The sequence below is a fragment of the Roseateles terrae genome (assembly GCF_014192155.1).
Taxonomy (GTDB): domain Bacteria; phylum Pseudomonadota; class Gammaproteobacteria; order Burkholderiales; family Burkholderiaceae_C; genus Roseateles; species Roseateles terrae.
The window spans coordinates 344377-399249 of sequence record NZ_JACHXO010000004.1 but is presented as its reverse complement, the minus strand read 5'-3'; the positions used below and the strand labels follow the sequence as shown (position 1 = coordinate 399249).

Here is a 54873-nt window from a genome sequence, read left to right as displayed (position 1 = left end):
GCTTGATGCTGCATGGATTGCCGTCCATGTGATGCCGGATTTGCACGCTCCACACGGTTGATCAAGAGGCTTGCTGAAAAGCGCTCATCCGCTCATTCATTGTTCGTTGTGCACGTGCCTGCGTTCAGTTGCTGTATCGCGCGGCGTCGATCTATTGCAACAAGGTCAGCCCCGCGCGATCTGCGGCAATCCCGTTCGGCTGTGAGCGGGTAACCCTATCTCTCTGGCAGGTTTTCGCTTTGCTCCGTGAATGCGTGGCCGCTGATTCTCGGCAGCCGCTGGTCTTTCACGAACCCAGCTCAACCGGCAAGGAGATTTTCATGTTTGCGCACAACAAACGACTGCAATACACGGTCCGCGTTCGCGAATGCAATCCTGCATTGGCCAATCTGATGCTCGAGCAATTCGGCGGACCGCAAGGCGAGCTTGCAGCGGCCTGCCGCTACTTCACACAGGCCCTGGCCGAGGACGACCCTGGCCGCAAGGACATGCTGATGGACATTGCCACCGAAGAGCTCAGCCATCTGGAAGTGATCGGCACCGTGGTGGCCATGCTCAACAAGGGCGCCAAGGGCCAGCTCGCAGAGGCCACTGAATCCGAGGCCGAGCTCTTCCGGTCTCTTCAGGGGGCCGGCAACGATTCGCACGTCACGCAGATTCTTTATGGCGGCGGACCGGCACTGACCAATTCCGGCGGGCAGCTGTGGAATGCCGGTTATATCGACAGCATCGGGGATCCAAGCGCCGACCTTCGCTCCAACATCGCTGCCGAAGCGCGTGCCAAGATCGTTTATGAACGTCTGATTGCGGTGACTGACGACCCCGGCGTCAAGGAGGCCCTGGGCTTTCTCATGACACGCGAGATCGCTCACCAGAAGTCATTCGAAAAGGCGCTGTATTCGATGGCGCCGAACTTCCCCCCGGGCAAGCTGCCGGGCAAACCGGAGTACGCGTCGGTCTACTTCAACATGTCGCAGGGCGAGGGCGACATGCGCGGGCCGTGGAACGACGACACCTTGTTCGCGTACGTGTCCGACCGGGAGCAGCAAAGCGCGGTGGACGGCGGCGACGGTCAGGCGTCCGTGGGACTCACCCCGGATCAGGACCGGGATATGACGGCCATGCGCGAGCGCACCGCCTCCGATCCCTTGAGTCAGCCTGTCACCGGCGTGGAGCTGGGTAGCGGCGCCACTCCGGTGGATGCGGCCAATGCGGCGATGGACAAGAAGCGCTGATCGAGGGGCCCCCGCATGCAGATCACGCATGCGGGTCCCTGCCGGATGCGGAACACCCGGCAAGTCGCTGCCGGGGGGCGGATCACGCAGGCGTGGGCCCGCCGTATCCGGATCAAGCCTGCGTGTCTGTACGCGGCGCCCGAAGCGCCGCCACGGCCAGCCCCAGGGCGAAGGCCGCATACACCCCGGTCAGGGCGCGGCTGGACAGCCGGCGCTCAAACCCGGGCGTCAGTCGCTTCGGGACCAGCACCAGATCCACCCCGGCGGCGCAGAGGGTGAACAGCGCCGCCTCCGCGGTGATGCGCAGCCCGCCCTGATCCCGCGCTGCGGGCCTTGCCCGGGAGGCGGCATACAACACGCCCCAGAAGAACGACGACGCCTGATGCGTCAAAGCGCCCAGGAGCGTATGCCGCAGGCTGAACCGCTGCTGATGGGCCGCCGATTCTCCAAAGAACCAGTGGCTGGGTGCATTGATGCCGGTCAATGGACCATCTCCGCGCGAGCGGCTGGCCATGACCAGCGAGGCGGCGGACAGCAGTCCGCTCCACCAGCCCGCGGACAGCGCAAGAGGAATCAGACGCGATGGAATCATGACGGCACCTTCGGCGGACGATTGCAATCCTTCGGGCGCGGCAATGCGTGTGCCGCTGCTGCACGGCAAGGACGTGCAGGGCCAGCCATCGCTTGAAGCGACGCGGGCCAACAGGTGTGAACGACTCAAGGACCACTCATGGAGTATGTGATCGTCAAATGGCTGCATGTGCTGAGCGCCACCGTGGTATTCGGCACCGGCATTGGATCGGCCTTCCACATGCTAATGGCCAGCCTGCGCCGGGATCCCGCGATCGCGGCTCAGGTGGTGCGGCAGGTGGTCTGGGCCGACTGGCTGTTCACCACCTCCACCATGGTGTTCCAGCCGCTGTCGGGCTGGTATCTGGCGCACCTGATGGGCATGCCGGTACTGCAGACCCGTTGGCTGGCCGGATCGTTGCTGCTGTACGTGGTGGCGGGGCTGTGCTGGCTGCCGGTGGTGGTCATCCAGATCCGGATGCGGGACCTGGCGCTGCAGGCCCAGCACGCCGGCACTGCGCTGCCGCCGCGCTATTTCTTCCTGCTGCGCTGGTGGACGGCCTTGGGAGTGCCCGCACTGCTCGCGTTTCTCGGCGTGTTCTATCTGATGGTCGCCAAGCCGGTATGACGGTGCGCCAGCCGAAGCGGCTGGGCCTGGGGATTGCCGGACGAGTGCAGTGTCGATCCACCTCGGGATCGCCCAACCTGCCAAGGAAAGTCCATGCCTCAATCCGACCAACTGGAAAAAGAGCGGCAGCGCCTCACTGGCCAGGCGCAGCATCCGCATGAGAAGGTGCCCACCTATCAGGAACTGCTGGACGCTGCCATTGAAGACACCTTTCCCGCGAGCGATCCGATCGCCGTTGGCGGCGCCACCAAGATTGCCGAGCCGCACACCACCCTGCGGGACGCCAAGGACTGGAGCCTCAAGCCCGGCAGCGAGACCATTCCGGGCGAGGCGGGCGCTCAGGCGCCCTCCGGCGGGCCGGAGGTCTCCGCGCCTTGCGACGGATTTGTCGAACGCCCGATGACGCTGCAGAGCTCGGTCGACGCGGCAGTGCAGGTGCCGCGCGGGCCTTGCACCATCGAACAGAGCGAGCACCGCGCGGTGCTGCGCTGGATGGCGGACGGACAGTCCCGGCGAGGGGCCCTGTCCATCGAGGAGTACCGCGATCGGCTGGCCGATGGCAGCCTGCGCCGCGGTGGTCCCTGTGCTGAACCTGAAGAAACCGGAGCCTCCTCATGAGCCCCACCGACCCGATCCAGACCCAGAACACCCCCACGCCCGTATCCAGCGACAGCTCTGCCCAGTCAGAGCCCCAGACCGACGAGGGAAAGCGCTTGGCCCAGCAGTCGCGCGACGCCATCGACAACAATCGCGACGGTTTCCGCCACAAGCCGATGGACCTTCCGCCGGCCAGCAAGGAGACTTTCGAGGAGAGTGACACCGGCGGCACCGAGCCGACCCATGTGCCCACGCGGCGTTCCGATCACCAGCAATAAAGCGGGCTCAGCCGGATGGGACGCGCTGCACCTCATTCGCTGGTGCGGACGCCGGTCTCATCCAGCACGTCGTCATTGTCAGCATCGTCGCCTGCGCGGGCCCGAATCACCGCATTGACTTCCGCCCCGTAGATCAGCGTGCTGGCCGTGATGTAGAGGAACACCAGCGTCGCGACGACGCCGGCAAAGCTGCCATAGAGCAGGGCCAGCTTGCCGGCACTGCGCAGGGTGTAGGAGAGCGTGGCCGCTGCCGCCACCCAAAGGCCGGCGCCCACCACGGCGCCGGGCAGCACGGTGCCCAGGCGCTGGCGGATGTCCGGCAACCAGCCATAGAGCAAGGCATAGAGCACCACCAGGACCGCAAACGCGGATCCGTAACGAACGCTGTTGCGCAGCCAGACCGTCTCGCGGCCCACGCCCGTGCCTTGCTCTAGGGCCTCCCACAGATACGGCATGACGATCACCGAGCTGAAGGTGGCGAGGATGCCGCCACCCACCACCACGGTGAACAGCGTCACCTTGAGACGGGCGCGCCAGAAGGGGAGACCGCGCTGGATGCCATAAGCGCGGTTGAGGGCGGTGCGTACCGCCTGCATGCCCGAAGACGCCGTCCACAGCGTCACGAACAGCCCGATGGCCAGCAGCGCCTGGCTGCGCTGGGCAAGCACCTGATTGATGACCGGCTGCATGGCGCTGCGCACCAGCGGCGGCGCATATTCCACCACCCGGCTGACCAGCGCGGCGGCATCGCCCGGGGCGCCGATGAAGGCGGCGCCGGCGGACAGCAGCAGCACCAGCGGGAACATGGCCAGCACCGTGGAGAACGCCATGCTGCCTGCCTGGTTAGCGCTCTGATGCAGCACGTAGCTGCGCACCGCCGACAGCAGCACGCCGATGACGGGCAGGTCGAACACACGGGTGCTCAATTGGCGAAAGAGTTTGCGCAGGAAGGCCATGAGGGGCGGTGGGGCGTGAAACGGCCATGGAGCAACCCGCGTGCCGACCCCCTGGCGTGGGTGGCCCGTGCGGCCTGAGCCCGCAGGGAGGATGGGCGGAGGGATACTGGCAGGATGGATCCGCAAGTGCCCCCGCCTCCCGCCGCTGCGCCTGACACAGTTCCTGCTGCACCCGCTTCCTCGGTGGGCACGGCTTCTGCGGACCTCGCCCCTCCTGCCCCTCCTGGCGCTCCTGGTGCTCCTGGTGCTCCTGGTGCTCCGACCACCCCGGCCTCTCCGGCCTCTCCGGCCGTGCAGGAGGCTCCGCCGCATGACCACCACGCGCAAGCGGAACCGGACATCCTGGCGTCCATGCGGGAAGATCTGGCCGACTGGCGACAGTGGATCGCCCGAGCGGTGGTGCTGTTTTATGCCGTGCTCGCCGGACTTGCCGTGGTGCTGTTCACCTGGCTGAGCGACTGGGCGATCGAAGGGTTTGATCATCTGCGCCAGTGGTCGCCATGGGCGCCACTGGTGTGGACGCCGTGCTGCACTGCCGCGCTGGTGTGGCTGACCCGCCGCTTCGCGCCGGGCGCCGGTGGCTCGGGCATTCCGCAAGTGATGGCGGCCTTGTCACCTCAGGTGCCGCCGCACAGGCAGGGCCTGTTTGTGTCGCTGCGGCTGAGCGCGTCCAAGCTGCTGCTGGTCTCGGGTGGGCTGCTGGGCGGACTGGCCATTGGCCGGGAAGGGCCATCGGTACAGATTGCCGCCGGGGTGATGCAGCATGCGCAGCGCTGGTTGCCTCGCCGTTCGCCCTTGAACCACGAAGGTCTGCTGGTCGCCGGCGGTGCCGCGGGCATTGCCGCGGCCTTCAATGCGCCGCTGGCCGGTGTGATGTTCGCCATCGAAGAAATGACCCGCAAGATCGAGCAACGCACCAGCGGTCTGCTGATTGCGGCCATTGTGCTGGCCGGTCTGGTGGCCGTGTCCTTCTTTGGCAATGCCAGCTATTTTGGGCGGCTCCGGGTGGAGCATCTCAGTTGGGGCGATCTCTGGCCGGGCCTGCTGACCGCCATCGCCTGCGGCCTGATGGGCGGTGTGTTTTCGCGCCTGCTGCAGCGCAGCCTGCTGGGAGGCAGCGATCGCTTCAGTCAGCTGCGGGCGCGCTATCCGGTGCGCTTCGCCTTTGCCTGCGGACTGGTGATCGCGGTCATCGGCTGGGTGAGCCATGGCGCCACCGATGGCAGCGGCTACGGCTACACCCGCCGTCTGGTGGAAGGGCATCTGGACCTGCCGGTGCTCTATGTGACGCTTCGCATCGTCGCCACCTGGCTGGCGGTGTGGTCGGGCGTGCCGGGCGGCATCTTTGCGCCCTCCCTGGCCATCGGTGCGGGCATCGGCAGTGACATTGCGCAGCTGGCGGGCGCCGGTGACGGCGCGGCGGTGATGATCGCCATCGGCATGACGGCGTTCCTCGCCGCCGTCACCCAGGCGCCCATCACCGCCTTCATCATCGTGATGGAGATGGTGGATGGGCATGCGATGGTGCTGAGCCTGATGGCGGCCGCCTTGATGGCGAGCCTGATGTCACGCTGGATCAGCGTGCCGATCTACCACCGGTTGGCTCAGGCGCAATTGCGGCGCCTGGAGCCGCCTCAGGCCGCAGCCGCCACCAACTCTTTCACCAGCGCCTCATAGGTGCGCAGCGGATGCCCGATCAGCGCTTCCAGCCGCTGCGCCGTACCCGCCGCTGGCTTCATGCCGTGCTGCTGGATCCGGTTCATCATCAGCCGCATGTCGTAGGCCATCCAGCCCGGCCCGTATTGCGCCAGCTGGGCTTCGAAAGCCTCCAGGTCGTCGCCGCCGTACCGCACCTCGCGGCCCAGCACCTCACTCCAGACCTTGGCTGCTGATGCACCGGTGAACAGCGACGGTCCGCCCAGATCCATCGTCACACGGGGCAGTGGAACGTCAGACGCATCGCGTCGCAGCAGTTCCGCGACCGCCACGTCGGCAATGTCCCGGGTGTCGATCATCGCCACTCCGGCGCTGCCGATCGGCATCGGGTAGACGCCATAGCCCTGGATCACCGACTGCACCTGCCGCTCGTTTTGCATGAAGTAGGCCGGTCGCAGCACGGTGACCGGCAGGTCCAGCTGCTCGATCATCCGCTCCACGGTGTATTTGCCGGTGAAGTGCGGCACGTCGGTGAACTGGTCTGCATGGATGACGGACAGGTAAACGATGCGCTCGATGCCGGCGTCCCGCGCCAGCGCCAGCGTCTGCAGGCCCTGGGTCACTTCCGCCGGCGTGACGGCGTTGATGAGGAAGAGGCTGCGCACGCCGGTCAGCGCCTGACGCATCGTGGCGACATCCGACATGTCGGCGACGACTTCGGTGCTGCCGGCCGGCAGCGCTGCCTTGCCGGGTTCGCGGACAAGAGCCCGGACGCTGGCGCCGCGCTGGGCCAGACCTTGCAGAACGAGGGATCCGATGGTGCCAGTGGCACCGGTCACGAGGATGGTCATGAGAAAACTCCGTGGTGTCGTGGTTGCGATGGGTTGAACGATAGGCCGTTGCACGGAATAAACACAGACGCCAGAATGCAGACACACCGTCTCAGATCTGGAACACATGGACCTCAATGCCCTGGCCGACTTCAATCTCGTTGCCACCCACGGCGGCTTCGGCCGCGCCAGCCGGGCGAGCCGCCGGTCGAAGGCGACCCTGTCCCGCCGGGTGGCCGAGCTGGAAGAGCAACTGGGCGTGCGCCTCATTGAGCGGAGCACCAAGGGGCTGGAGCTGACCGAAGCGGGCCAGCTGCTGCTCAGCCGCACCGAAGGGCCCATGAGCGAGGTGGCGGAAGCCTTTGCCGCGACGGCGGAAGGAACGGGTCAGGTGCGCGGAGTGCTTCGCATCGCCGCGCCGCTGCTGTTTTCGCAGCTGGCCATGGGGCGCTTGTGTGCGGAGTTCCGGCAGCTGTATCCGCAGCTCACGCTGGAGGTGGTGGCGGAAGACCGGCTGGTCGATCTGGTGAATGAGCGGTTCGATGTGGCCATCCGGCCCAATCCGCGGATGGACAGTGCGCTTGTGGGTCGGTGCTTTGCGCAGGACCGGCTGGTGGTGGTGGCGCCGCTCTCTGCGCGTGAGTCCTGGCCCGTACCCGTACCCGTGCCCGTACCGGTGCCCGTGCCCGCGATCGTGTCTGCTTTCAGCGCAGGAGACCTCTGGACTTTGGACAGCGGTCTTGTGCTGGAGCCGCAGGTGGTGCTTCGCCTTTCCTCGATCCTGATGGTCCGTGACGCCGTGCTGGCGGGCGCAGGCGTCGCGATGCTGCCGGAGTCGGCGGTCTCACACAGTCTGGCCCGAGGCGAGCTGGTGAGCTGGGGCACGGTGGTGGGCCGCGACGTGGCGCTCTGGGTGCTGCACACCTCACGTCGGCTGGCGAGTCCGAAGGTGAAGGCCTTTGTGGACTTCATGGCCACCCGATATCCGGACGGACGCCTGGTGCTGGGCGATTAGAGGCGGTTTGCGCCCTCCAGCACCTGGGACGGATTCGTGATCCCACCCCCGGCTGGCGCGCCCAGCGCGACGTGGTCCGAGAGCCCCTCCACCAGCGCATCAAACACCACCCGGCAGCGCGGGCTGTGGCGCAGGTCCTCGTGCATGGTGATCCAGGTGTCCAGGGGGATGGTCAGCGCGTCAGCCAGGACGCGTCGCAATGCGGGGTCGCGCCGCGCCAGCGCCACCTGACACAGCCCGATCCCCGCCCCGGCCCGGATCAGCGCGAACTGAGCCTGATCACTGTTGGCGCGCAGGCTGAAGCGGTCCCGGGCCAGACTGGGAAACCGCCGCGCGAGTTCACGGACATACGGCACGTCGCTGTCGTACCCGATCAAGGTGTGGCCGTCGTGTTTCAGATCGTCGAGGGTTTGCGGTGTGCCGCGCTTTTGCAGGTAGCGCGCATGGGCATGCAGCCCCACCTCGATCACCCCGACATGGCGGGCGATCAGCGCTTCCTGCCGCGGCTGCGTCATGCGGATGGCGATGTCTGCCTCGCGACGCAGCAGGTCCTGCACCTGGTTGCTGATGACCAGTTCCACCACCAGTCCCGGATGCTCCTCTCGCAGCGAGGCCAGCACCGTCGGCAGCACCTCCACCCCGACCATTTCACTGGCGGTGATGCGCACGACGCCCTGCACGCCATCCCCCCGGCTGCGGGCCGTTCGTTCCAGCGCGGCCGCGGTGCTGTCCATGGCCTCCGCCAGCGGCCGCAGCGCCTGGGCGGCTTCGGTCGGGACAAGCCCGGCGGGTGTGCGGATGAAGAGTGCCTGTCCCGTCGCGGATTCCAGCGCGGCGATATGGCGCCCGACGGTGGGCTGGGTCAGGTCCAGCACCCGCGCTGCGCGGGAGAGGGAGCCTTCCCGCAGGACGGCCATAAAGGAGCGGTACCACTCCCAGGCGATGGATGAGGTCATGCGTAAATGTATAACGGCAGGTTGATGTTCGGTACTTTTCGGCGGTGGGGAGGGTGCGCAGAATCCAACCAACCCCTCACCCAGGAAGACCGCCATGAATACCCTGAACATGCCTGACCTCGGAACCACTTCGACCTCATCGAACCCCTTGCCACCCCTGGATTCGACGACCGCGGCAAATGGTCCCGGCACCGCACTGGTGCTTGGCGCCACGGGCGGCGTCGGCGGCAGCGTGGCCCGCCGTCTGCGGGACGCCGGCTGGACGGTTCGTGCGCTGCGCCGCGGGATGGCGGTCGACCAGGAGCTGCGCGACGGCATTCACTGGCAATGCGGCGATGCAATGAACCGCGAGGACGTGATGTCCGCCGCCCAGGGTTGCGACGTCATCGTGCATGCGGTCAATCCGCCGGGGTATCAGCGCTGGAACGAGCTGGTGCTGCCGATGCTGGACAACACCATCGCCGCGGCCACGGCCCAGCGCGCCACCGTGGTGCTGCCCGGTACGGTCTACAACTTTGGTTCGGACGCGCTGCCGGAACCGCGAGAGCATTCACCGCAGCGTCCGATCACCCGCAAGGGCGCGATTCGCGTCGAGATGGAGCGACGTCTGCAGCACGGTGCCGAGCGGGGCGCCTTCCGGGTCATCATCCTTCGCGCTGGTGACTTCTTTGGCCCCGGAGCTGCCAACAGCTGGTTCTCGCAATGCCTCGTTGCGCCCGGCAAGCCGGTGACCAAAATTCAACAGCCGGGTCGCGCCGGGGTGGGGCATCAGTGGGCGTACCTGCCCGATGTGGCCGAGACGATGAAGCGCCTCATCGAACGGCGTGCCGACCTCCCGGCCTTCGCCCGCCTGCATTTCGATGGTCACTGGGATGCCAGTGGCACCCGCATGGCCGACACGGTGCGGCGCGTGGTGCTGCAACGCACTGGCCGCTCGCCGCGCATGACGCGCTTCCCCTGGTGGGTGTTGCCGCTGGGGGCACCGTTCGTGACGCTGCTGCGGGAGATGGCCGAGATGCGCTATCTGTGGCGTGAGCCGCTGCACCTCTGCGACACCGCGCTGCGACAGGTGCTGGGGCGGGACGGCGTGCCGCACACCGGCTGGGAGGCGGCCGTCGAGGCTTCGCTCGAGTTCCTGGGCTGCCTGCCGGTCGCAATGCCGGCCTCGCCGACCTCGGCGGCCTCAGCAGCCACACCGGCGGCACCGGCGGCACCGGCCAAACAGCCCCTGCCGCTGCCACATTGATCACCCCGCGCCGGGCCTCGATCCGGCCGTGCGCACAGCCGCGGCCCGAAAGCCGCGACAATTGCGCATGACCCGCACTGACTCTTCTGCCTCGGGGGCGCCTGGCGCCGCCGATGCCACCAACGCGAACGCCAACGCCAACGCGTTTGCCCGCCTGCCCCTGTCGCCCGCCATGCAGGCGACGCTGCAGCAGCTCGGCTACCTCTCGATGACGCCCATCCAGGCTGCCAGCCTGCCGCTGTCCCTCGCCGGTCGCGATCTGATCGCCCAGGCCAAGACCGGCAGCGGCAAGACCGCGTCCTTCACCCTGCCGCTGCTGGCCAATCTGAATCCGCGCCGATTCGCGGTGCAGGCCCTGGTGCTGTGCCCGACCCGGGAACTGGCCGACCAGGTGACGCAGGAGATCCGTCGCCTTGCCCGGGCCGAAGACAACATCAAGACGCTGACCCTGTGTGGCGGCGCGCCCATCCGCAATCAGCTGGCGAGCCTGGCGCACGGTGCCCATATCGTCGTGGGCACACCGGGCCGCATCCTCGACCATCTGTCGCGCGACACGCTCTCGCTGGAAGCGCTGAACACCCTGGTGCTGGACGAAGCCGACCGCATGCTGGACATGGGCTTTGCCGAGGACATCGCGCAGGTGGTCCAGGCCTGCCCGAGGAACCGCCAGACGCTGCTCTTCTCCGCCACCTATCCGGACGGCGTGGCCTCGATGGCCGCACGTTTCATGCGGGATCCGCAGGAAGTGAAGCTCACCGAGCGTCATGCCGCCGGCAAGATCCGCCAACGTTTCTACGAAGTGGAAGAGCAGGACCGGCTGCACACCGTGGGCCTGCTGCTCAATCATTTCCGACCGGCCAGCACGCTGGCGTTCTGCAACACCAAACAGCAGTGCCGCGATCTGGTGGCGGTGCTCCAGGCCGAGGGCTTGAAGGCGCTGGAGCTGCATGGTGACCTGGATCAGCGCGAGCGCGATCAGGTGCTGGTGCAGTTTGCCAATCGCAGCTGCAGCGTGTTGGTGGCCACCGACGTGGCGGCACGCGGTCTGGACATCGCCCAGCTCGAAGCGGTGATCAATGTGGACATCACGCCGGACGCGGAGGTGCATGTGCACCGTATTGGCCGCACCGGACGCGCGGATGAAGAGGGCTGGGCCTTCAGCCTCGCCAGCATGGACGACATGGGCCGCGTGGGACGCATTGAGCAGCTGCAGGGCGCGCCGAGCGTCTGGCATCCGGTGTCCGAGCTGACCGATCAGGCCGGCGGCCAGCCGTTGCAGCCGCCGATGGTGACGCTGCAGATTCTGGGTGGACGCAAGGAGAAGATCCGCCCCGGTGACGTGCTGGGTGCGCTCACCAAGGACCTGGGCTTCGACGGCACGCTGATCGGCAAGATCAACGTGAACGAGTTCTCCACCTATGTGGCGGTGGACCGAAGCATCGCCGATGCGGCCCTGCGCGGGCTGAATGCGGGCAAGGTCAAGGGCCGTTCGGTGAAGGTGCGTCGCCTGTGAGCACCTTTGCATCCCTGGGGCTGTCCCCCGCGCTGCAACGCGCTGCCGAGACCTTGGGCTTCGAGGCCCCGACCCCCATTCAGATGGCGGCCATCGGGCCGGCGCTGGCCGGTCGCGATCTCCAGGCCAGTGCGGAAACCGGCTCCGGCAAGACGGTCGCCTATGCCTTCCCGCTGATGCAGCAGATCGACACCGGACCGCGCCCGGCCCTGCGGCGCACGCGGGCGCTGGTGCTGGTGCCCACCCGTGAGCTGGCGGTGCAGGTGGGCGAGACCTTGCGGCAGCTGTCGCCGTTCCTGTCTGAGCCGGTGAAGGTGTCGGTGCTGTATGGCGGTGTGTCGATCAATCCGCAGCTGATGGCCCTGCGCGGTGGCACCGAGGTGGTGGTGGCAACGCCGGGTCGGCTGCTGGATGTGGTGGAGCACAACGGCGTGAAGCTGTCCGACGTCAGCCTTCTGGTGCTGGATGAAGCGGACCGGTTGCTGGATGCCGGCTTTGCGGAGGAGGTGCAGGCGGTTCTGGCCCTGCTGCCGGCGCGTCGGCAGACGCTGCTGTTCTCGGCCACCTTCCCGGAGCGCGTGCAGCAATGGGCGACCGGACGTTTGCAGGCGCCGGTGCGGATCGAAGTGGCGGCGACGCCGATGGATCAGGCGCGCATCGAAGAGCGGGCCATCCGGGTGGACGAAGCCCGGCGGACACCGCTGTTGCGGCATCTGATCGAGCAGGGCGGGTGGTCGCGGGTGCTGGTGTTTGTGGCCACGCGTTATGCCTGCGACCATGTGGCGGACAAGCTGCGGCGAGCCGGTGTGGCGGCGGAAGCCTTTCATGGGGACGCCAGCCAGGGCGCGCGGATGCGGACCTTGTCCGAGTTCAAGGCGGGTCAAATCAAGGTGCTGGTGGCCACCGATCTGGGCGCACGAGGCATCGACATCCTGCGGCTGCCGGTGGTGGTGAACTACGACCTGCCGCGGTCGGCCGTGGACTATGTGCATCGCATCGGGCGGACAGGGCGTGCGGGTGAATCGGGCCTGGCGGTCAGCTTCATCGGTGAGGCAGGCGAGGCGCACTTCCGTCTGATCGAAAAACGGCAGGGGCGGCGGGTGGCGCGTGAGACGGTGCAAGGGTTTGAACCCGCCGTCGCGGCTTCCAGCGCCGATTCAATGCCGGAGGAGTCCGGCGATGCGCCGAAGGGTCTGGATCCGAATGGCGGCATCAAGGGGCGGCGGCCCAGCAAGAAGGACAAGCTGCGCGCGGCTGCGGCCGCGGCTGACGGTGCGAGTGGATCCACTGGCGCCACTGGCGGCGCAATGAACGCGGGAAAGCGCCGGTCGGGCGATTCATAACGCATCGAAGAGGGCGCGGGTGTCTGTCCTGCCCCTGGCCGTTTTCGTTGCCTGCGTCCACCTCGATTCGTTAGGCGTTCCCTCGTGAGTGCCGTCACGGATGGGCTGCGATACTCGACCGACGCCACGCCCCCTGCCGCGAGATTCCCTTCATGATCGACAACGTTCCCCAGACGCCGGTGTTGCCTGCAGTGCCCGCTTTACTGCCCGGGCACCCGGCGCTGCATCCGCTGCTCCGCGGCACCGACTGGGCGGCCACCGCCTTGGGAGATCCCGCACGCTGGTCGGCGCCGCTGCGCACCACCGTCCAGACAGTGATGGATTCGGTGATGCCGATGTGGGTCGCGTGGGGGCCGCAGCTGTCGATGCTCTACAACGAGCCCTACATCGCCATGCTGGGCGCCAAGCATCCGGCCGCGTTGGGCGCGCCGCTGCAAAGTGTCTGGAGTGAGGTCTGGTCGGATGTGAGCGGTCTGATCAACGAGGCCTTGGCCGGGCAGGGCGTGCATCGCGAGAACATGCCGCTGCAGGTGAACCGGAACGGGCGGGAGGAGCCGGCCTGGTTCAGCTTCATCTATACGCCGGTGCGCGATGAGGCCGGTGCGGTGCAGGGCATGGTCTGCAGCGTCTGGGAGACCACGGACAAGGTGTTGCGGCTGCAGCAGCTGGATGACAGCGAGCGCCAGTTCCAGACGCTGTTCGAGCGGATCGACGAAGGTTTTTGCGTCATTGAATTCATCGATGGGCCGCACGGGCCGCTCAGCGACTATGTGCATGTGCTGGCCAATCCGGCCTACGCCGCCAATGCCGGCATCCCCAATGTGGTGGGACAGAAGGTGCGCGAGATGGTGCCGGCCGAGGCCGAAGGCTGGGTCGAGATCTATCGCAATGTGCTGCTCAGCGGCGTGCCGATCCGGTTTGAGCGTGAGCTGGAGCGGACAGGGCGTTATCTGGAGCTGGCCGCCTTCCGGGTGGAGCCGGTGGAGCGGCGGCAGGTGGCCGTGCTGTTCCAGGACGTGACCCAGCGTCATCGCACCGATCAGGCCCTGCGTGAACTCAATGACACCCTGGAGCGGCGGGTTCAGGAGGAGCTGGACCATCGCCTGCGCACTGAAGAAGCGCTGCGGCAGTCACAGAAGATGGAAGCGGTGGGGCAGCTCACCGGTGGCATTGCGCACGATTTCAACAACATGCTGGCGGTGGTGGTCAGCTCGCTGGACCTTTTGGCCCGCAAGTACCTGCGGGACGATGCATTGGCCATGCGCTATGTGGACTCGGCCCGCAATGCCACCCGCCGCGCGGCGCAGCTGACGCAGCGGCTGCTCGCCTTCTCCCGCCAGCAGCCATTGAAGCCGGAAGCGGTGAATGCCAACCGGCTGGTGGCCGGCATGTCCGATCTGCTGAGACATTCCATGGGCGGTGCCATCGAAATCGAGACGGTGCTGGGGGGCGGTCTGTGGCGCACCCATGCGGATCCGAATCAGCTGGAGAACGCCATCCTGAATCTGTCGGTGAATGCGCGGGACGCGATGCCCGACGGCGGGCGGCTCACCATCGAGACGGCCAATGCGCATCTGGATGAGCGCTACACCTCGGAACAGGTGGGCGTCTTCCCCGGGCAGTATGTGATGGTGGCGGTGAGCGACACCGGCAGCGGCATGACGCCCGAGGTGATAACACGTGCATTTGATCCGTTCTTCACCACCAAGGAAGTGGGGCGCGGCACCGGCCTGGGGCTGAGCCAGGTCTATGGCTTTGTGAAGCAGTCCGGCGGCCATGTGCGCATCTACTCGGAACTGGCGCAGGGCACGACGGTGAAGATCTACCTGCCGCGCCTGCTGAATGCGCCCGACGAGGACGTCACGCCGGTGGCCTCTCTGCCGATGCCGCTCAGCGACGGCCAGGAAACGGTGCTGGTGGTGGAGGACGAGGAATCGGTCCGCCGTTCATCGGTCGATGCGCTGACCGAACTCGGCTACCGCGTGCTCGAAGCCAGCGGCGGCGAAGCCGCGCTGAAGCTGATCGACAGCCATCCCGAAATCGCCCTGGTGTTTGCCGATGTGGTGATGCCCGGCATGAATGGCCGCAAGCTGGCTGAAGAGGTGCGTCGGCGCCGCCCGGCGCTGAAGGTGCTGTTCACCACCGGCTACACGCGCAATGCGGTGGTGCACAACGGCGTGCTGGATGCCGGCGTGGAACTGCTCGGCAAGCCCTTCACCCTGGACGAACTGGCGGCCCGGGTGCGGGCGGTGCTGGACAAGGGGGACTGAGTCCTCAGCCTTGTTCCTTCAGGTCGGCCGGGGCATTGTCCCCGGGCGTGGGCGCGGTCTTGCGCTGCGCCTTCTCCTGCTTCTTCTTCTGCTTGGCCAGCTCGCGCTGACGTTTCTCGAACTGATAGTTGGGTTTGGTGGCCATCGCGAATTCCTCCGGTTGTGTGGGGCGTGCGTTGAAGTGCCACAACGAGCCCATCGTAGCGCACACCGCCCGGCTTGCAGGCCGATGTCCGCAAAGAGGAGGAGGGAAGGGGGATTCCGGAGGGGCAGCCAGGGGCGGGCGGGCCCCTAGTGCCGGAGCATCTGGCTCATCGGCAGGAACTGCAGGCCGCCCGCCATCATCGATGGCCACAGGGTCGGATCGGACCAGACCAGGAATTCATGGCATCGCGCCGCCGCAATGGCGTCGCCGGGGACAAGGGCGAGGGCCGGATGGCACATGAGCAGATCCTTGTCCCGCGCCTGCCTCAGCCATGCCTCCACCTGCTGGCGGTAGTGGCCGGCATCTCCGTCGAAGCCATAGACCCCCAGCAGCCGGTGATTGAGCGCGAAGTCCAGCGCCCCGGCGTGATGTTCCAGCGCGCGTCGGCCCAGCGCGTCGATGATGCGCGGCTTGAAGCCCCCGCTGCCCGGCCGGGTGGACCGCAGCCAGGGATGGTGGCCCGGGTAGCGGGCGGTCAGCGCGGTGAGCAGCGCGTCCCGCACGCCCGGGAACTGATGCACATGCTGATGGCCATCGACATAGGCCGGCATGCGGTCCATCGCATCCTCGAAGCGGTCGAGCTGCGCAAGGACTTCCCGCAGCAGGGCGGGTACGTCGCGGCTGCCCTGCAGCAGCCACCCCGCCAGACTGCGCGGGGCCACCGTGAGCGGGTACTCGGTGAGGTCCAGGTGCAGGCCGACATCCAGATGCACCGGGTCGATCCGCGCCAGCGCACGGGCGCCTTCGGTCCAGGCCGGTGCGCCCACCATCGCGCTGGTGGCCTGCAGCCGGCCCATTTCCACCAACCGCCGCACGGCCTCGTTCACTGCCGGATGCAGGCCGAAGTCGTCGGCGCAGACGCACAGACGCCGCGGCAGGGCCTGCCCCGAAGCGGCCGGGAGGACAGGCGCCAGGGGAACGACGGAAGGGCCGACCCGGCCTGCCGGCGTCTTGCCGTCATTCATCCCTGCGCTCCGCAAGGCAGTTGCGCGGGCGCGAGCCGCCAGAGCGACAGCCCCCGGTGCGTCGAGACCGGCTCGACGCGGGTGAGCCACGGATGGGCCGGCACATCGCGGGTCGAAGCCACCAGCCAGCTCACCGGTGCCGCGCACATCGCCTTGAGCATGGCCGCTTCATTGACCAGATGCCTGTTCTCGCCGGTGGGTGAGAAATGCCGGGTCTCGGCCAGTTCCTTGCGCCAGTTGTCCCGCGCCATCGGATCCTCGGTGTCCCAATCGCTCTGCACCCACACCGGGGCATCCAGGCCGGCGTACATCGGCAGGTCGTAGTCGAAGCGGTTGAGCATGAACACCGGCTCGCCGGCATGCCGCTGGCTCCGCAGGTCTTCGGCCAGAGCGCGCGTGGTGCGTAGCGGCGAGACGGTCAGCGCGATCACGGCGCCCACGCTGACGGCCGCCGAGAGTCCCAGACTCACCCAGCCCCACAGCCGCATGCGCGGCGTGGCCGGTTGCAGCCGCTGCCAGGCCAGCGCCACCAGCGCAGCCAGGGGCGGCACGGCGGGCAGGATGTAGCCCACCAGCTTGGACTGCGGCAGGGAGAAAAACACCACCACCGTCACCAGCCACACGCCCATCAGGGACAGGAGCCCATGATCGTCCTCGCGGTCCCGGGGACGGGTGCCGAGGTGGCCCAGCACCAGCCAGGGCAGGGCCGGCAAAGAGGCCACCAGCAGCACCGCAGGGAAAAACCAGAACGGCATCGCATTGTTGAAGCCGCCGCCCGAAAAGCGCTCGAAGTGCTGTACCACGAAGAAGAAGTGCAGAAACTCCGGAAAGCGCATCTGCATCGCCACGTACCAGGGGGACGCGACCGCCACCATCACCAGCAGGCCGGGCGGCCAGAACAGCACCGGCAGATCGCGCCAGCGACGACGCCAGGCCAGCCAGATCATCACGATGAGGCCGGGCAGCACAAAACCGATCAGGCCCTTGGCCAGCACCCCCAGACCGGCAACCGCATGCGCCGCCACCAGCACGCGCTGCCAGGGCAGGCCCTGCTGGCGACGCAACAGCGCATCCGCCGCCAGGCAGACGGTGGCGCTGACGCAGCCGGCCACCAGCATGTCCAGATTGGCGTATTGGCTGCCCAGCAGCGTCAGCGGCATCGCCAGCAGCACCATCAGCGCGACGCGCGCCAGCGCGGGGCCGGACCAGCGCCGCAGCAGCCACCACAGCGAGAGCGCCGCCATCCAGCCGCCCAGCAGCGGCGCCGTACGGGCGGCCAGGGCACTGGAGCCGAACAGCGTCAGGGAGGCTTCGGTGATCCAGTAAAACAGCGGCGGCTTGTGGAAGAAGGGTTCGCCATTGAGCAGCGGCACCAGCCACTGGCCGCTGCGCAGGCCTTCCCACGCCACACCGACGTAACGCCCTTCGTCCGGCAGCTCCAGCGGACGCAGCCCGGCACTCCAGGCCAGCCACAGCAGCGCCGCCAGGGCGACCCAGACCAGTTCGCGGCGGGACAGCGCCGGCGCCTTCATCACGGCACCCATCAGTGGCCCCGCAAGGAGAAGTCGGCCGCGACGGTCGCAGGCGCAGGGGCGTCCAGCCCCTGCCCCCATTGTTCCTTCACCAGATAGAGCGGGCGGCCCTTTACTTCTTCGAAGATGCGGCCGACGTATTCCCCGACGACGCCCAGCGACATCAGCTGCAGTCCGCAGAACAGCATCAGACTGACCACGATGGTGGTCCAGCCGCTGACGTTGTGGCCATAGAGCAGGTACATCAGGGTCAGGTAGAGGCCATACAGCAGCGCAGGGACCGCCAGCAAAATGCCGCAGGTGCTCACCGCGCGCAGCGGCCAGTGGGTGAAGGCGGTCAGGCCGTCCAGCGCCAGCTGCGCCAGCCGCAGCGGCCGGAACTTGCTGTGCCCATGGGCGCGCGCGGCCGGCTGGTAGGGCAGGGCCTGGGTATTGAAGCCGACCCAGGCATACAGGCCCTTCATGAAGCGGTTGCGCTCGGGCAAGGCCAGCAGGGCGTCCACCACGCAGCGGTCCATCAGGCGGAAGTCGCCGGCATCGGGCGGGACCTCGAAGCGCGCGCCGCGATTGAGCAGCCCATAGAACAGGCGGGTGCCGATGCGCTTGAGGCTGCTTTCTTCCTCGCGGGAGCGACGCACCGCATAGACCATGTCGGCCCCGCGCCGCCAGGCGTCGAGGAATTGGGGAATGAGCGCAGGGTCGTGCTGCAGATCGGCGTCCAGCATCATCACCACGTCGCCGCGGGCCTGGACAAGGCCGGCGCTCAGGGCGGCTTCCTTGCCGAAGTTGCGGGACAGGCGGATCACCTTCAGGCCACGCAGCCGCGGCTGCGCCGAGAGCTGGCGCAGCACCTCGATGCTGTCGTCCCGGCTGCCGTCGTCCACCACCAGAATCTCCCAGCGACTGCAGTGCAGCTGGAGCACGTCGCTCAAGCGCGGCAGCAGCTCCCGCAGGCTCGCGGCTTCATTGAAGCTGGGCACGATGCAGGACATCGTCGGCAGGCCGTGACGATCCGGCGCGCGGGACGACAGTGAGGCGGTCTGCGCCGCCGAAGGGCTGGCACTGAAGGTGCCTGTCAGCGCTTCGGACGGTCGGAAATGCCCCGGAGGCAGGAAGGTATCCATGGCGGAATGCTGGCCGTCGAAGCTGAACAGCCCCTGAAGAAAGCTGTCACCAGGCTGTCATGACGCTTGCGGCCGGGCGGTGGCGCCGCTGTTGTGCGGCATCCGCCAGGTTCGCCTGCAGGGCCGGTGATACGCTCGGGCCCCATCAACTTGTCACCCAGTGCTCTTGACGGTGTCAGTGTCATCTCCCTTTGTCATGGTTCTGCGTCGCTGCTTGTGTCGTGGCCTGCGGCTGGTGTTGCTGCTCCTGCTCGTCCTGCTGCTGCTGGCCGTCTGGTCAGTCCTGATCGAACCGCGCTGGGTGGCGGAGCGCCGCTACGACGTCAGCGTCCCCGGATGGGACGGCCCGCCGGGGTTGAAGGTGGCGGTCGCCTCCGACTGGCACATGGGCCAGAGCGCCCTGCGCAGCGTGATGACCCTGGACCGGGCGCGCGCCATCGTCGCGGACATCAACGCCGCCCGTCCGGATGTGGTGCTGCTGCCGGGAGACTTCATCTCGGGCCGCGGTGAAGACGGCACGACCCCCGAGCAGGTCGCGGCCGTGCTGGGGCAGCTCAAGGCCACCCACGGCGTCTATGCGGTGCTGGGCAACCACGACTGGTGGACCAATGGCACGCGCTACACGCGCGCGCTCGAAGCCGCCGGGGTGCAGGTGCTGCAGAACGAAGCCCAGCGGCTGCCGGGCACGTCGGTCTGGGTGGTCGGCATCGGCGACCGGACGACCGGCCACAGCGACCCGCTGCAGGCGTTGCGCGGCGTGCCCACCGGCGCCAGGACCCTGACCTTCATGCATGACCCCGCCAGCGCACTGCCATTGCCCCGAGGCAGCGGCCTGACCGTGGCCGCGCACACCCACGGCGGACAGGTGTGGATTCCCTTCCATGGGTCGATCGTGGCGCCGCATGGCTGGCCGGTGAAGCAGACGCACGGCTGGGTGCGGGTGAACCGCCGGGAGGTCTACATCACCAGCGGTCTGGGCGTGAGCATCTACCCGGTGCGCTTCAACATGCGGCCGGAGTGGGTGATGTTTTCGATCAAGGCGGCCGTGCGGCCGGACGAGACCGCCGAATCGGCGCCGCCCGCGCCGGCCAGCTGACTCAGCTGGAGACGATCCGCTCGCCCAGCCACTTGAGCTGGCGCAGCGGCTCGTGACTGTCGCCGGTGAACTGCGTCTGCACGATGGCGCCGTCCACCGCCAGGGCCAGGGCTGCGGCGGTCCGTTTGCGTTGGGGGGAAGACGGCAGCAGGGCCTGGATGGCGCTGCGCATCTCGTCCTTGTGCTGCGCGGTGAGCGTGACCGCTTCCGGCAGGCTGGTGCCCATCTCACTCACGCTGTTCAGGAAGGCGCAGCCGCGGAAATTCGGCGAGGCCAGCCATTCACGCAAGGTCTCGGTCAGCGCCGAGACGCCCGCACCGCCGGCGCCGCCATGCCGCTGCAGCGCATCGGTGAACCACGCCATCCAGCGTTCATGCCGCAATTGCAGGTATTGGATGATCAGATCGTTCTTGCTCGGGAAGTGCCGGTAGAACGTGACCTTGGTGACGCGGGATTCGGCAATGACCCGGTCGATGCCGGTGGCACGGATGCCGTCCCGGTAGAACAGGTCATGCGCCGTATGCAGGACGCGATCCCGGGCCGCCAGGGTGTCCAGCGTTTCGGGATCGACCAGCAGGCCCGGTGGGGGCAGGGAATCAGCAGCCATGGACAGGATTGTAGACAAGTCTGTCCACGGCCGCGGGCCGAGCTCAGTGGCGGGCGAAGCCAGCCAGCGCGACGGCGACGAGGCCCAGCAAAAAGCCCAGCACCGGGACCATCAGGCCGAGGATCTTCACCCCGGGGGTGTTGGGCGGCGGCGGGGGGCCATAACGGTTGCTACCGGCGCTGCCGGGCACAAATATGAAGGCCAGGACGATCAGCGGGATGAAGAGCGTCAGGCACCACCAGCCGGAGATGTCCAGGTCATGGCAGCGCTTGATGCCACACACGACGGTGAACCAGATGCCGGCCACATACAGCGCCGCGATGAAGACGAAGCCCAGGGTCGAGCCCAGCACGGCTGTCAGCAGGGCCATGAGCACGCCCTGGAGGATGGAAGCGCCGGTGGTGTAGGCCAGGTAGCGCAGACGTCCGATCCGCCCGTCGGACGAGAACAGGTTCAGCGGGCTGTGGCCCACGCTCTCGGGCACGATGTCCGCGACGGCGGCGATCGGTGGGGCGTATTGGTGGTAGTTCGTTCCGTTCAAGACAAGGTCCTCCTCAGAAAACTTACAGCAGCCCCGAGCGCTTGACCTGGTGATAGCGGTTCACCAGGGTGGCGGCCAGGGCCTGCGGCTCCACATCCACCGACAGCCGGTCCCGCTCCACCACGCGGGCAAAGGCATCCTGACGGGCTTGCGACAGCAGATGGGCGCTCGCCACCGACACCGCATCCTCGGTGCCCTGGATGGGCTGGTCGGCCATCACGCCCAGGGCGGTCTCCCGCAGGCTGGCCAGCAGCACCAGATGGCGGCGGCGCAGCAGTTGCAGGGCAGGACGCAGTTCCGGCGCGTCTTCATCACGGAAGTTGGTCAGGACGATGATCAGCGATCGGCGCTTGAGCCGCTTGGACATGTCCTCCGCCGCGGCGAGATAGTCGGAATGGTGTGGACCCGGCTGCAGGTCGTGCATCTGGTTCATCAGGGCATTGAGCGTCGCCATGCCCTTGCGCGGCGCGTAGTCGCGCCGGTCGCGCGGGTCGCAGCCGAAGGTCATGGCGCCGACTTCGTCGCCCTCCTGCAGGGCCACGTAGGCCAGCAGCATCATGGCGTCCAGTGCATCGTCGAAGTGGCTGGCGCGGCGCTGCTGTTCGGAGGCTTCATCCGCCCGCATGCGCCGGCCGCAGTCGAGCAGGAACATCACGCACTGGTCCCGCTCGTCCTGATATTCGCGCACCACCGGCTTGCGATGCCGCATCGACGCCTTCACATCGAGATGACGCAGCGGGTCGCCACGGCGGTACTCGGCCAGTTGCCGGAAATCGGTGCCCTGGCCCCGCTGGACGAAATTCTTGATGCCCATCTGCGCCAGCCGCCGGTCGCCGGAGAGCCATGCATACCGCGACAAGGCCGCGAAGTTGGGATAGATGCGCAACTGGCGTGCCTCGCCCACCGTCTGCCGGACGTCGAAGATGCCGGCGCGGGTGCGCCACATCAGCTGTGTGCGTCCCAGGGTGGCGAGCCCCCGCTGCCGCGCGGTGACGCGGAACCGCAGCGGGCTGCGGGTGTGGGCGCCCAGTGTGAGCGCGACGGGCAGGCCCTCGAAGTCGAACAGCGGGTCGAGGTCGTCAAAGACCGTCAGCCTCCAGCTCAGCGGCCCTTCGTTCACCAGGTCCAGCCGCAATTCGGTGGAGACGTTGATCGCGAACGCCGCCGGCAGCCAGCGCTCCACCCGCGGACCGACGCGGGCAAACAGCCGCAGGCTGCGCCACAGGTCTACCCCGGCGCCCAGCGCGAGCACGGCCAGCAGCCCCAGCCCCACCGGGCCGGCCACGGCCACGGGTATGCCGGCCGCCAGCAGCACGGTGAAGGCCAGGCTCAGGCCCAGCAGCACCTGCAGGGTGAGGCGCGAAGGCAGGATGACGCGGCGCACGGTGTTCATCAGAGGCGCGGCGCCTCCACGCTGTCCAGCGCGGCCTGCAGCAGCTCGTCCAGATTGCGTCCTTCGATCTGCGCATCCGGCGCCATCGTCACGCGATGACGCAGCACGGCCAGAGCCTGGCGGGCGACGTCGTCCGGGGTGATGAAGTCACGGCCATTGATCAGGGCCACGGCACGGGCGGCGCGGATCAGCGCCACGCTGGCACGCGGGCCGGCGCCGAATTCCAGACCCGGCCACTGGCGCGTGGCGCGCACGACCCGCACCGCGTAGTCGATCACCTTGGTGTCGGCATGCACCAGCCCGGACAGCCGCTGCAGCTCCTGCACCTGCACGTCGTCCAGGACCGGCTGCACCGCATCCAGCGGCAGCTCATGACCGGCGCGGCCGTTGGTCACCAGTTCCACCACCGCGGTTTCTTCCGCATGGGTGGGATAGCCGATCTGGATCTTGAGCAGGAAGCGGTCGAGCTGCGCCTCCGGCAGCGGATAGGTGCCCTCGGTATCCACCGGGTTCTGCGTGGCCATCACCATGAAAGGCCGCGGCACCGGCAGCGTCTGGCCTTCCAGCGTCGCCTGGAATTCCTGCATCACTTCCAGCAGCGCGCTCTGGGTCTTGGCCGGCGCGCGGTTGATTTCATCGGCGAGCAGCAGGTTGGTGAAGACCGGGCCCTTGCGCACCCGCAGCCGGCCCAGGCCGCCGCCGGTGTCGTCCAGCACGCTGTGGCCGATGACGTCCGCCGGCATCAGGTCCGGCGTGAACTGCAGACGGGCGTATTGCAGGCGCACCGCCTGCGACAGCGCGCGGGCCAGCAGGGTCTTGCCCAGGCCGGGCACGCCTTCCACCAGGATGTGACCGGAGGCCACCACGGCCACCAGCACCTGCTCCACGACGGCGGTCTGGCCCACGACGGCCTTGCTGATTTCCTGCCGCAGCGCGTGCAGCCAGGTGGTGGCGAGCTTGAGCTCTTCGGGCTTGATCATCGGGAGGGTCTTTCGTGAGAGTGGGTCTGAAGGCGGCGTCGCGCCAGTTCAAGAATCTGCAGCCGGGCCGGCAGTTCCACACGGGTGCAGAACCGGGCGGACAGGGCCGCATGCAGGTCGTGTTCAGAAACACCGGTCGCCTGGGCGATGCGGCGGGCGCGGTCCGGCAGCGGATGGCGGCTGTAGTCCACCAGGCGGCGGGCCGCCGTGGCTTCCAGCGCGCGTTGCTGCGCGTGCAGCAGGGCCTCGCTGCCGTGGCGCATCAGGTAGTGGCCCATGCCGCGGACCTGCTCGCCGATCGAGCGGCGCAGGCGGGGCGGCGTCGGCAGCGCGGGGCCGAAGCGGACCGCCCGGCGCCACAGGGCAGCGGCCAGGGTCAGGCCGCCCAGCACCACGGCGATCCAGCCCTCCTGCCACAGCCACGGGACCAGGGCCTGGCGCTTTTCGCTCAGGTAGAACCAGACGGTCGCGCCGGCCTCGGCCTGCAGGGCGGCGGCCAGCATCGGCGCATGGTCGCAGTCCAGGATGGTCGTCTGCATGAAGGCGTTGGGGATGCTGTTGAGCACGGTGACGGTACCTTGGCCCACGTTCACGCGAAGCGCCTGTGTCCCGCCGCCGTCAAAGATGCTCCAGGCCCAGTCTTCGCTCACGATTCGGCTGGTGTTCTTCAGTCGCAGATTCGGCTGAAAGAGGCCGCACTGCTTCCATGGGGTCAGCGAGGGAGGGACTTCCAGGCCCAACGGTGCATGAGTCGATCCAGTGATGGGCGTGACAGCGCCTGGCGAGGTCTTGCCGTCCGACGCGCTGTTGGCGGTGGCGTCGTTCTTGCAGTCGTAGGAAGGCTGCGAGGTGTCGGAATCGTTTTCGCAGTCGTCGCATGAATCGGCGTGCGCGTCGGCGTCGTCGTCGTCCTCGGAGGCCTCGTCCTCGTCGGCGCGGGCGGTGTCTTGGTGCTTGTCCAGCGCTTTGTTGGAGGGGGCCGGCGCATCCTTCCCGCCCGGCTGATGGTCACCTTCATTGACCATCCTCACATCCACCGGCACCCAGTACGCCAGCGGCGTGCTGCGCCAGGCCGTCCCCGACATCAGCACGAGGTGGCCGCCCTGCTTCACCCAGGCCTGCAGGCGCTCCGCCTGACCGGGCACGGCGGCCCAGTCGTCCGACAGAATCACCAGCCGCCCGTGCTGCGGTGGCAGCACGTTCATCGTGTCCCGATGTTCCGCCGTCATGCCGAGCTGGCGCAGCACCTGTTCGGTGGCGTAGACCGGATTGGTCCTCGCCTCGCCGGTGGCATGGCGCCAGATCGGCCGCTCTTCCCATTCGGTGTGGGTCGACAGCCACCACCCGCCCAGCGCCAGCAGCAGCACGCCCACCGCGCCGAAGATCCACATCACACGGTCGCGGTTCATGCGGCGCCTCCGGGTGTGAGGTGGGCGTCGAAGCCGGCGCACAGCGCCTCGAAGTCCGCGTCGTCCAGGTTGCGGCCGGCATAAGCCACCGTCTGCCAGCCCGCCACCAGTTGCGACAGGAAGCGGTGTGCCGACGGCGCCAGCCGTGGCTCGGCCAGGGTCAGGCAGTCGCTTTCGGTGCTGGCGGCACGGATCGGTACCGCATGCGCATGCACCAGCCGTGACAGCGCGCCGCGATAAAGCAGTGACAGGGCCGCGCGCGACTCGCCGCGTTGCCACAAGGTCCGTGCGGCCGCGCCGATGTCGGCCGGCAGGCTTTCCGGGCGGATGTCCAGCGAGCCGACATGGGTCGGCGCCACGGCGGCCACCACGGGCGCCACGCCGCGCAGCCGCAACCAGTCACGCAGCCGCAGCAGCACCCAGACGAGCAGGGCCGCGCCGATCAGCCACATGGCGATGCGCAGACCCGTGCCCATGTTGTCGATCAGTTCGCCCCACCAGGAGGGCAGGTCCTTCTGGGACTTCTCGTCCTTCTTCTCGTCTTTCTCATCCTTGAAACGCAGGCGGCGCTCCTTGTCCACGCCGCCCAGTTGCCGGTCAGCCGCCACGGCGGAGGCCGCGGCCTGCACCGCGCTGGCAGCCAGGACCGGGGCGTCGGGCGGGGTCAGCATGACCACCTGCGTGGAAGGTCGCTCGTCCAGCCGCGGCGCCACGGGGGCGACGGATGTCGCGCTGGCGGCGGGTTGCACCGCCAGGCCCAGCAGCGTGGCCACCAGCCATGTCTCCAGCGTGGCGGTCAGTGCGGCGCTGCGCACAGCCTCAGACAAACGCACGACGGAACTCCTGCTCGATGTCCCAGGCTTCCAGCACCACGCGCCGGTTCAGGTACATCGCAAAACCCGCCGCCACATAGAACGGCTCCAGGAACAGCACCACGCCGGCATACAGGCTGGCCAGCAGCAGGTCGTGGGCGATCGGTTGCGAGGCCGAGTCCCCGGTCTGCGCCAGCCAGGCAAAGACGTCGCTGCGGCTGTCTTCAGGCGCCATCCACCACACCAATCCGAACAGGGAATAGAGGATGACCGCCTCGGCATGCGAGAAGGCCACCTGCAGCGCGGTGGCCGCGCCGCGGTTGTCCTTGAGCATCAGCGCGACGCGCTTGCGGCGGCGGCTGCCGGTCTGTCCTTCCAGCTGTTCCACCGGCTGGGTATAGGCGCGCCACGGCGAGAAGCGTCGCCACAGCACGGTGCGGAGGAACTGGCCGCCCCACACCTGCCGCCGCGCCGCCCACAGATCGGACCAGCGGGTGGCTTCGCCAAACACCGCGCGGGACAGCACGAACAGCAGCGTCCGGTCCAGCCAGGGCTTGCTCCAGAACAGGATCAGCGTGGGCAACCAGCCCGCGACTTCCACGGTGCACAGCGCAAAGGTAATGACCACCAGCAGCAAGGGCGCATAACAGCGCCAGATCGACCGCGCATGGCCACGCACCAGGGCCATTCCGAGGTCACAGGCCTCGTACTGACTGCGCGGCCGCAACATGACCGCCAGACCTTCAACCCGCACGCTGTGCTCCCCGTCCCATCAGACCCAGCCACAGCACCACAAGCAGCCAGCACAAGCCGGCGACGGTGAACTTGACCCACGGCGCCACCCAGGCCGCGGACGACCAGAAGGCTTCGAAGCCGGCCGCCACGGCCAGCAGGAAAAAAGCGGCGTAAATCACCAGCACCGCCTCCCGGGCGGCCAGCTTCAGTGCTTCCAGGCGGCTGCGCCGTCCGGGTGCCAGCCAGCTCAGGCCCAGTCGCAGACCCGCGGCGCCGGAAAGTACCGCGCCGGTCAGCTCGAAGGCGGAATGGGTGGCGACAAACGGCCAGAAGTTGTGACCCAGTCCGGCGTGATGCAGATAGCCCGCGATGGTGCCGATCTGCAGTCCATTGAAGAGCAGGACAAAGGCGCTGCCCACACCGGCCAGGATGCCGGCGCCAAAACAGCGCAGGCCGATGCCGATGTTGTTGAAGATGTAGAAGCCGAACATCTGGACATCGGAGCCGCCGTCGCGCAGGCGGCCGATCGATTCCTTGCCGTCGGCATACATGCTGGAGAAGTTCCTCAGCTGCTGTGCGCTGTGCACCCGCAGCGGGAAGTCCGCCGACGTGAGTGCGAGCACGAAGCTCACCACCAGCGGCACGGTGAACAGCAGGAAGGCGGCCAGCAGATACATGCGCTGATCACGCACCGCCTGAGGAATCTTCACCCGCAGCAGTTGGCCCAGCGCGGCGAGGCCGAAATCCTGCCGCCGGTAGATGATCTGATGGGCGTCCTGCGCCAGGGTCTCCAGCCGCGCGAGCAGGTGCACCGGATAGGCGCGTGACTGTGCCAGGGCGAGGTGTTCACACACCCGGCGATAGCGAGCGGCGAGCAACGCGCCGTCCACCGGCTTGCCGTTCTGGGCGACCTGGATCTGCTCGGCAAAGGCGTCCCACATGACGCCGTACTCGGCTTCAAATCGGATCGGGGTCATGCACGTTTTCCCATCAGCCACTGGGCGACGCCCAGCAGTTGGTCGCTGGCGTTGCGGCGAGGCGCCAGCGGGTTCTGCGCCTGCAACGGGTCCTGTGGTGGAAGCACGGGCGCAGCCAGTTGGGCGAGTTCCTCGAAACGCTGCGGCGTGAGTCGGCGGGCGCGTCCGGCCCAGGCGCGGATGGCTGCCTGCTCCTGCTGGTTGAGCGGGCGGGCCGGCGCGAGGCTGGGCGCCTCCGGCGGCTGGTCGTGCAGGACCACCGGCGCGGCATAAACGACCAGCGTGCCCGCGGCCAAATCGCCCAGGCGTTTGCAGTCGCGGTTGAGCAGCAGGGTGATGATGCCGAAGGTATAGGCCACCGGCAGGAAGTCGGCAGCGCGCAGCAGGTTGCGGGTGACCGAGGCAGCCGGCGTGATCGGCAGACCGTTGTCCATCACCACCCGCAGTCCGAAGACGCGCTTGCCGGGCGTGGCGCCGGCGCGGGTCAGTTCAAAGAAAATCGGGTAGAGCCACTCCACGGCAAACATGCCGATGAGGAACAGGCCCACCCCCAGGCGTCCGAGCCCCAACAACGCCACGGCCAGGACCGAGTCGATGATCAACCGGAACATCAGGTCCAGCAGGAAGGCCATGCTGCGCGACACCAGGCCCGCCGGTCGCAGGGACAGCACGATGCCTTCCGGCGTCTCGACCGGCGTGAGCGTATCGACCCGCAGGTCAGGAGCGGCGGACACGAGGCTCAGAGCTTGATGACCTTCGTGTCGGCAATCGTGTCATGCAGGCACTGGCGCGATTCCCGGAAGATCAGCAGCGCGTCGATCAGGCCGTAGAGCATCTGCGTGCCGGTGGTGATGGCTGTCAGATAGCCCACGCCATAACGCAGACCGAGGATGCGGAAGGGGTCCACCTTGGAGCCGTCCGTGCGCACGATGCGCAGGCCGAAAACGATCTTGGCCAGGGTCTGGCCACGGGAGACCAGGGTCCAGCCCTGCACCAGCAGGAACAGCGGCAGGCCGATGAGCAGACCGCTCCAATGGACAGCAAAGTAGGACGGGTTTTCCGGCGACAGGAGGCGACTGATGGTCGGCGACGCCGCCATCAGGCCAAACACGATGCCGCCCAGCAGCACCCCATCCAGCAGCGCGGCGACCAGCCGCACGCCGCGGCCCGCCAGAACGCCGCCGGAGGTGCCCACATCCTCGACAAAGGCTTCCGGTGCGGCAAAGCGCTGATCCGTGTTTCCCGACATGATCACTCCCTCGTTTTAGTTGGGAGCATTCTGTCAGCGAAGTCAGGCGGTCGCCATCGGTGGAGATGCCGAAACTGCTCACCACTCCGGGGGATTGAGCTGCAGTTTTTGGCAGGGAGAGGGTGCTGTCCGTGATGAATGTCACGACTTGCCAAAGGCTGGCGATTCATCGCCGCGCTGCCTCATCACGCGTCGTCAGGGGGCGGCGACGGAGGGGCAGGGCGGCTCTTGCACAATGGCAGGTCCATTCACCCTCACCGGACACCTCACCATGCCCACCTTGCGCGTTGAACTCTTTGAAGGCCGTACCCCGGAGCAGAAGGCGGAACTGGCCAAGGAACTGACCGCCGCCTGCGTCCGGGTGCTGGGCGGCAGCCCGGATGCAGTGGATGTGGTCTTCTTCGACATCGCCCGTCAGAACTGGGCCACCGGCGGTGTGCTGTGGAGCGACAAGCAGAAGTGACGCCTTCGTGATGGCATGGGGCACGGCAGTGATCGCGGGCCCCACGCGCACACTGACACCGGCGTCGGCGCCGACCTCATGCCGACGCCGACCCCGGCCTCAACCCAGACACTGAAGCGTCAGACCCGGTTCTTGATGTCGAAGCGGTCCAGGTTCATGACCTTGGTCCAGGCGGCCACAAAGTCGCTCACGAACTGCGCCTCGCCGTCGCTGGACGCATAGACCTCGGACAGCGCGCGCAGCTGCGCATTCGATCCGAACACCAGATCGGCCAGCGTGGCCGTCCAGCGAAGCTCCTGGGTTTTGCGGTCGCGACCTTCAAACACCCCGGCCTGCGTCTCCGACTTCTTCCAGGCGGTGCGCATGTCCAGCAGGTTCTTGAAGAAGTCAGGCGTCAATTGGCCGGGGCGCTGGGTGAAGACGCCCAGCGACGAGCCGCCATAGTTGGCCCCGAGCACCCGCAAGCCGCCGACCAGCACCGTCATCTCCGGCGCGGTCAGCGTGAGCAGCGCGGCGCGGTCGATCAGCGCAGTGGCTGCGCTGGGGCTCGGGCCTACCCGGAAGTAGTTGCGGAACCCATCGGCGGCCGGCTCGAGAACCTTGAAGGCATTGACGTCGGTCTGCTCCAGCAGCGCGTCCATGCGGCCCGGTGTGAAGGGCACGGTGACCGGATGACCGGCTGCATGGGCAGCGGCTTCCACCGCCGCGGTCCCGCCCAGCACGATCAAATCGGCCAGAGAGATCTTCTTGCCGCCGGACTGTGCGCCGTTGAACTGTTTTTGGATCTCGGTGAGCTTGCCCAGCACCTGCGCCACATCAGCCGGTTCATTCACCTCCCAATCCTTCTGCGGTGCAAACCGGATGCGGGCCCCGTTGGCGCCGCCGCGCAGGTCGGTGCCGCGGAAGGTGGACGCGCTGGCCCAGGCCGTTTTGATCAGCTGCTGCGCCGACAGACCGGCGGACAGCAGCGTCTTCTTCAGCGCGGCCACGTCCTGCTCGCTGGCCAGCGGATGGTCCACGGCAGGGATCGGGTCCTGCCAGATCAGATCTTCCTTGGGCACCAGCGGGCCGAGGTAGCGGGTCTTCGGACCCATGTCGCGGTGGGTCAGCTTGAACCAGGCGCGGGCGAAGGCGTCGGCCAGCAGGGCCGGGTCGGCCATGAAGCGGCGGGAGATCTTTTCGTAGATCGGGTCCACCCGCAGGGCCAGGTCGGCGGTGGTCATCATCGGCGCGTGCGTCTTGCCGGGGATGTGGGCGTCGGGCACGGTGGTGGACCCGGCGCCGTCCTTGGGCCGCCACTGATGGGCACCGGCCGGGCTCCGGGTCAGTTCCCATTCATAGCCGAACAGCGTCTCGAAGTAGGTGTTGTCCCATTGGGTGGGCGTCGGCGTCCAGGCGCCTTCGATGCCGCTGGTGATGGTGTGCGCGCCGATGCCGCTTTCGAACTGGCTTTTCCAGCCCAGACCCAGCTCTTCGATGTTGGCGCCTTCCGGTTCGGCTCCCACGTGGTGCGCTTCCCCGGCGCCGTGGGCCTTGCCGAAGGTATGCCCCCCGGCGACCAGCGCGACGGTTTCTTCGTCATCCATCGCCATGCGGGCGAAGGTTTCGCGGATGTCGCGGGCGGAAGCGGCCGGGTCCGGCTTGCCGTTGGGGCCTTCCGGGTTCACATAGATCAGGCCCATCTGCACGGCGGCCAGCGGATTGGCCAGTTCGCGGTCTCCGCTGTAGCGCTCGTCGCCGAGCCAGGTGGATTCCGGACCCCAGTCGATCGGCTGCGGTTCCCAGATGTCTTCGCGACCCCCGGCGAATCCGAAGGTCTTGAAGCCCATCGATTCCAGGGCCACGTTGCCGGCCAGGATCATCAGGTCGGCCCAGGAGAGCTTGCGGCCGTACTTCTGCTTGATCGGCCACAGCAGGCGGCGGGCCTTGTCCAGGTTGCCGTTGTCCGGCCAGCTGTTGAGCGGGGCAAAGCGCTGCTCGCCGGAGCGGGCGCCGCCACGGCCGTCGAAGATGCGATAGGTGCCGGCGGAGTGCCAGGCCATGCGGATGAAGAACGGACCGTAGTGGCCGTAGTCGGCGGGCCACCAGTCCTGCGAGTCGGTCATCAGGGCATGCAGGTCCTGGATGACAGCGGAGAGGTCCAGGGTCTGGAATTCCCGGCGGTAGTCAAAGTCTTCCACCATCGGGTCAGACAGTTCGGAATGCTGGTGCAGCAGGCCCACGTTGAGCGCGTCTGGCCACCAGTTTGAATTGGTGCGGGCGGTCTTGGGCTTGTCGTGGGCCACGGGGCACTTGGCTTCGGTTGTCATCGGCTTCTCCTCGGTGAGTGGCGGGATCAGGTTCCCGCACATCGGTGAGACATCAGTGAGAGGGCAGATCCGAAGGTTACGACGATGATCTTGGTCTGGGACACAACAGTTTCAATGGCGGTGATAGCCGCTCAGCCCTTGGCACCGGCAGTAGTCGCCCAACCCTTCGGCAAACCCGATCTTGGAAGTCGGGTTCGCCAGGGAAAAGCGGCCTTGCGCGGCAGATCTGCCAATTCGGCTCCGGAGAGGAGCCGCAGATTCAGTGAATCGGCTCCACACGTGAGCCGATTCGGCTGACAACCGCGAATGGTGAGGATCAATCTTCCACCGCGCCTCCTGCCGACAGCTCCGCCCAGTCCAGCTCCTGAATCAGCACCCGGTAGGCGTGATCACCGATCACGTCCTGCTCGCGCAGCTCCACCGCCTTGGTGCGCGCCACCGCAATTGCCTGCCGACGCAGCGGCCCGCCGGGCACCTCCTCCAGCGGCAGCTCGGTGGTGTCGCGCGCATTCATGTCCACCACCGCCTGGTATTCCTTGCGCAGCAGCCCGGCCGGGAAGGAGGTGTCATGCTCGATGGACGCCAGCAGCGCCTGGTAGATCTGGATGCGGGCGCTTCGCACCTCCTGGCCGACCGGGTCGTTGTCCTCCATGCGGAGCCAGCGGATCAGCGGCTTGAGGGTGAACCCCTGCAACACCAATGTGCCGAAGACCACGGCGAAGGCGCTCAGCAGGATCAGGTCGCGATAAGGGAAGGGCGAGCCGTCCGGCAGTTGCTCCGGCACCGCAAAGGCCGCCGCCAGTGTGACGATGCCGCGCATGCCGGCCCAGGACAGCACCATGCCGCCCGCCCAGGCCGGATGGGTGCGGGCGCTGTCGGCCAATCCGCTGTGGCGGGCGGTGAAGGCGCTGTAGGTCATGACCCAGCCGACCCGTGCCAGAACGGTCACCGCCAGCACCACGGTGGCAAACACCACCGCCTCCTGATGGGTGCCGGAGTCGCCCAGCCGCTGCCAGATGGGACGCAGCTGCAGGCCGATCAGCACGAAGGCAAAGGCGTTCAGCACAAACACGACGGTTTCCCACACCGCGAAGATCGGCACCCGCAGTCGCGCCGCAATCGCGGAGCCGCCGCCCCGTGAGCTGGTCATCGCAAAGGCCACCATCGTCAGGATGCCGGAGAGGCCCAGCTTCTCCGCCGCGATCCAGACGCCGAAGGTGCAGCAGAACTGGATCACCAGGGCCGTGGGCGCGTGCGCCATGCGGCGGGTGAGCGGCCGCAGCAGATAGGCGAAGGCCACGCCCGCCACCACACTGCCAAACACCGTCATCAAAAGGATCGGCGCCAGCGTTCCGGCGCTGGGCGGTCCCGCCATCGCCGTCATCAGCGCGAGGCGGTAGATGAGGAGCGCGCTTGCATCGTTGAGCAGGCTTTCGCCTTCCAGGATGTTGAGCACCTTGTACGGCAGCCGCAACTGCCGCATGACCGCAGTGGCCGCCGCTGCATCCGGCGGCGCGACGATGGCCCCCAACGCGACCGCCACCGCCCAGGGCATGTCCGGAATCAGCCACCGGCTCACCAGCGCCACCATCACCACGGTGGTGCCGACCGCCGCCAGCACCAGGCCCGCCACCGGCCGCCAGTTGGCTTTCAGGTCCCGCTTGGAGGCGTCATAGGCGGTGTCCATCAGGATGGGCGCCACGAACAGGGCCAGCGCCAGTTCGGGGTCCAGCGTCCAGGTCGGACTGCCGGGCCAGAAGGCCAGCGCCATGCCGCCCAGCGCCAGCAGGGCCGGCGAGGGCGCACCGATCCGCCGCGCGAGCATCGCGAGCAAGGCGGCGCCCAGCAACAGGGCAATGATCCATTCGAAGGTGTGCATGTGCGGCGTCCGGCCAGGCGGGGCGTCCTGGTGCGCGGTCAAGGGCAAGTCGGGTGCCGACCTGTCAAATTCTTTGGCCATAATCCGCGCGACTCTTGTCCGCCAAGCATGTCGAAGGCTTCGGCTTTCGGGCCGCGGGGCATCCCCGTGGCATTTTTCAGAGTGAGGCATTCCGGCGCGCCTTCGGCAATGCGCTGCGCGCATCGGAGAAATCGCAGGACCGGCTCGTTGGTGGACGGGAGTCACCCTGATCAGCTCCCTACGATTGATGACGCCTCCGGCACCGCTCACCTATTCCCGCTGGATCGCGCTGTCACTGGCCCGCGCCTGTCAGACCGATGATGACGCACCCGGCGGGCGCACGGCCTCGGCGCTGCTGGGTCGGGCCACCGCCTGCCTCGGCGCTGAGCATCGAGCCTGGCTGCTGCCCTTGTGCGAGCAGCTCGCCCGCTTGAGCCTGCCGGTCTGGCAGCAGATGACGCCCCGGTTGCTGGCAGATCACCTGGAACTCATGCCGGCGTTCGTGGCGGGCTTCGATCCGGAACGTCCGCCCGTCCATGTGCGGCGTCTGCTGCTTCGCCCCTCGCGCATGAGGCCCCCACCGTTTGCCCTGGAGCACCTGCCCCTGCCACCGTGGCATACGCTGGCGGATCTGGCGGCTGGCCTGGGCCTGGAGCTGTCCATGCTGGAGGTGCTCGCCGGCCCGGCCCAGCGCTTCCGGGAAGCGGACCCGACGCCCCACCGGCCAAGGGTCCAGGCGACTGCGCACTACCGCTCCCTGCTGGTGGACAAACGCAGTGGTGGCCTGCGCCTGATCGAAGCGCCACTTCCCGCCTTGAAGGCGGTCCAGCGACGTCTGCTGCGCACCCTGCTGGATCGGGTGCCGGTGCATGAGGCTGCACAGGGCTTCGTGGCGGGGCGCAACGTCGCCGGCCACGCCCGGATGCATGCGGGGCAGGCCTGGGTCTTCAGATTCGACCTGAAGGATTTCTTCCCCAGCATCGGCGCAGCCCGCATCCGCGCGCTGTTCCGCACCCTGGGCTTCACCGAGGCGGTGGCGGACACCCTCACCACCCTCTGCACCGTGCGCACGCCGCGAGCGGTGCGGGAGCGCCTGCGGGACGAGGGCGGTCTGAGCTGGCTGGAGGCCCGGCGGCTGGCTTCCGCGCATCTGCCGCAGGGCGCCCCCACGTCGCCGGTGCTGGCCAATTTGTGCGCCTTCGCTTTGGACCTGCGGCTGGACGGTCTGGCAGTCCGCTTCAACGCCCAGTATTCGCGCTATGCCGATGACCTGGTGTTCTCGGGCCCCACCACCGAGGGCCTGGACGCCGTGAGCCTGCATGCCTGGGTCCGCGCCATCGTGGAGGACGAGGGTTTTGTGCTGCGCGCCGACAAAACCCGCCTGATGCGCGCCGGCGGCCGGCAGACGGTGACCGGTCTGGTCGTCAACGAGACACCGCATCTCTCCCGACCTGATTACGATCGCCTGCGCGCGCAGCTGCATCGACTGGGCCATGAGGCCCAGGTGCCGATGTCGCTGCGGGCACCCCTGCTGGGCCGGCTCGCCTGGGCCCGGCAGTTCGTGGCGCCCAGCCGTGCGGAGAAGCTGCAGCGCCTTTTCAATGCCATTGCCTTCGTTCAGTAGACTGCGCCCATGATCACCGTCCACCACCTCAACAACTCCCGCTCGCAGCGGGTCCTGTGGCTGCTCGAAGAACTGGGCTTGCCCTACGAGATCAAGCACTATCAGCGCGACCCGAAGACTATGCTGGCGCCGCCCGAGCTGCGCCGGGTGCATCCGCTGGGCAAGTCTCCCGTGGTGACCGACGGCGATCTGGTGATCGCTGAATCCGGTGCCATCCTGGAGTATCTGGTGGATCGTTATGGCGAGGGCCGCTTCAAGCCTGCGCCCGGCACGCCCGAGGCGCTGCGCTACCGCTACTGGATGCACTATGCCGAAGGCTCGGCCATGCCGCCGCTGCTGCTCAAGCTGGTCTTCGACCGCATCGAGGCCGGGCCGATGCCCTTCTTCATCAAGCCGATCGCCAAGGCGATCGCGGGCAAAGCCAAGTCGTCATTCGTGATGCCGCAGATCACCAACCACATGAACTATGTGGAGGCCGAGCTCGGCAAGAGCGACTGGTTCGCCGGAGACAGCTTCACCGCCGCCGATGTGCAGATGAGCTTCCCGCTGGAAGCCGCTGCGACGCGCGGCGGCGAGGTGGCACGTCAGCCGCGCATCACCGCCTTCCTCGAGCGCATCCATGCGCGGCCGGCGTATCAGCGTGCCCTGGAGAAGGGCGGGCCGTATGCACTGCTCGGCAAGTCCTGACCCGTTGGCGCGCTGACTACACTGACGGGTTGTTTCAGCGCCCGTCCCGTCTTCATGCAAGCCCTGCTCGACCACATTGCCACGATGCGCCGCCCGACCGAGGCGGCGCGACTTTTTCATGGCCGGGGCGGGCGGTATCCCGGCCATGAGCAGTGGTCGCTGGACGCCTTCCCGCCGGTGCTGCTGCTGACCAGTTTTGCGCCGGTGCCGGACGAGGACCTGCAAACGCTCGACAGCGCCCTGCATCGGCGCTGGGCCGAGATCGCACCGGGGGAGCCGCTGAACTGGGTCTTCCAGCACCGCGACGAATTCCGTGTGCACAACCGGCTGATGGCCGGCAGCGTGCCGCAGGCGCATGTGGTGGAGGAAGGCGGCACCCGTTTCGGTGTGCATCTGCTGCAGGGTCAGAACCACGGCTTCTTTCTCGACATGGCCGAGGGTCGCCAATGGGTGCGGCGCTGGGCGCAGGCCCATCCGGGTGGCAAGGTGCTCAACCTGTTTGCCTACACCTGTGCGTTCTCGGTGGTGGCGCTGCAGGCGGGGGCGGCCGAGGTGGTGAATGTGGACATGGCGTCCGGGGCCCTCTCCATCGGACGTCGCAATCATCAGCTCAACGGCGTGGCCGATGGTGCGCAGTTCCTGGCCCACGACATCTTCAACTCCTGGGCAAAGATCCGGCGGGGCGGTCCATATGACCTGGTCATCATGGACCCGCCCAGCTTCCAGAAGGGCAGCTTCGTCGCAACCAAGGACTATGCGCGGCTGATCCGGCGTCTCCCGGAACTGGTCGCCCCGACCGGACAGGCCCTGGTCTGCCTGAACACACCCAAGCTGGACACTGGTTTCCTGCGGGAGCTGATCGGCACGGAAGCGCCGGGCTTCGAAATCGTGCAGCGGCTGCCGAATCCGGCGGCGTATGAGGATGTGGACCCGGAGCGGGCGCTGAAGGTGCTGGTGGTGCGGCCGCGTGAGGGCGTGCCGCTGTCGGCCGGCTCTGCGCACGACCCTCCGCACGGCGCTCCGCTGGGCACCAGCCCACCGGCTGCCGAGCGCGACGACTGAACGACGACTGAGCGACGCGCGCGCCGTCAACGGCTCTTACCGTGTCAACCGCTCTCGCCTCGTGAACCGAACTCCCGGATTACACGGATTGCACGGCTGGCGGGTCTCACCCGGCCTGCACGGTGCACGCGATGCACGTCAGGGGTGTCAGCCGATACCGGCTCACAACATCGCCAGGCCTGTGTCGCCGAAGCGGCTCTCGGGGAAGCCTTGCGCGGCCAGCGCCGTCAGCTCGGCCAGCTCTTCATAGGAGCGGGCCTTCTGCAGCACCGCCATCTGACCCAGCGACGCCGCCGCAGCCTCCAGCTCTTCCGACACAAAGCCGGTCGTCACCACAATGGGCAGGGACGGATCCAGTGCGCGTGCGGCCACCGCCAGCTCGGCGCCGTTCATGCTGGGCATGTTGAAGTCGGTCACCAGCACCTGGAAGCGGCCAGGCGCCGCACGCATGGCGACCAGGAATTCGTCCGGTGACGCAAAGGCGGTGACATCAAAGCCAGCCTTGAGCAGCAGCTGCTCCACCATCATCAGCACGATGGGATCGTCGTCCACATAAGCCACGGACTCGCCGTGGCCCGGCCGCATCGCCATCTGCAGCGCTTCGACCTTCACCGGCCCCTGCGCTTCCACCACCGGCAGATAGACCATGAAGCAGGTGCCCACGCCCGGGGTGGAGCGCACGTCGATGGCACCGCTGTGGACATCCACGATGCCGTGCAGCATGTGCAGGCCCAGACCGGTGCCCTGGCCGCGCGGCTTGGTGGTGAAGAAGGGCTCGAACAGGCGCGCCTTGACCGCGTCGGTCATGCCCGCGCCGTCGTCTTCGACACACAGCTCGGCATATTGCGTCGGCGCCAGTTGACCGATGGTGCAGACCCGCGGTGTGTGCACGGTGATGCAGCGCAGCCGGATGTGGATGGTGCCCTGGCTGCCTTCCATCGCCTGCCACGCATTGGTGCAGAGGTTGAGCACCAGCTGCTGCATCTCCGACGGACTGACCGTGGCCACGCAGGACTCGTCACCCAGATCCACCTTCATCCGCACCGAGGAGGGCAAGGTGGCCTGCAGCAGGTCCACCGCTTCCCGCACCAGCGGCTGCAGCGGCTGGCGGCTGAATTCCTCACCGCCCCCACGGGCAAAGGCGAGGATGCGCTGCACCAGTTCGCGGGCGCGGGAGCCGGCGCGGCGGATCTGGTCCATGTGGTCCCGCAGCGGCGATCCTTCCGCGGCTTCGTCCGCCACCATGCCGGCGTGGCCGAGGATGGCCGCCAGGATGTTGTTGAAGTCGTGGGCGATGCCGCCCGCGAGGGTGCCCAGGCTCTCCATGCGCTGGGCGCGCAGGAGCTTGTCTTCCAGCTGCTGACGTGCCGCTTCATCGGACTTGCGGCTGGTGATGTCGATCAGCAGCACGATCGCACCCTCGGCGCATGGGAAGGTGCGGAACTCAAACCACTTTTGCAGCCGTTCGATGTAGTCCTCGAAGGCATAGGGCTTCCCGGCCAGGAGGGCCGGCCGGGCCTCGCCCTCCAGCCGCTGGAGCGCGCTGGCCGGAAAGCATTCCTGATAGGGCCGCCCGACCAGGGACCGGCGTGAGCGCTGCGTCGCCTGTTCAAAGGCGGCGTTGACGAATTCCACGGTGCCGTCGGCCCGCAGCAGAATCAGGGCATCGGACAGGTATTCGAGCGCGGCCAGCAGCTTGTCGCTGAGCGGCAGGTCCGCGGCCTGCGCAACACCGCGGGCGGTGGCCGCCAGATAAGACTGCACCGTCTGGGTGGCGGTGTGAAACGCCCGCATCTCGTCCCGGGTGAGCGGCCGCGCCTGGTCCGCCATGACGCGCAACTGGGCCTCCGCATGCTCCCACTGCACATCCAGCGCGGCCAGCACTTCGCTGGCGGAGCCCTCTCCGCGGGCCATGACCTGGCCGTCCCACACCAGCTCGCACCCCTGCGCACCGCAGGCCTGAGCAACGCTGTTGAGCAGCGCGGTGAGAACGCGTGGGTCGCCGGGAACGACGCGCGCAAGCATGCAGCCCCTTTCAGGAGGTCATTTGGAACATGAGGTCGTCGCGATGTACACCGTAGAGCAAGCGGCGGGCCTGAACGGATGCATGAGCGACACGGAACAAGGGACACGGGGAAGCCGGAGCGCCCGCCATCCGAATTGTCCCTAGGTCGTCGTACGGCAGCGGACGAGGATGTAAGCGGCGGTGACAACGCGCCAGAGGACTGGGGATCGGCGTGGCCATCGGGTGCGAGGGCGATGCACCGGCATGAGTCACCGCATGCACCGGGCGCGATCTGACGCACGCCGCTGGTGCTGACGCCGATTCAAGCCAGAGGCGGCAATACCCGGGTTCCCAGGTCAGCCGGGCCAGGCGCCATCTTCACGGCGATGCGTTGGGTGCGGTGCGTTGCGGGGCGTCGCGGCGCCGCGGACCGAAGTCCGCGATTCGGTGCAGCGCGCGCCCGGCTCCCCGCCTCAGCAGGCTCGAGGGGGGCGCAGGACGGCGCGCCGCTCCGAAACACCAGGGCCTTACTTGCTGGCCGGCGGCGTCGTGGTGGTGGAAGGCTTCGGCGCGGCCTTCTTGGCTGCCGGCTTGGTGGCGCTAGCGGGCTTGGCCGTCGAGGTGGCGGCGGCGTCGGCTTCCTTGGAGGCGGCGGTGGAGCCGCCGGAGACGCCCAGGCGGCCGCCGGTGCCCAGGCCACCCTTGACCTGTTGCGCCTTGTAGTTGCGCAGGGCCTTGACCATCTGGTTGAACGAATCCGCGAATGCGGCCGTCACCACCTTGCCGGCCGGGGTCTTGGCATAGGCGCCGCCACCGACGGCGGTGTTGCCGAACAGGCCGCCGCCGAGCACGCCGAAGTCGAAGTTCTTGGCCGTGCCTTCCGCCGCGGAGATCTGCACGCCCGAGCGGTTGTCCACCAGCAGCAGGGTGGTGGAGGCTTCGTTCTGGTTGACGCTGGCCGCCACGGCGGTGATCAGGCCCAGGGCACCGGTGCCGATGCCGCCACCGCCGCCGCCGGTCTTGCCGGAGAACTGCACTTCCGGCGTCAGCGTGTAGTCGGCCGCCACGATCTGGCCTTGGCCGAAGTTGCTGCCGGCACGCGTCTCGCCGGACTGCATCAGGGCGCGTTCACGCTCCATGTTGGCGAAGGCCTTGCCGCGCTCCACCACCACGAAGCAGTTGCTCTGCTGCACCATCAGGCGGATGACCGGCAGGGTCGAGCCCAGCTGACGTTCGCGCATGGCCGACCACCACGGCGCGGCCGGGTCTTCGTACAGCGACAGGGTGCCCAGCGATTCGTCGCAATGCTCCAGCTGGGAGTTCTGGTTCTCGGCGGTGGCGCCGCCGGCGGCACCGGACACCGTGCCCTTGTTCTCGCCCATCGTCGGGGCGGTGGCCAGACAGCCAGCCAGCAGCAGCGGAGACAGCAGGAGCGCGGGCTTCAGGACCGACCGGGCAAGGGGAGCAAGGACTGCGGACATGGAATTCCTCCAGAGGGGTTCTTCAGGGAACAGGCGAAAGGACGGCGCAAGGACACCACGGGTCCGCCGCGCCAGGGGGATGATGGGATGAGAGGCGTGAAAGATGGATCAGGGGGCCGGCGTGGCCGGTGCGATGCCGTAATAACCACCGACCGGCTGGCCATGTGGATTGCCGATCCAGATGCTGGTGCCGAAGATGTCGGCACAGCCGCCCCAGGCGACTTCGGTGCCTTTGGGCTCTTTGGTGCCCGTCTGGGCATAGAGCGTCACCGTGCTGTCCGAGGGGCCGATGGTGTAGCAGACCCGCGCCCAGACCGGCCGCGGTGCATCGGTCAGCACCGAGGCGGCAGACTCGGTCAGACCGTCCGAGGCCTTGACCACCCACTTGGTGCCGCGGTTGGGGCCGGGGTTGTAGCTGAACACATAAGGCACCTGCGCCAGCACGCCGCAGGACACCGCCGTCAGCACGCCAGCCCACCAGACTCGGAGAGGGAGAAGCATGGTTTCTTTGCCCGAATTGCTTTTAGTTGCAAAGAAGTTTAAGGAGCCGATCCCGAAATGCCTAAGGACGAAGGTCACATTGCCGGGGCGGTCCCCACCTCGGGATGTGGCGACCTCACCACGCTCGGCGCTTGGGGCTGGCCAGGACCTTCATCAAGGTGTGTGATCCATTCGTCTAGCGGACGAGCCGGGCCGCGGTAAACACCGGTGGATGCCTGCAATCGTCCGACATGCGCCCTTGTCGCACTCCGGAGCCGCTTTTTACCGCCTCGGCGACTTGCAAGCGGTCCGGGCGGCCTCAAGTGATCTGGCCCGGTGTGCCTGGTCCTTGGGTTGGGCCCTGGGTCGCCCGGTTGTTTCCCCTTTGCCGAGAGTTTCATGTCAAGTCTGTTTTCCCCTTTCACCCTGAAGAGCGTCACGTTGCGAAACCGCATCGCGGTGCCGCCGATGTGCCAGTACAGCGCCGAGGACGGCTTCGTCACCGATTGGCATCGGGCGCACTACGCCGGGCTTGCGCGCGGCGGCTCCGGTCTGGTGATCGTCGAAGCCACCGGCGTGCTGCCGGAAGGACGCATCACCCCGGGGTGTACGGGGCTGTGGAGCGACGCCCATGCGCAGGGACTGGCCGAGATTGCTGCCTCCATCAAGGCCGCAGGCGCGGTGGCCGGCATCCAGATCGCCCATGCGGGCCGCAAGGCCAGCGCCCATCGGCCCTGGGAGGGCGATGACCACATTCCGGCAGGGGATCCTCGCGCCTGGACGCCGATGGCTCCGTCCGCCGTGGCCTTTGGCAAGCATCTGCCGCGGGTGCCGCAGGCGATGACGCTGGACGACATCCAGCGGGTGCAGGCCGCCTTTGTGGCCGCCGCGCGGCGCGCCCGGGATGCCGGTTTCCAGTGGCTGGAGCTGCACTTTGCGCACGGCTATCTGGCGCAGAGCTTCTTCTCGGTACATGCCAATCAGCGCACCGACGATTACGGCGGCAGTGCGGCCAACCGCGGACGTTTCCTGCTGGAAACGCTCAAGGCGGTGCGTCAGGTGTGGCCGGAGTCGCTGCCGCTGACCGCGCGGTTTGGTGTCATTGAATTCGATGGGCGAGATGAAGAGACGCTGGCCGAAGCCATCGGCCTGACCCGCCAGATGCGGGACGAAGGCCTGGACCTGCTGAATGTGAGCGTCGGCTTTTCCACGCCTGACGCGCAGATCCCCTGGGGGCCGGCGTTTCTCGGTCCGATCGCCGAGCGGGTGCGCCGTGAAGCCGGTCTGCCGGTCGCGTCGTCCTGGGGCATCGACACGCCGGAACTGGCCGAGCATGCGGTCTCGTCGGGCCAGATGGACCTGGTGATGGTTGGGCGTGCCCAACTGGCCAATCCGCACTGGCCGTACCACGTCGCCATGAAGCTGCAGCAGGACCGCCCGGCGTGGGTGCTCCCGGCGCCGTATGCGCATTGGCTGGAGCGCTACCGGTCGGCGTCCGCGTGATCAGGGGAGAGGAGCGGCCCTTTCGCCATCCTCTCAATTCGCGCGCGGCGCGAATCAATAGGTGATGGTGACGGTTACCGTGTCGCTGTAGTCCCCGGGCGCTGCCTGGGCGACGGACGGCAGTCGGCCATAGATGGTCAGTTGCTGGATGCTGCCGGTGCCCGTGCCGGTGTAGACGCTGCTATTGGTCCCGTTGCCCCACACCTGGCTGCGGGCGGCATCGAGATAAAGCTGGTAGGCCAGCGTGTGCGTGCCACTTTTCATGGCCCGAGAGCCAAAGGCATTGAGCCCGCCCGCATGGGCACCGGCACTCAGCGCGACGCTGTAAGGCGTGGTACGGGTGCAGGTGACCGAGAGGTTGGTGCTGGCGTCGATGGCGCCATTGCTCTGCAGCGGATCAATCGCCGTCCCGAAGTTCAGGGTGCTGCCGGAGACAGTGCAGGCCACCACGATGGTGGCGCCGACCTCAAGGCTGCCGCTTGCGCTGCTGGGTGCCGACATGGTCGGCAGGCTCATCAGGGCGCCTGCGCCGAGAGCTGCGCTCAGGCGCATCGCGCGCAGGAGTCGCTGGCAGGAGAGAGGTCGAGTTGAGCGGGAAGAACGAAACCGGAGCACGGGGTTCATGAGACGGAAGTGAAGGCTTCAGTCCTGACACCCAGACCTGGGCTGCAAGGCGTTTGTGAGTCGATGAACGGTATTGAATCCCAAACGTACGCGTCACGCGATGACGAATTTCACGGACGTCACCCCCCCCATGGAGGGAGTGGGCCAACCCGTGTGAAAGTTTGCTGCGCTGAGCGCGTCAGGGCTCTCCACTCAGCAGTCAGTCATTGACGTACAGCGGTTGTCTCCTCGATGAAACGGGCATGACGTTCGGGTGGCTTGCATTTCATAGCCGTCGCCTCTAGCCTGCACTTGCGTTCGCCTCCTGACCTTCCGGTCCGACGGCGGCGCGACGATGCATCCAATGGCGGGGCACTTCCTCATCAGGGGTTGCAAGGGACGGACAACCATCACGGGCCCATGAGCCCGCTGCTGCTTATGCGTTGGCTCCAGCCCGCCATGGCGGGGATGTGTCTGAGCGCTGCCGTGTACCTGCCCAATGCGACCGCGGGCACGGTGAACAGTTCATTGGGCTCGTCGGTACTGGTGACGAGCGCCTGCACGGTCTCCGGCAGTACGCTCAACTTTGGCAATGCACTCAATCCGGTGAATGCGGCCGTGGTCGACGCCACCTCCACCCTCACCGTGCAATGCACCGCCACGACGCCTTACACGCTGTCGCTCAATGCCGGCGTCAATGCCGGGACGGCCACCAACTTCACCGGTCGGCTGCTCAAGAGCGGCGCTTATTCATTGCCCTATCAACTGTATGTGGACAGTGGCCGCAGCTCGGTCTGGGGCAATGGCACCGCCAGCGCCACCTACAGCGGGACGGGCTCCGGCAATCCGCAGAACGTGACCATCTATGGCCGGCTGCCGTCGCTCACCGGCATTCCGCCGGGGGTCTACACCGACACGGTGACGGTGACCATCAGTTATTGACACCGCCGCTGCCTGCGGTGGCGCGTGCGGAGGGACGGCAGAACAGGAGAACAGCAATGGAGGGATCCATGAGACCGAATGTGCCGCCGCTTCCTTGGCGGTATTCACCGAGTTACCGGTTCATCGGATGGCTGCCGTTGGGCGCCTGGCTGCTGGCGGCATTCATGAGCGCGCCTGCCTGGGGTGCGGATGTCAGCATCATGCCGGTCAACGTTCACCTGGATCGACAGAATGACCGGGCCACCGTCCAGGTGGTCAACAACGGCAACGACGTGGTGGTGATGCAGGCCGAGGCCATCGCCTGGACGCGGCAGGCCGGCCAGGACCTGGATGCGCCGACGCAGGAGTTGATCGTCAATCCGCCCATCTTCACCCTGCAGCCCGGGCAGACGCAGATCCTGCGGCTGGGTCTGCGCCGCACGCCCGACCTGCAACAGGAAGCCACCTACCGGATGGTGCTGCGCGAAGTCCCGGTGGCTCGCGCCAGTGAGAACCGCGTGTCCGGGCAGGTGCGGGTGCTGGTGGCGCTGCGGGTGCCGGTGTATGTGGCGCCGAATCAGGTGCGCCGGGAGCAGACCTGGCAGGTGCAGCGCACTTCGAGCGGCGACACGGTGGCCACCGTCTCCAACAACGGCAATGTGCATATGAAGGTCAGCGAGTTGCGGCTGGCCGGCGCCGCTGGCGAGAGCAAGGTCCTCGCGGTGTCGGGTGCGCAGAGTGTGATCTTTCCCGGGGAGCAGCGAAGCTTTCGCATCGCCACCCCTGCCAGCCCTTCCGGCACGCTCCAGGTCTTGACCGACCAGGGCCTGCAGCATGTCGCACTGGGCGCGGGCTCGCAGTGAGTGCTGCAGCCTGTTGCTGGCCGCGCCGCTGGCGGCGGCCGGTCAGACGTCGGCGGATGACCTGCAGCGCACGCTGGAGCGTCTGGCCGCCGAGCGTGCTGCCGCGGCGCCCCGCTTCGGCGAGACGCTGCTGCTGGGGCTGCGGGTGAACGGGCAGCCGCGGCCTCAGACGGTGCGCGCCGTGCGGGTGCCCGAGGGCCTTGCCCTGCCTCAGACGCTCTGGCAGGAGCTGATGTTGCGGCCGCCGTCCCTGCCGCCGCGGATGATCGACAACGAGCTGTATCTGATCCTCAGCGACGGTCCCGGGGGGCTGGTGCGCTGGCGGGTGGAAGAACTCAGCCAGACCCTCGAACTGGACGCTCCGCCGCAAGCCTTCGCCAATCAGAAGCTGGAACTGGATCGCGCCGCCACGCAGGTCACGCTGCCGGCGCAGCTCGGACTGTTCGCCAATTACGACCTGCAATGGCAACGCCGCGTCGGCGGCGACGGCGCACTGGACGGCCTGGCCGAGCTGGGCGTGCTGACCGGCCCGGGTGACCTCAATCATCAGATGCTCTACCGCAGTGACAGCGGCTGGACGCGGCTCGACACCCGGTGGACCTGGGACCGGCCCGCCCGGCTCGCCACGCTGCGGGTGGGGGATGTGATCAGTCAGGCTGGGAGCTGGGGACGGGCGTTGCGGATGGGCGGCGTGCAGTGGGCGTCCGACTTCAGCCTGCGTCCCGGCTTCCTGAGTTTTCCCCTGCCCACGCTCAAAGGCGAGGCGGCGCTGCCGTCCACCGTGGACGTGTTTGTCAACAACAGCCAGCGCCTGCAGGGGCGGGTGCAGCCCGGGCCCTTCGACATCACCGACCTGCCGCTGGTGACCGGGCAGGGGGAGATCCGCACCGTGGTGAAGGATCTGCTGGGACGGGAGCAGGTGGTGGTGCAGCCCTACTACATCAGCCCATCGCTGCTCAAACCGGGGCTCGATGCCTACAGCTTCGAGCTGGGCTGGGTGCGTGAGAACTATGGCATCGACAGCGCGCGGTATGGGCAGGGGCTCGGTCAGGTGACCTGGCGGCGTGGGGTGAACACGCATTTCACCGTCGAGGGGCGAGGTGAGCTGGCGGCGGATCAGCAGACCGTGGGCGCCTCGGGGCTGTGGCTGCTGCAGGACTGGGGCACGCTCAATGTCTCGGTGGCGCGGAGCCACAGCCGTCTGGCGGGCGGCGAGGACCTGAGTGACGGCGGCAGCACGGGGAGCGTGGGCGGCGTGTCGGAGGGCGGCGTCGCCGGTAGGCGCCTCCCCCGTGGCGGCTGGCTGGGCACCCTGGGCCTGGAGCGCCAGGGGTTCGGCTGGAGCGGTGCGGTGGAGGTGCGTCGGGCGTCGGTGGGCTTTGTCCAGCGCGGACTGACGGAATCTCCGCGCTGGAGCGGCTCGGCGACCTTGGGGACGCAGTGGCAGGGCTGGGGACTCGGTGCGGGGCTGGTGTACCAGGGCGCGCCGCAGCGGCCGTCGGTCCAGGGCGTGATCACGCCGGCCACAAAGCTGTGGACGCTCAACGCGGGCCGAGGCCTTGGCGCCTGGGGCTATATCGGTCTGTCGATGCTGAAAGCCGGTGGGGGCGGCGGCACGGCGGTGTCGCTGTTCTGGACGCTGCCGATCGGCGACCATCAAAGCATCTCCACCAGCTGGCAGGGCCAGCGCGGCGGCGATTCACCGTCGCAGCGCCAGTGGCAGCTGCAGTTCCAGGACAACCCGCCGCCTGGGGAAGGGCTGGGATATCAGGTGCTGGCCGACTCGGGCGGACGTCGGCAGCTGCTGGCGCAATGGCAGGACCGGCATGTCGCGCTCAACGGGGGCGTGTCCCGTCTGCAGGGGCGCACCGATCTGCGCGCGGGCGTCGGCGGTGGGCTCGCCTGGCTGGACGGCAGTGTCTATGCGGGCCGCCGGGTGGATGGCGGATTCGCGGTGGTGGAGGTGGCGGACCATCCCGATGTCCGCATCACCCACGACAACCAGGTGGTTGCCCGCACCGATGCCAGCGGCCGCGCCTATCTGCCCACGCTGCGCGGCTACCAGGTCAACCGGGTGGGCGTCATGGCGGACGACCTGCCGCTGGATGCCGACATCGAATCGCTGGACCTTCAGGTGACGCCCGCCGCGCGCCGCGCCTCGCTGATCCGCTTCCCCATCGGGATCAGCCGCACGGCCACCTTCCGGTTGGTGGACGCGCACGGGCATCCGGTGCCGGCCGGGGCGGACCTGCGCCCGGTGGACCAGATGCGCAGCTTCCCGGTGGGGCTGGACGGGCGGGCGTTCGTTGCGGGGCTCAGTGCCGCGCCGGGACCGCACCGGCTGGAAGTCCGATGGCCGGACGGCGGGTGTGAAGCCAGCATTGAATTGCCGCCGGGTGCGCGGGAACTGCCGGACCTGGGGGTGGTGACCTGCCAGGCCACGCCGACGCCAGCGTCCACAACGAGGAGTGCGCCATGAAGCGACGGGCAGCGCAGTGGGACGACGGGGGGCTCTGGCTGCGGCATCTGGCACCGCTGCTCACAGGCCTGGCCGGACTGCTGTCGGCCCCCCAGGCGCAGGCGCTATGCCTGCCTGCGGTCTGCACCTGCAATGTGGTGGTGACCAACATCGTGTTCGCGGCCTACAACCCGCTGGCCTTTGGCAACACGGATTCCACCGGCAGCGTCAAGGTCACCTGCGGCGGCGTGGCCGGATTGCTCGTGCCCTTCACCGTGGACCTGGGCAAGGGCGGCGGCACGAGCTTCAGCACCCGCCGCATGGCCTCGGGTGCGAACACCATTTCCTACAACGTCTATCTCGACAGCAACTACACCACCGTCTGGGGCGATGGCACCACGTCCACCGGCCGGGTGTCCAGCTCGGTGCTGCTGGACGCGCTCGGACTGACACCCGGGGTCACCTTCACTGTCTACGGCCGGATCCCGGGCCGGCAGCTCACCGTACCGCCCGGCACCTATACCGACAGCCTGACGGTGACCGTCACCTACCAATAAGCGCGTTCCGCCCAAGGAAATGAAGAGGACACGAAGTTCGTGCAACACGAACTTCGTGTAGCATTCCGACTCATGAAGAACGTGACCGTGACCATGGAAGACAGCGTCGCCGAATGGGCGCGGCTGGAAGCCGCACGGCGCAATACCAGCGTCTCCCGCCTTGTCGGTGAGCTGCTGGCCGAGAAGATGCGCTCGGACGACGCCTATGAGCGCGCGTTACAGGACTGGCTGCACCGCGAGCGCACCTGGGCCTCGGACGGCGGCGGCTATCCCAGCCGGGAACTGCCCTGATGAGCCGCCGCAACGCTGCCGCCGGGTGTCCGGCGCCACTGCCGACGGACATGCCGGCGGAGATTCCGGTCGTGGCCGTGTCCGGCCCGGTGTTTGTCGACACCTCCGTGCTGATCCAGAGCGAGGACGGCGCCTTCCCCGAGCGACGCGCCCAGGTGATGCGCTGGCTCCAGGTGCTATGGCAGCAGCGCCTGGGCCGTGTGTCCAGCCAGGTGCTCAACGAGTTCTACCGCACCATCACCAGCCGCATCGACCCGCCGATGCCCAATGGGGATGCCCGTGCCGAAGTGCGCCGCTATCAGCGCTGGGCCCCCTGGGCGATCGACCATGCGACGGTCGAGTCGGCCTGGTCCCTGGAGAGCCGCTTCAATCTGCCCTATGCCGATGCCCTGATCGTGGCCGCCGCCAAGGTGCAGGGCTGCGACCTGCTGCTGAGCCTGACGCTGCCGCATCAGCAGCTGTATGACAGCGTCACCATCCTCAATCCGCTGCGGGCCCTGCCGGCCGACGCAGCCCGTGTCGAGCGTTCCGCATGACTGCCTTCCTGACCCGCGCCCTTGAGCACATCCGCGACGACGTCCGTGCCCTGCATGCCTACCAGGTGCACAGCGCCGCCGGCCTGCTGAAGATGGACGCGATGGAGAACCCCTACCGCCTGCCCGAATCGCTGCAGCAGGCGCTGGGCGAGCGGCTGGGCCGGGTGGCCATCAACCGCTACCCGGGCGAGCGCAGCGGCGAACTGGCACAGGCCCTGGCCCGCCACGCCGGCATGCCGGCCCATCACGGCATCATGCTGGGCAACGGGTCGGACGAGCTGATTTCTCTGCTGTCGCTGGCCGTGGCCCGTCCGGGCGCGACGGTGATGGCCCCGGTGCCCGGTTTTGTCATGTACGAGCTGTCCGCCCGTTACCTGGGCCTGAACTTCGTCGGAGTGCCGCTGACGCCGCAGTTCGAGCTGGACGAAGCCGCCATGCAAGCCGCCATCGAGACCCATCAGCCGGCGCTGCTGTACCTGGCCTATCCCAACAACCCGACCGCCAACCTCTGGGACGCCGACGTCATCGAGCGCCTGGTGCAGATCGCCCCGGGGCTGGTGGTGATCGACGAGGCCTACCAGCCCTTCGCCGCCCGCAATGCCATGGGCCTGCTGGACCGCTACGACCACGTGCTGGTGATGCGCACCATGAGCAAGTTCGGCCTGGCGGGGGTGCGCATCGGCTACCTGATGGGTCAGGCCGAAGTGGTGCATCAGGTCGACAAGCTGCGTCCGCCCTACAACATCAGCGTGCTCAATGCCGAAGCCGGCTTGTTCGCGCTGGAGCATGCCGATGTCTACGACCAGCAGGCCGCCGAGCTGCGCGCCGAACGCGAGCGCCTGCAGGCCGAGCTGGCCCAGCTGCCGGGCGTGACGGCCTTCCCCAGTGAGGGCAACATGATCCTCACCCGGGTGCCCGATGCCAATGCGGTGCATGCGGGGCTCAAGGCCCGTGGCGTGCTGATCAAGAATGTCTCGGGCATGCATCCGCTGCTGGCCCGCTGCGTCCGCCTGACGGTGGGCACGCCGCAGGAGAACCACACGATGCTCACTGCCTTGCGTGCGACGCTGGCGGAGCAGGCCGGTTCTGTGGCACTCTGAAGCCCACGGCATCCCCCTACGTCTCTCTTTCGACTCCGAACCCCGACCCCGCCCCTGGAAGCAACATGAGCGAACGCATCGCCGAAGTCCGCCGCGACACCAAGGAAACCCAGATCCGCGTCCGCGTGAACCTGGACGGTACCGGCCAGGCCCATCTGTCCACCGGCATCGGCTTCTTTGACCACATGCTGGACCAGATCGCCCGTCACGGCCTGATCGACCTGGACATCGACGCCAAGGGCGACCTGCACATCGACGGCCATCACACGGTGGAAGACGTCGGCATCACGCTGGGCATGGCGGTGGCGCAGGCCATCGGGGACAAGAAGGGCATCACCCGCTACGGCCACAGCTATGTGCCGCTGGACGAAGCGCTGTCCCGCGTGGTGGTGGATTTCTCCGGCCGTCCGGGCCTGGCGATGGACGTGAAGTTCACCTCCGGTGCCATCGGCGCCTTCGACACCCAGTTGACCTACGAGTTCTTCCAGGGCTTCGTGAACCATGCGCTGGTGTCCCTGCATGTGGACAACCTGAAGGGCCACAACGCCCATCACCAGTGCGAAACCATCTTCAAGGCCTTCGGCCGAGCCTTGCGCATGGCGATGACGCCTGACCCCCGCTCCGCCGGGGTGATTCCCTCCACCAAGGGGACCCTGTGATGGCCGGCACCCGCAGCGTGGCCGTGGTGGACTACGGCATGGGCAATCTGCGCTCGGTTTCCCAGGCCGTGATGCATGCGGCCGAGGGTCAGGGTGTGCAGGTGATCATCACCGCCCGTCCGGAAGAGGTGATGGCCGCCGAACGCGTGGTGCTGCCGGGGCAGGGCGCGATGCGCGACTGCATGCGCGAGCTGCAGGACTCCGGCCTGAAGGAAGCGGTGCTGCATGCGGCCGCCCACAAGCCGCTGATGGGCGTGTGCGTGGGCATGCAGATGCTGCTGGACCACAGCGAAGAGCAGGACACGCCGGGCCTGGGCCTGATCCCGGGCCGGGTGCAGCGCTTCCAGCTGGAGGGCCAGCGCCAGCCCGATGGCAGCCGTTACAAGGTGCCGCAGATGGGCTGGAACCGCGTGCACCAGATGCGGACGCATCCGGTCTGGGGTGACGTGCCCAATGACAGCTGGTTCTATTTCGTGCACAGCTTTTATGCCCGCACCACCGATGCCGGGCACAGCGTGGGCGAGAGTGACTACGGCTTGCGCTTTACCTGCGCCGTGGCGCGGGATAACATTTTTGCCACTCAATTCCACCCCGAGAAAAGTGCCGCGTTCGGGCTCGCGCTCTACCGCAACTTCCTGCACTGGAAGCCCTGATCCAATCCGCAGGTTTTCTCGTTCCCCCACCCCTTTCCTCCACCTCCCACCCGTATTCGGCCATGCTGCTGATCCCCGCCATTGACCTGAAAGACGGCAAGTGCGTCCGCCTCAAACAGGGCGACATGAACGACTCCACCACCTTCGGCGAAGACCCCGCCGAGATGGCGCGCCGCTGGCTCGATGCCGGCGCCCGTCGCCTGCATCTGGTGGACCTGAACGGGGCCTTTGCCGGCAAGCCCGTGAATGAAGGCGCCATCAAGGCGATCCTTCGCGAGGTCGGTGACGAAATTCCCGTCCAGCTGGGCGGCGGCATCCGGGACCTCGACACCATCGAGCGCTACCTGGACGACGGCCTGTCCTACGTCATCATCGGCACGGCCGCGGTGAAGAATCCCGGCTTCCTGAAGGATGCAGCGTCTGCCTTTGGCGGCCACATCATCGTGGGCCTGGACGCCAAGGACGGCAAGGTCGCCACCGACGGCTGGAGCAAGCTGACCGGCCATGAAGTCGTCGACCTCGCCCGCAAGTTCGAGGACTACGGCATCGAAGGCGTCATCTACACCGACATCGGCCGCGACGGCATGCTCACCGGCATCAACATCGATGCCACCGTGCGCCTGGCCCAGGCCTTGAGCATCCCGGTGATCGCCTCGGGCGGCCTGTCCAACCTGAAGGACATCGAGTCGCTGTGCGCAGTCGAATCCGAAGGCGTGCAGGGCGTCATCTGCGGCCGGGCCATCTACACCGGCGATCTCGACTTCGCCACCGCCCAGACCCGGGCGGACGAACTCAACGGAGCCTGAGCACTTGCTGGCCAAACGCATCATCCCCTGTCTGGACGTCACCGGCGGCCGGGTCGTCAAGGGCGTCAACTTCGTCGAACTGCGAGACGCCGGAGATCCGGTGGAAATCGCAGCCCGCTACAACGAGCAGGGCGCGGACGAACTGACCTTCCTCGACATCACCGCCACCAGCGACGGGCGCGACCTGATCCTGCCCATCATCGAAGCGGTGGCCTCCCAGGTCTTCATTCCGCTGACGGTGGGCGGCGGCGTGCGCTCGGTGGCGGATGTGCGTCGGCTGCTCAATGCGGGCGCGGACAAGGTCAGTTTCAATTCCGCCGCCGTGGCGGAGCCGGAGCTGATCCGCGCCGCGTCGGACAAATACGGCGCGCAGGCCATCGTGGTGGCCATCGATGCCAAGCGCCGGGCGGATGGCCAGGGCTGGGATGTCTACACCCATGGCGGGCGCAAGAACACCGGGCTGGATGCGGTGGCCTGGGCGGTGCGCATGGCCGAGCTGGGCGCGGGCGAGATCCTGCTGACGAGCATGGATCGTGATGGCACCCGCAGCGGTTTCGACCTGGACCTGACCCGCGCGGTGGCGGACGCCGTGCCCGTACCGGTGATCGCCTCGGGCGGCGTCGGTTCTCTGCAGGATCTGGCGGACGGCATTACCAAGGGCGGCGCGGATGCCGTTCTGGCGGCCAGCATCTTCCATTACGGCGAGCACACGGTGGGCGAGGCCAAGGCGCTGATGGCAGCGCAAGGCATCACGGTTCGACCATGAGCGGTCGAGACGGCAAAGCTCGGTCCTCACAGGTTCCGTCCGGGAGCGCATCCGTGGCGCGGAAGCGGGCAGGCGCGCCTCAGGCCAGTTCGGCCCATGGGGCGGGTCGTGCAGGCGTCGCCGCCGGTGCCGCGTCCGGCGCCCGCTCCGGCGCGGCCGCTTCTCGGGGACCTAGCGAGGTCCGTATCGTGGGTGGGGTGTGGAAGCGCTCCAAGCTGCCGGTGGCCGATCGGCCCGGGCTGCGGCCGACGCCGGATCGGGTCCGGGAGACCCTCTTCAACTGGCTGGGCCAGGACCTGAACGGCTGGCGGGTGCTGGACGCTTTTGCGGGCAGCGGCGCGCTGGGCTTTGAAGCCGCCTCGCGCGGAGCGAGCCATGTCACCCTGCTGGAGAAAGACGCCAGTCTGGCGACCCAGCTGCGGGCCAACCTCAAGCGTCTGGACAAGGACGGCACCGTGCCGATGCGGATTGAGGTGGCGGACGCCCTGGCCTGGATGGGCCGTGCGGCATCCGCGAGCTTTGACCTTGTCCTGCTGGACCCGCCCTTCGCTCAGGATCTCTTTCAACGCGCGCTGCGCGCCGCCGCCCCGCTGCTGGTGCCGCAGGGGCTGATCTATCTGGAAGCGCCGGAAGCGCTGGAGCCCCCGCCCGAATTGGGACTGTCCCTATGGCGGGAAGGGCGTGCGGGGGCGGTGCACTACCGTCTGTTCCAGCGCAACGGATAATCAGGGGCCGTTCACCCCAGTGCCCCTGGAGCGACCCCTTGACTTCCCAGACCCTCCTCACCGCCGTCTACCCCGGCACCTTCGACCCGCTGACCCTGGGTCATGAAGACCTGGTGCGCCGGGCCAGCCGCCTGTTTGAACGACTGGTGCTGGCCGTGGCCGCAGGTCATCACAAGCGCACGATGTTCAGCATCGAGGAACGCCTGGATATGGCCAGACAGGTGGTGGCGCCTTATCCGAATGTGGAAGTGGTGGCCTTTGAGGGCCTGCTGCGCAACTTCGTGCTGGAGAAGGGCGGCAAGGTGGTGGTGCGCGGGCTGCGCGCCGTCTCCGACTTCGAATACGAATTCCAGATGGCCGGCATGAACCGGCAGTTGATGCCGGATGTCGAGACCGTGTTCCTGACCCCGTCCGATCAGTACCAGTTCATCTCCAGCACTTTCGTGCGCGAGATTGCAACGCTGGGCGGGGATGTGAGCAAGTTCGTGTCGCCGCTGGTGCGTGCACGTCTGGATGAACGCCTGGCCCGCGGGTCAAGCAAGGATTGAGCTGCCATGGCTTTGATGATCACCGACGAATGCATCAATTGCGATGTGTGTGAGCCGGAGTGCCCGAACCACGCCATCTCCATGGGCGAGGAGTACTACCAGATCGATCCCGGCAAGTGCACCGAATGCGTCGGCCACTTCGAAGAGCCGCAATGCGTGATGCTCTGTCCGGTTGCCTGCATTCCGGTTAATCCGGCCCATGTGGAAACACGGGAGACGCTGATGCAGAAGTATGTGAGGCTGACGGCCACGCAGGCATGAGGACTGAGGGCTGAGGGCTGAGGCGTCGCCAGGATCAGGCTCGGGCTCCGGCCGGGAAGCTCCAGCGTTCTGCATAGGCGGGTGGCTGCGGCCACGCCTCGGGAGCAGGCGTGCGGTCCGGATGGTCCGCCACCCAGCGCCGCGCCAGCATCCAGCCGCCGTGGCTGACCACCAGTGCCCCGGGCCGTTCACCCGACCAGGTCATCACCCGGCGCAGCAAGGCTTCCAGACTTTCGCCGCCGCCCGGCTGGCCGCCTGCAAAGTCCGCCACCCACGCGTCGATCTCGTCCTTCGGGATCTCCGACCAGGGCCGTCCGTCCCAGGTGCCGAAATCCAGCTCGCTCAGCGCCGCATCGCGGTGATGGATCCAGCCCCAACGGCGCAGCCAACGCCCCACGTCCGCAGAGCGCCGCAGCGGAGAGGTCCAGATTTCGTGGAGCAGCCGGTGGCGCCGGGCATGGGCCTGGATCCGCCGGGCCAGCCGCTTGGCGCGGCGCGCCGGCACCGGCAGATCACACCGCGCGCCGACGCACAGTCCCTTGGCGCCGGTGGGACGCGGATGGCGCCAGACGCTGAAGCACGCCTCGCTCAAAAGTAGGCTCCCAGCCCGAGGCAGGCCAGCAGCGCCCCCACTTCGACCACCTGCTGGGTGGCGCCGAGGTTGTCCCCGGTGTAGCCGCCCAGCCGGCGCTCCAGCATCGATTGCATGTAGAAGGTCAGGCCGGCGCAGGTCACGATGGCGCCCAGCAGCAGCGGAATGTCGTCCGGCAGCAGCCAGGCCCACAGGCCGCTGGCCAGCACCACCGTGCCCAGCGCCATCGCCAGTTCCCGGCCGCTGATCTGGGTGGCCAGCGGCTTGGCCTTGGCATGGGCAGCATCGCCGCCATAAGGCAG

The 54873-nt window shown here is 67.7% G+C and carries 56 protein-coding genes (1 of these 56 only partly in view); 30 read left to right on the top strand and 26 right to left on the bottom strand.

Annotated features, from left to right (window positions below):
- Positions 1-320 precede the first annotated feature (320 nt).
- A complete protein-coding gene (locus tag FHS28_RS13700; protein WP_088451555.1) occupies positions 321-1235 on the top strand; it encodes a manganese catalase family protein in 915 nt (304 codons plus the stop codon).
- Between the two features lie 112 nt (positions 1236-1347).
- Here FHS28_RS13700 and FHS28_RS13695 read toward each other — a convergent pair whose 3' ends face one another.
- Positions 1348-1827 carry a hypothetical protein gene (locus tag FHS28_RS13695; RefSeq protein WP_184294800.1) on the bottom strand — a complete coding sequence of 160 codons (480 nt, stop codon included), beginning with the start codon at positions 1825-1827 and terminating at the stop codon, positions 1348-1350.
- A 138-nt stretch (positions 1828-1965) separates the two neighbouring features.
- Between FHS28_RS13695 and FHS28_RS13690 the strand changes: the two genes are divergently transcribed.
- The 3 genes from FHS28_RS13690 to FHS28_RS13680 all read left to right on the top strand — a co-directional run bounded on the left by FHS28_RS13690 (position 1966) and on the right by FHS28_RS13680 (position 3308).
- Positions 1966-2433, top strand: coding sequence for a DUF2269 family protein (locus FHS28_RS13690; protein ID WP_088451307.1), 468 nt, complete (start codon positions 1966-1968; stop codon positions 2431-2433).
- Between the two features lie 93 nt (positions 2434-2526).
- Entirely contained in the window at positions 2527-3051 is a 525-nt protein-coding gene (locus FHS28_RS13685; RefSeq protein ID WP_088451305.1) for a hypothetical protein, read from the top strand.
- Positions 3048-3308 carry a hypothetical protein gene (locus FHS28_RS13680; RefSeq protein WP_088451303.1) on the top strand — a complete coding sequence of 87 codons (261 nt, stop codon included), beginning with the start codon at positions 3048-3050 and terminating at the stop codon, positions 3306-3308. The genes FHS28_RS13685 and FHS28_RS13680 overlap by 4 nt, the downstream gene beginning before the upstream one ends.
- A 32-nt stretch (positions 3309-3340) precedes the next feature.
- On the opposite strand, the gene FHS28_RS13675 is transcribed toward FHS28_RS13680, so the two are convergent.
- Positions 3341-4264 carry a YihY/virulence factor BrkB family protein gene (locus FHS28_RS13675; protein ID WP_184294796.1) on the bottom strand — a complete coding sequence of 308 codons (924 nt, stop codon included), beginning with the start codon at positions 4262-4264 and terminating at the stop codon, positions 3341-3343.
- Positions 4265-4615: 351 nt separating this feature from the next.
- Between FHS28_RS13675 and FHS28_RS13670 the strand changes: the two genes are divergently transcribed.
- Complete coding sequence (locus tag FHS28_RS13670; protein WP_088451553.1) at positions 4616-5941, top strand: chloride channel protein; 1326 nt, start codon at positions 4616-4618, stop codon at positions 5939-5941.
- Here the strand turns inward: FHS28_RS13670 and FHS28_RS13665 are convergent.
- Positions 5899-6771: an NmrA family NAD(P)-binding protein gene (locus FHS28_RS13665; RefSeq protein ID WP_088451299.1), complete on the bottom strand. Its 873-nt coding sequence runs from the start codon at positions 6769-6771 to the stop codon at positions 5899-5901. The genes FHS28_RS13670 and FHS28_RS13665 overlap by 43 nt on opposite strands.
- Positions 6772-6877: 106 nt before the next feature.
- Here FHS28_RS13665 and FHS28_RS13660 point away from each other — a divergent pair, with 106 nt between their 5' ends.
- A complete protein-coding gene (locus tag FHS28_RS13660; protein ID WP_088451297.1) occupies positions 6878-7765 on the top strand; it encodes a LysR family transcriptional regulator in 888 nt (295 codons plus the stop codon).
- Here the strand turns inward: FHS28_RS13660 and FHS28_RS13655 are convergent.
- Positions 7762-8721, bottom strand: a complete 960-nt coding sequence (locus tag FHS28_RS13655) for a LysR family transcriptional regulator (protein ID WP_088451295.1) — start codon at positions 8719-8721, stop codon at positions 7762-7764. The genes FHS28_RS13660 and FHS28_RS13655 overlap by 4 nt on opposite strands.
- Positions 8722-8830: 109 nt before the next feature.
- On the opposite strand from FHS28_RS13655, the gene FHS28_RS13650 reads away from it, so the two are divergent.
- The 4 genes from FHS28_RS13650 to FHS28_RS13635 all read left to right on the top strand — a co-directional run bounded on the left by FHS28_RS13650 (position 8831) and on the right by FHS28_RS13635 (position 15093).
- On the top strand, positions 8831-9967 hold the full coding sequence (locus FHS28_RS13650) for an NAD-dependent epimerase/dehydratase family protein (protein ID WP_088451551.1): 1137 nt from the start codon (positions 8831-8833) through the stop codon (positions 9965-9967).
- 172 nt (positions 9968-10139) lie between these two features.
- Positions 10140-11480, top strand: a complete 1341-nt coding sequence (gene dbpA / locus FHS28_RS13645; RefSeq protein WP_246410096.1) for an ATP-dependent RNA helicase DbpA — start codon at positions 10140-10142, stop codon at positions 11478-11480.
- A complete protein-coding gene (locus tag FHS28_RS13640; protein ID WP_310736785.1) occupies positions 11477-12823 on the top strand; it encodes a DEAD/DEAH box helicase in 1347 nt (448 codons plus the stop codon). The genes dbpA and FHS28_RS13640 overlap by 4 nt, the downstream gene beginning before the upstream one ends.
- 152 nt (positions 12824-12975) lie before the next feature.
- Positions 12976-15093 (top strand): hybrid sensor histidine kinase/response regulator, encoded by a 2118-nt coding sequence (locus FHS28_RS13635; protein WP_088451291.1) that lies wholly within the window; start codon positions 12976-12978, stop codon positions 15091-15093.
- 4 nt (positions 15094-15097) lie between these two features.
- Here FHS28_RS13635 and FHS28_RS13630 read toward each other — a convergent pair whose 3' ends face one another.
- The 4 genes from FHS28_RS13630 to FHS28_RS13615 form a co-directional block, all read right to left on the bottom strand.
- Positions 15098-15238: a hypothetical protein gene (locus tag FHS28_RS13630; RefSeq protein WP_184294793.1), complete on the bottom strand. Its 141-nt coding sequence runs from the start codon at positions 15236-15238 to the stop codon at positions 15098-15100.
- A 146-nt stretch (positions 15239-15384) separates the two neighbouring features.
- The gene (locus FHS28_RS13625) at positions 15385-16263 is read right to left on the bottom strand and encodes a ChbG/HpnK family deacetylase (RefSeq protein WP_088451289.1); all 879 of its coding nucleotides are present in this window, start codon (positions 16261-16263) and stop codon (positions 15385-15387) included.
- Positions 16260-17807: an ArnT family glycosyltransferase gene (locus FHS28_RS13620; protein WP_184294789.1), complete on the bottom strand. Its 1548-nt coding sequence runs from the start codon at positions 17805-17807 to the stop codon at positions 16260-16262. The genes FHS28_RS13625 and FHS28_RS13620 overlap by 4 nt, the downstream gene beginning before the upstream one ends.
- Positions 17807-18919: a glycosyltransferase family 2 protein gene (locus FHS28_RS13615; RefSeq protein ID WP_088451285.1), complete on the bottom strand. Its 1113-nt coding sequence runs from the start codon at positions 18917-18919 to the stop codon at positions 17807-17809. The genes FHS28_RS13620 and FHS28_RS13615 overlap by 1 nt, the downstream gene beginning before the upstream one ends.
- A 235-nt stretch (positions 18920-19154) precedes the next feature.
- Between FHS28_RS13615 and FHS28_RS13610 the strand changes: the two genes are divergently transcribed.
- Positions 19155-20015, top strand: a complete 861-nt coding sequence (locus tag FHS28_RS13610) for a metallophosphoesterase (RefSeq protein WP_310736784.1) — start codon at positions 19155-19157, stop codon at positions 20013-20015.
- Between the two features lies 1 nt (position 20016).
- Here the strand turns inward: FHS28_RS13610 and FHS28_RS13605 are convergent, their stop codons facing one another.
- Genes FHS28_RS13605 through FHS28_RS13560 form a run of 10 tightly spaced genes read right to left on the bottom strand, consistent with a single transcriptional unit; the run spans position 20017 to position 28718 of the window.
- Positions 20017-20622 carry a TetR/AcrR family transcriptional regulator gene (locus tag FHS28_RS13605; protein ID WP_088451281.1) on the bottom strand — a complete coding sequence of 202 codons (606 nt, stop codon included), beginning with the start codon at positions 20620-20622 and terminating at the stop codon, positions 20017-20019.
- 43 nt (positions 20623-20665) lie between these two features.
- Positions 20666-21163 (bottom strand): DUF805 domain-containing protein, encoded by a 498-nt coding sequence (locus FHS28_RS13600; RefSeq protein ID WP_184294785.1) that lies wholly within the window; start codon positions 21161-21163, stop codon positions 20666-20668.
- A gap of 22 nt (positions 21164-21185) precedes the next feature.
- The gene (locus FHS28_RS13595; RefSeq protein WP_221193947.1) at positions 21186-22556 is read right to left on the bottom strand and encodes a DUF58 domain-containing protein; all 1371 of its coding nucleotides are present in this window, start codon (positions 22554-22556) and stop codon (positions 21186-21188) included.
- Entirely contained in the window at positions 22556-23536 is a 981-nt protein-coding gene (locus tag FHS28_RS13590; RefSeq protein WP_088451277.1) for an AAA family ATPase, read from the bottom strand. Before FHS28_RS13590 ends, FHS28_RS13595 begins: the two co-directional genes overlap by 1 nt.
- On the bottom strand, positions 23533-24945 hold the full coding sequence (locus FHS28_RS13585) for a DUF4350 domain-containing protein (RefSeq protein ID WP_088451275.1): 1413 nt from the start codon (positions 24943-24945) through the stop codon (positions 23533-23535). Before FHS28_RS13585 ends, FHS28_RS13590 begins: the two co-directional genes overlap by 4 nt.
- The gene (locus FHS28_RS13580; protein WP_184294782.1) at positions 24942-25778 is read right to left on the bottom strand and encodes a DUF4129 domain-containing protein; all 837 of its coding nucleotides are present in this window, start codon (positions 25776-25778) and stop codon (positions 24942-24944) included. The genes FHS28_RS13585 and FHS28_RS13580 overlap by 4 nt, the downstream gene beginning before the upstream one ends.
- Entirely contained in the window at positions 25765-26445 is a 681-nt protein-coding gene (locus tag FHS28_RS13575) for a hypothetical protein (protein ID WP_246410046.1), read from the bottom strand. The genes FHS28_RS13580 and FHS28_RS13575 overlap by 14 nt, the downstream gene beginning before the upstream one ends.
- Before the next feature lie 55 nt (positions 26446-26500).
- Positions 26501-27469, bottom strand: coding sequence for a stage II sporulation protein M (locus FHS28_RS13570; protein ID WP_088451269.1), 969 nt, complete (start codon positions 27467-27469; stop codon positions 26501-26503).
- The gene (locus tag FHS28_RS13565) at positions 27466-28203 is read right to left on the bottom strand and encodes an RDD family protein (RefSeq protein WP_310736783.1); all 738 of its coding nucleotides are present in this window, start codon (positions 28201-28203) and stop codon (positions 27466-27468) included. Before FHS28_RS13565 ends, FHS28_RS13570 begins: the two co-directional genes overlap by 4 nt.
- A gap of 5 nt (positions 28204-28208) precedes the next feature.
- The gene (locus FHS28_RS13560; protein ID WP_184294779.1) at positions 28209-28718 is read right to left on the bottom strand and encodes an RDD family protein; all 510 of its coding nucleotides are present in this window, start codon (positions 28716-28718) and stop codon (positions 28209-28211) included.
- A 271-nt stretch (positions 28719-28989) separates the two neighbouring features.
- Between FHS28_RS13560 and FHS28_RS13555 the strand changes: the two genes are divergently transcribed.
- Positions 28990-29181 carry a 4-oxalocrotonate tautomerase gene (locus tag FHS28_RS13555; RefSeq protein ID WP_088451542.1) on the top strand — a complete coding sequence of 64 codons (192 nt, stop codon included), beginning with the start codon at positions 28990-28992 and terminating at the stop codon, positions 29179-29181.
- 119 nt (positions 29182-29300) lie between these two features.
- Here the strand turns inward: FHS28_RS13555 and katG are convergent, their stop codons facing one another.
- The gene (gene katG, locus FHS28_RS13550; protein ID WP_088451540.1) at positions 29301-31490 is read right to left on the bottom strand and encodes a catalase/peroxidase HPI; all 2190 of its coding nucleotides are present in this window, start codon (positions 31488-31490) and stop codon (positions 29301-29303) included.
- Between the two features lie 316 nt (positions 31491-31806).
- Positions 31807-33369, bottom strand: coding sequence for a cation:proton antiporter (locus tag FHS28_RS13545; RefSeq protein ID WP_088451538.1), 1563 nt, complete (start codon positions 33367-33369; stop codon positions 31807-31809).
- 268 nt (positions 33370-33637) lie between these two features.
- On the opposite strand from FHS28_RS13545, the gene FHS28_RS13540 reads away from it, so the two are divergent.
- Genes FHS28_RS13540 through FHS28_RS13530 form a run of 3 tightly spaced genes read left to right on the top strand, consistent with a single transcriptional unit; the run spans position 33638 to position 36763 of the window.
- Complete coding sequence (locus FHS28_RS13540) at positions 33638-35014, top strand: reverse transcriptase family protein (RefSeq protein WP_088451264.1); 1377 nt, start codon at positions 33638-33640, stop codon at positions 35012-35014.
- A gap of 9 nt (positions 35015-35023) precedes the next feature.
- A complete protein-coding gene (locus FHS28_RS13535; RefSeq protein WP_088451262.1) occupies positions 35024-35701 on the top strand; it encodes a glutathione S-transferase family protein in 678 nt (225 codons plus the stop codon).
- Between the two features lie 54 nt (positions 35702-35755).
- Positions 35756-36763: a class I SAM-dependent methyltransferase gene (locus tag FHS28_RS13530; protein ID WP_088451260.1), complete on the top strand. Its 1008-nt coding sequence runs from the start codon at positions 35756-35758 to the stop codon at positions 36761-36763.
- A gap of 162 nt (positions 36764-36925) precedes the next feature.
- On the opposite strand, the gene FHS28_RS13525 is transcribed toward FHS28_RS13530, so the two are convergent.
- The 3 genes from FHS28_RS13525 to FHS28_RS13515 all read right to left on the bottom strand — a co-directional run bounded on the left by FHS28_RS13525 (position 36926) and on the right by FHS28_RS13515 (position 40750).
- Positions 36926-38788, bottom strand: coding sequence for a hybrid sensor histidine kinase/response regulator (locus tag FHS28_RS13525; protein WP_088451257.1), 1863 nt, complete (start codon positions 38786-38788; stop codon positions 36926-36928).
- 507 nt (positions 38789-39295) lie between these two features.
- Positions 39296-40249 (bottom strand): CsgG/HfaB family protein, encoded by a 954-nt coding sequence (locus FHS28_RS13520; protein ID WP_088451255.1) that lies wholly within the window; start codon positions 40247-40249, stop codon positions 39296-39298.
- Positions 40250-40357: 108 nt separating this feature from the next.
- The gene (locus FHS28_RS13515; RefSeq protein ID WP_184294776.1) at positions 40358-40750 is read right to left on the bottom strand and encodes a hypothetical protein; all 393 of its coding nucleotides are present in this window, start codon (positions 40748-40750) and stop codon (positions 40358-40360) included.
- 378 nt (positions 40751-41128) lie between these two features.
- On the opposite strand from FHS28_RS13515, the gene FHS28_RS13510 reads away from it, so the two are divergent.
- Complete coding sequence (locus FHS28_RS13510; protein ID WP_088451251.1) at positions 41129-42232, top strand: NADH:flavin oxidoreductase/NADH oxidase; 1104 nt, start codon at positions 41129-41131, stop codon at positions 42230-42232.
- Between the two features lie 54 nt (positions 42233-42286).
- Here FHS28_RS13510 and FHS28_RS13505 read toward each other — a convergent pair whose 3' ends face one another.
- Complete coding sequence (locus FHS28_RS13505) at positions 42287-42748, bottom strand: Csu type fimbrial protein (RefSeq protein ID WP_184294773.1); 462 nt, start codon at positions 42746-42748, stop codon at positions 42287-42289.
- Positions 42749-43255: 507 nt separating this feature from the next.
- Here FHS28_RS13505 and FHS28_RS13500 point away from each other — a divergent pair.
- The 14 genes from FHS28_RS13500 to FHS28_RS13435 all read left to right on the top strand — a co-directional run bounded on the left by FHS28_RS13500 (position 43256) and on the right by FHS28_RS13435 (position 53979).
- The gene (locus FHS28_RS13500) at positions 43256-43777 is read left to right on the top strand and encodes a Csu type fimbrial protein (RefSeq protein WP_088451247.1); all 522 of its coding nucleotides are present in this window, start codon (positions 43256-43258) and stop codon (positions 43775-43777) included.
- A gap of 68 nt (positions 43778-43845) precedes the next feature.
- Positions 43846-44619 (top strand): fimbrial biogenesis chaperone, encoded by a 774-nt coding sequence (locus FHS28_RS13495; protein ID WP_184294770.1) that lies wholly within the window; start codon positions 43846-43848, stop codon positions 44617-44619.
- Positions 44591-47098, top strand: a complete 2508-nt coding sequence (locus FHS28_RS13490; protein ID WP_088451243.1) for a fimbria/pilus outer membrane usher protein — start codon at positions 44591-44593, stop codon at positions 47096-47098. Before FHS28_RS13495 ends, FHS28_RS13490 begins: the two co-directional genes overlap by 29 nt.
- Positions 47095-47634, top strand: a complete 540-nt coding sequence (locus tag FHS28_RS13485; RefSeq protein ID WP_088451241.1) for a Csu type fimbrial protein — start codon at positions 47095-47097, stop codon at positions 47632-47634. The genes FHS28_RS13490 and FHS28_RS13485 overlap by 4 nt, the downstream gene beginning before the upstream one ends.
- 72 nt (positions 47635-47706) lie before the next feature.
- Complete coding sequence (locus FHS28_RS13480) at positions 47707-47925, top strand: CopG family transcriptional regulator (RefSeq protein ID WP_088451239.1); 219 nt, start codon at positions 47707-47709, stop codon at positions 47923-47925.
- Positions 47925-48461, top strand: a complete 537-nt coding sequence (locus FHS28_RS13475; protein ID WP_246410044.1) for a PIN domain-containing protein — start codon at positions 47925-47927, stop codon at positions 48459-48461. Before FHS28_RS13480 ends, FHS28_RS13475 begins: the two co-directional genes overlap by 1 nt.
- On the top strand, positions 48458-49561 hold the full coding sequence (gene hisC / locus FHS28_RS13470; RefSeq protein ID WP_088451237.1) for a histidinol-phosphate transaminase: 1104 nt from the start codon (positions 48458-48460) through the stop codon (positions 49559-49561). Before FHS28_RS13475 ends, hisC begins: the two co-directional genes overlap by 4 nt.
- Before the next feature lie 65 nt (positions 49562-49626).
- Positions 49627-50220, top strand: coding sequence for an imidazoleglycerol-phosphate dehydratase HisB (gene hisB / locus FHS28_RS13465; protein ID WP_088451235.1), 594 nt, complete (start codon positions 49627-49629; stop codon positions 50218-50220).
- Positions 50220-50873, top strand: a complete 654-nt coding sequence (hisH, locus tag FHS28_RS13460) for an imidazole glycerol phosphate synthase subunit HisH (RefSeq protein ID WP_184294766.1) — start codon at positions 50220-50222, stop codon at positions 50871-50873. Before hisB ends, hisH begins: the two co-directional genes overlap by 1 nt.
- A gap of 62 nt (positions 50874-50935) precedes the next feature.
- Entirely contained in the window at positions 50936-51679 is a 744-nt protein-coding gene (gene hisA / locus FHS28_RS13455) for a 1-(5-phosphoribosyl)-5-[(5-phosphoribosylamino)methylideneamino]imidazole-4-carboxamide isomerase (RefSeq protein WP_088451231.1), read from the top strand.
- 4 nt (positions 51680-51683) lie between these two features.
- Entirely contained in the window at positions 51684-52445 is a 762-nt protein-coding gene (gene hisF / locus FHS28_RS13450) for an imidazole glycerol phosphate synthase subunit HisF (RefSeq protein ID WP_088451229.1), read from the top strand.
- Positions 52446-52498: 53 nt separating this feature from the next.
- Positions 52499-53170, top strand: coding sequence for a 16S rRNA (guanine(966)-N(2))-methyltransferase RsmD (gene rsmD, locus FHS28_RS13445; RefSeq protein WP_375140747.1), 672 nt, complete (start codon positions 52499-52501; stop codon positions 53168-53170).
- Between the two features lie 38 nt (positions 53171-53208).
- Positions 53209-53718, top strand: a complete 510-nt coding sequence (gene coaD / locus FHS28_RS13440) for a pantetheine-phosphate adenylyltransferase (RefSeq protein WP_246410042.1) — start codon at positions 53209-53211, stop codon at positions 53716-53718.
- Between the two features lie 6 nt (positions 53719-53724).
- The gene (locus tag FHS28_RS13435) at positions 53725-53979 is read left to right on the top strand and encodes a YfhL family 4Fe-4S dicluster ferredoxin (protein ID WP_088451223.1); all 255 of its coding nucleotides are present in this window, start codon (positions 53725-53727) and stop codon (positions 53977-53979) included.
- 34 nt (positions 53980-54013) lie between these two features.
- On the opposite strand, the gene FHS28_RS13430 is transcribed toward FHS28_RS13435, so the two are convergent.
- Both FHS28_RS13430 and FHS28_RS13425 read right to left on the bottom strand, forming a co-directional pair.
- Entirely contained in the window at positions 54014-54571 is a 558-nt protein-coding gene (locus FHS28_RS13430; protein ID WP_184294763.1) for a histidine phosphatase family protein, read from the bottom strand.
- Positions 54568-54873, bottom strand: partial view of an adenosylcobinamide-GDP ribazoletransferase gene (locus FHS28_RS13425; protein ID WP_088451221.1) — the 3' end only. Its footprint extends 480 nt past the window's final position; only the last 306 of its 786 coding nucleotides appear in the window; the start codon falls outside the window, past its right edge — the gene reads right to left on this strand; the stop codon is at positions 54568-54570. The genes FHS28_RS13430 and FHS28_RS13425 overlap by 4 nt, the downstream gene beginning before the upstream one ends.

Excerpts from the sequence above, each read along its gene's own strand:
- FHS28_RS13700 (WP_088451555.1), top strand. The coding sequence starts at position 321 with ATGTTTGCGCACAACAAACGACTGCAATACACGGTCCGCGTTCGCGAA.
- FHS28_RS13695 (WP_184294800.1), bottom strand. The coding sequence starts at position 1,827 with ATGATTCCATCGCGTCTGATTCCTCTTGCGCTGTCCGCGGGCTGGTGG.
- FHS28_RS13690 (WP_088451307.1), top strand. The coding sequence starts at position 1,966 with ATGGAGTATGTGATCGTCAAATGGCTGCATGTGCTGAGCGCCACCGTG.
- FHS28_RS13685 (WP_088451305.1), top strand. The coding sequence starts at position 2,527 with ATGCCTCAATCCGACCAACTGGAAAAAGAGCGGCAGCGCCTCACTGGC.
- FHS28_RS13680 (WP_088451303.1), top strand. The coding sequence starts at position 3,048 with ATGAGCCCCACCGACCCGATCCAGACCCAGAACACCCCCACGCCCGTA.
- FHS28_RS13675 (WP_184294796.1), bottom strand. The coding sequence starts at position 4,264 with ATGGCCTTCCTGCGCAAACTCTTTCGCCAATTGAGCACCCGTGTGTTC.
- FHS28_RS13670 (WP_088451553.1), top strand. The coding sequence starts at position 4,616 with ATGCGGGAAGATCTGGCCGACTGGCGACAGTGGATCGCCCGAGCGGTG.
- FHS28_RS13665 (WP_088451299.1), bottom strand. The coding sequence starts at position 6,771 with ATGACCATCCTCGTGACCGGTGCCACTGGCACCATCGGATCCCTCGTT.
- FHS28_RS13660 (WP_088451297.1), top strand. The coding sequence starts at position 6,878 with ATGGACCTCAATGCCCTGGCCGACTTCAATCTCGTTGCCACCCACGGC.
- FHS28_RS13655 (WP_088451295.1), bottom strand. The coding sequence starts at position 8,721 with ATGACCTCATCCATCGCCTGGGAGTGGTACCGCTCCTTTATGGCCGTC.
- FHS28_RS13650 (WP_088451551.1), top strand. The coding sequence starts at position 8,831 with ATGCCTGACCTCGGAACCACTTCGACCTCATCGAACCCCTTGCCACCC.
- dbpA (WP_246410096.1), top strand. The coding sequence starts at position 10,140 with ATGCAGGCGACGCTGCAGCAGCTCGGCTACCTCTCGATGACGCCCATC.
- FHS28_RS13635 (WP_088451291.1), top strand. The coding sequence starts at position 12,976 with ATGATCGACAACGTTCCCCAGACGCCGGTGTTGCCTGCAGTGCCCGCT.
- FHS28_RS13630 (WP_184294793.1), bottom strand. The coding sequence starts at position 15,238 with ATGGCCACCAAACCCAACTATCAGTTCGAGAAACGTCAGCGCGAGCTG.
- FHS28_RS13625 (WP_088451289.1), bottom strand. The coding sequence starts at position 16,263 with ATGAATGACGGCAAGACGCCGGCAGGCCGGGTCGGCCCTTCCGTCGTT.
- FHS28_RS13620 (WP_184294789.1), bottom strand. The coding sequence starts at position 17,807 with ATGGGTGCCGTGATGAAGGCGCCGGCGCTGTCCCGCCGCGAACTGGTC.
- FHS28_RS13615 (WP_088451285.1), bottom strand. The coding sequence starts at position 18,919 with ATGGATACCTTCCTGCCTCCGGGGCATTTCCGACCGTCCGAAGCGCTG.
- FHS28_RS13605 (WP_088451281.1), bottom strand. The coding sequence starts at position 20,622 with ATGGCTGCTGATTCCCTGCCCCCACCGGGCCTGCTGGTCGATCCCGAA.
- FHS28_RS13595 (WP_221193947.1), bottom strand. The coding sequence starts at position 22,556 with ATGAACACCGTGCGCCGCGTCATCCTGCCTTCGCGCCTCACCCTGCAG.
- FHS28_RS13590 (WP_088451277.1), bottom strand. The coding sequence starts at position 23,536 with ATGATCAAGCCCGAAGAGCTCAAGCTCGCCACCACCTGGCTGCACGCG.
- FHS28_RS13585 (WP_088451275.1), bottom strand. The coding sequence starts at position 24,945 with ATGAACCGCGACCGTGTGATGTGGATCTTCGGCGCGGTGGGCGTGCTG.
- FHS28_RS13575 (WP_246410046.1), bottom strand. The coding sequence starts at position 26,445 with ATGGCCCTGGTGCGTGGCCATGCGCGGTCGATCTGGCGCTGTTATGCG.
- FHS28_RS13570 (WP_088451269.1), bottom strand. The coding sequence starts at position 27,469 with ATGACCCCGATCCGATTTGAAGCCGAGTACGGCGTCATGTGGGACGCC.
- FHS28_RS13560 (WP_184294779.1), bottom strand. The coding sequence starts at position 28,718 with ATGTCGGGAAACACGGATCAGCGCTTTGCCGCACCGGAAGCCTTTGTC.
- FHS28_RS13555 (WP_088451542.1), top strand. The coding sequence starts at position 28,990 with ATGCCCACCTTGCGCGTTGAACTCTTTGAAGGCCGTACCCCGGAGCAG.
- katG (WP_088451540.1), bottom strand. The coding sequence starts at position 31,490 with ATGACAACCGAAGCCAAGTGCCCCGTGGCCCACGACAAGCCCAAGACC.
- FHS28_RS13545 (WP_088451538.1), bottom strand. The coding sequence starts at position 33,369 with ATGCACACCTTCGAATGGATCATTGCCCTGTTGCTGGGCGCCGCCTTG.
- FHS28_RS13540 (WP_088451264.1), top strand. The coding sequence starts at position 33,638 with ATGACGCCTCCGGCACCGCTCACCTATTCCCGCTGGATCGCGCTGTCA.
- FHS28_RS13535 (WP_088451262.1), top strand. The coding sequence starts at position 35,024 with ATGATCACCGTCCACCACCTCAACAACTCCCGCTCGCAGCGGGTCCTG.
- FHS28_RS13530 (WP_088451260.1), top strand. The coding sequence starts at position 35,756 with ATGCAAGCCCTGCTCGACCACATTGCCACGATGCGCCGCCCGACCGAG.
- FHS28_RS13525 (WP_088451257.1), bottom strand. The coding sequence starts at position 38,788 with ATGCTTGCGCGCGTCGTTCCCGGCGACCCACGCGTTCTCACCGCGCTG.
- FHS28_RS13520 (WP_088451255.1), bottom strand. The coding sequence starts at position 40,249 with ATGTCCGCAGTCCTTGCTCCCCTTGCCCGGTCGGTCCTGAAGCCCGCG.
- FHS28_RS13515 (WP_184294776.1), bottom strand. The coding sequence starts at position 40,750 with ATGCTTCTCCCTCTCCGAGTCTGGTGGGCTGGCGTGCTGACGGCGGTG.
- FHS28_RS13510 (WP_088451251.1), top strand. The coding sequence starts at position 41,129 with ATGTCAAGTCTGTTTTCCCCTTTCACCCTGAAGAGCGTCACGTTGCGA.
- FHS28_RS13505 (WP_184294773.1), bottom strand. The coding sequence starts at position 42,748 with ATGAGCCTGCCGACCATGTCGGCACCCAGCAGCGCAAGCGGCAGCCTT.
- FHS28_RS13500 (WP_088451247.1), top strand. The coding sequence starts at position 43,256 with ATGAGCCCGCTGCTGCTTATGCGTTGGCTCCAGCCCGCCATGGCGGGG.
- FHS28_RS13495 (WP_184294770.1), top strand. The coding sequence starts at position 43,846 with ATGAGACCGAATGTGCCGCCGCTTCCTTGGCGGTATTCACCGAGTTAC.
- FHS28_RS13490 (WP_088451243.1), top strand. The coding sequence starts at position 44,591 with ATGTCGCACTGGGCGCGGGCTCGCAGTGAGTGCTGCAGCCTGTTGCTG.
- FHS28_RS13485 (WP_088451241.1), top strand. The coding sequence starts at position 47,095 with ATGAAGCGACGGGCAGCGCAGTGGGACGACGGGGGGCTCTGGCTGCGG.
- FHS28_RS13480 (WP_088451239.1), top strand. The coding sequence starts at position 47,707 with ATGAAGAACGTGACCGTGACCATGGAAGACAGCGTCGCCGAATGGGCG.
- FHS28_RS13475 (WP_246410044.1), top strand. The coding sequence starts at position 47,925 with ATGAGCCGCCGCAACGCTGCCGCCGGGTGTCCGGCGCCACTGCCGACG.
- hisC (WP_088451237.1), top strand. The coding sequence starts at position 48,458 with ATGACTGCCTTCCTGACCCGCGCCCTTGAGCACATCCGCGACGACGTC.
- hisB (WP_088451235.1), top strand. The coding sequence starts at position 49,627 with ATGAGCGAACGCATCGCCGAAGTCCGCCGCGACACCAAGGAAACCCAG.
- hisH (WP_184294766.1), top strand. The coding sequence starts at position 50,220 with ATGGCCGGCACCCGCAGCGTGGCCGTGGTGGACTACGGCATGGGCAAT.
- hisA (WP_088451231.1), top strand. The coding sequence starts at position 50,936 with ATGCTGCTGATCCCCGCCATTGACCTGAAAGACGGCAAGTGCGTCCGC.
- FHS28_RS13435 (WP_088451223.1), top strand. The coding sequence starts at position 53,725 with ATGGCTTTGATGATCACCGACGAATGCATCAATTGCGATGTGTGTGAG.